This is a genomic window from Frondihabitans peucedani (assembly GCF_039537585.1).
Classification (GTDB): Bacteria; Actinomycetota; Actinomycetes; order Actinomycetales; family Microbacteriaceae; genus Frondihabitans; species Frondihabitans peucedani.
Genome location: NZ_BAABAU010000007.1, coordinates 1 through 55,418, shown reverse-complemented (window position 1 = coordinate 55,418; position 55,418 = coordinate 1). Strand labels below are relative to the sequence as shown.

At 70.8% G+C, this 55,418-nt stretch carries 57 protein-coding genes and 2 tRNA genes (1 of these 59 running past the window's edge); 35 read left to right on the top strand and 24 right to left on the bottom strand.

The features are described 5' to 3' along the window. The 5 genes from ABD733_RS17245 to ABD733_RS17225 all read left to right on the top strand — a co-directional run. A protein-coding gene (locus tag ABD733_RS17245) for an ABC transporter substrate-binding protein (protein ID WP_344798526.1) crosses the window boundary here: on the top strand, positions 1 to 969 show its 3' portion. The gene continues 306 nt to the left of window position 1, outside the view; 969 of the gene's 1,275 nt are visible here — the last part of the coding sequence; its start codon lies beyond the left edge, outside the window; it ends in the stop codon at positions 967 to 969. 204 nt (positions 970 to 1,173) lie between these two features. After that, positions 1,174 to 2,097, top strand: a complete 924-nt coding sequence (locus ABD733_RS17240; protein ID WP_344798532.1) for a carbohydrate ABC transporter permease — start codon at positions 1,174 to 1,176, stop codon at positions 2,095 to 2,097. Further along, positions 2,094 to 3,005, top strand: a complete 912-nt coding sequence (locus ABD733_RS17235; RefSeq protein WP_344798524.1) for a carbohydrate ABC transporter permease — start codon at positions 2,094 to 2,096, stop codon at positions 3,003 to 3,005. Before ABD733_RS17240 ends, ABD733_RS17235 begins: the two co-directional genes overlap by 4 nt. A 3-nt stretch (positions 3,006 to 3,008) precedes the next feature. Beyond that, complete coding sequence (locus ABD733_RS17230) at positions 3,009 to 3,263, top strand: hypothetical protein (protein WP_344798522.1); 255 nt, start codon at positions 3,009 to 3,011, stop codon at positions 3,261 to 3,263. A gap of 17 nt (positions 3,264 to 3,280) precedes the next feature. Then, positions 3,281 to 4,291 carry a LacI family DNA-binding transcriptional regulator gene (locus ABD733_RS17225; protein ID WP_344798520.1) on the top strand — a complete coding sequence of 337 codons (1,011 nt, stop codon included), beginning with the start codon at positions 3,281 to 3,283 and terminating at the stop codon, positions 4,289 to 4,291. A 6-nt stretch (positions 4,292 to 4,297) separates the two neighbouring features. Here ABD733_RS17225 and ABD733_RS17220 read toward each other — a convergent pair whose 3' ends face one another. The 5 genes from ABD733_RS17220 to ABD733_RS17200 all read right to left on the bottom strand — a co-directional run bounded on the left by ABD733_RS17220 (position 4,298) and on the right by ABD733_RS17200 (position 9,989). Beyond that, positions 4,298 to 5,272: an NAD-dependent epimerase/dehydratase family protein gene (locus tag ABD733_RS17220; RefSeq protein ID WP_344798518.1), complete on the bottom strand. Its 975-nt coding sequence runs from the start codon at positions 5,270 to 5,272 to the stop codon at positions 4,298 to 4,300. Further along, positions 5,269 to 7,959, bottom strand: coding sequence for an alpha/beta fold hydrolase (locus ABD733_RS17215; RefSeq protein WP_344798516.1), 2,691 nt, complete (start codon positions 7,957 to 7,959; stop codon positions 5,269 to 5,271). The genes ABD733_RS17220 and ABD733_RS17215 overlap by 4 nt, the downstream gene beginning before the upstream one ends. Beyond that, entirely contained in the window at positions 7,956 to 8,978 is a 1,023-nt protein-coding gene (locus ABD733_RS17210; protein ID WP_344798514.1) for a 3-oxoacyl-ACP synthase III, read from the bottom strand. The genes ABD733_RS17215 and ABD733_RS17210 overlap by 4 nt, the downstream gene beginning before the upstream one ends. A gap of 113 nt (positions 8,979 to 9,091) precedes the next feature. Continuing rightward, positions 9,092 to 9,712 carry a M15 family metallopeptidase gene (locus tag ABD733_RS17205; protein WP_344798512.1) on the bottom strand — a complete coding sequence of 207 codons (621 nt, stop codon included), beginning with the start codon at positions 9,710 to 9,712 and terminating at the stop codon, positions 9,092 to 9,094. A gap of 204 nt (positions 9,713 to 9,916) precedes the next feature. Continuing rightward, positions 9,917 to 9,989 (bottom strand) — tRNA-Thr (locus tag ABD733_RS17200). Between the two features lie 95 nt (positions 9,990 to 10,084). Here ABD733_RS17200 and ABD733_RS17195 point away from each other — a divergent pair. After that, positions 10,085 to 10,270 carry a hypothetical protein gene (locus tag ABD733_RS17195; RefSeq protein WP_344798510.1) on the top strand — a complete coding sequence of 62 codons (186 nt, stop codon included), beginning with the start codon at positions 10,085 to 10,087 and terminating at the stop codon, positions 10,268 to 10,270. 12 nt (positions 10,271 to 10,282) lie between these two features. Here ABD733_RS17195 and ABD733_RS17190 read toward each other — a convergent pair whose 3' ends face one another. Further along, entirely contained in the window at positions 10,283 to 10,840 is a 558-nt protein-coding gene (locus ABD733_RS17190; RefSeq protein WP_344798508.1) for a nitroreductase family protein, read from the bottom strand. Continuing rightward, a complete protein-coding gene (msrB, locus tag ABD733_RS17185; RefSeq protein WP_344798506.1) occupies positions 10,840 to 11,241 on the bottom strand; it encodes a peptide-methionine (R)-S-oxide reductase MsrB in 402 nt (133 codons plus the stop codon). The genes ABD733_RS17190 and msrB overlap by 1 nt, the downstream gene beginning before the upstream one ends. A 174-nt stretch (positions 11,242 to 11,415) precedes the next feature. Between msrB and ABD733_RS17180 the strand changes: the two genes are divergently transcribed. The 4 genes from ABD733_RS17180 to ABD733_RS17165 all read left to right on the top strand — a co-directional run bounded on the left by ABD733_RS17180 (position 11,416) and on the right by ABD733_RS17165 (position 13,819). Further along, a complete protein-coding gene (locus ABD733_RS17180) occupies positions 11,416 to 12,429 on the top strand; it encodes a DUF2332 family protein (protein ID WP_344798504.1) in 1,014 nt (337 codons plus the stop codon). 25 nt (positions 12,430 to 12,454) lie between these two features. After that, complete coding sequence (locus ABD733_RS17175) at positions 12,455 to 12,718, top strand: DUF3263 domain-containing protein (protein WP_344798502.1); 264 nt, start codon at positions 12,455 to 12,457, stop codon at positions 12,716 to 12,718. 56 nt (positions 12,719 to 12,774) lie between these two features. Then, positions 12,775 to 13,377, top strand: a complete 603-nt coding sequence (locus ABD733_RS17170; RefSeq protein WP_344798500.1) for a LytR C-terminal domain-containing protein — start codon at positions 12,775 to 12,777, stop codon at positions 13,375 to 13,377. Between the two features lie 238 nt (positions 13,378 to 13,615). Continuing rightward, entirely contained in the window at positions 13,616 to 13,819 is a 204-nt protein-coding gene (locus tag ABD733_RS17165; protein WP_055963817.1) for a cold-shock protein, read from the top strand. A gap of 7 nt (positions 13,820 to 13,826) precedes the next feature. On the opposite strand, the gene ABD733_RS17160 is transcribed toward ABD733_RS17165, so the two are convergent. Then, complete coding sequence (locus ABD733_RS17160; protein WP_344798496.1) at positions 13,827 to 13,949, bottom strand: hypothetical protein; 123 nt, start codon at positions 13,947 to 13,949, stop codon at positions 13,827 to 13,829. A gap of 97 nt (positions 13,950 to 14,046) precedes the next feature. On the opposite strand from ABD733_RS17160, the gene groL reads away from it, so the two are divergent. Beyond that, positions 14,047 to 15,666: a chaperonin GroEL gene (groL, locus tag ABD733_RS17155; RefSeq protein WP_344798494.1), complete on the top strand. Its 1,620-nt coding sequence runs from the start codon at positions 14,047 to 14,049 to the stop codon at positions 15,664 to 15,666. Positions 15,667 to 15,903: 237 nt separating this feature from the next. Here groL and ABD733_RS17150 read toward each other — a convergent pair whose 3' ends face one another. Continuing rightward, entirely contained in the window at positions 15,904 to 17,562 is a 1,659-nt protein-coding gene (locus ABD733_RS17150; RefSeq protein ID WP_344798492.1) for a sensor histidine kinase, read from the bottom strand. 131 nt (positions 17,563 to 17,693) lie between these two features. Here ABD733_RS17150 and fdhA point away from each other — a divergent pair, with 131 nt between their 5' ends. Next, on the top strand, positions 17,694 to 18,920 hold the full coding sequence (gene fdhA / locus ABD733_RS17145; RefSeq protein WP_344798490.1) for a formaldehyde dehydrogenase, glutathione-independent: 1,227 nt from the start codon (positions 17,694 to 17,696) through the stop codon (positions 18,918 to 18,920). A 94-nt stretch (positions 18,921 to 19,014) separates the two neighbouring features. On the opposite strand, the gene ABD733_RS17140 is transcribed toward fdhA, so the two are convergent. From ABD733_RS17140 to ABD733_RS17125, 4 genes are all read right to left on the bottom strand, one after another. Further along, positions 19,015 to 19,707: a response regulator transcription factor gene (locus tag ABD733_RS17140; protein WP_344798488.1), complete on the bottom strand. Its 693-nt coding sequence runs from the start codon at positions 19,705 to 19,707 to the stop codon at positions 19,015 to 19,017. Positions 19,708 to 19,812: 105 nt separating this feature from the next. Continuing rightward, positions 19,813 to 21,447, bottom strand: coding sequence for a DNA repair helicase XPB (locus ABD733_RS17135; protein ID WP_344798486.1), 1,635 nt, complete (start codon positions 21,445 to 21,447; stop codon positions 19,813 to 19,815). 127 nt (positions 21,448 to 21,574) lie between these two features. Then, positions 21,575 to 23,443 carry a helicase-associated domain-containing protein gene (locus ABD733_RS17130; protein ID WP_344798484.1) on the bottom strand — a complete coding sequence of 623 codons (1,869 nt, stop codon included), beginning with the start codon at positions 23,441 to 23,443 and terminating at the stop codon, positions 21,575 to 21,577. Positions 23,444 to 23,479: 36 nt separating this feature from the next. Then, positions 23,480 to 23,761 carry a hypothetical protein gene (locus ABD733_RS17125; protein ID WP_344798482.1) on the bottom strand — a complete coding sequence of 94 codons (282 nt, stop codon included), beginning with the start codon at positions 23,759 to 23,761 and terminating at the stop codon, positions 23,480 to 23,482. A gap of 75 nt (positions 23,762 to 23,836) precedes the next feature. Here ABD733_RS17125 and ABD733_RS17120 point away from each other — a divergent pair, with 75 nt between their 5' ends. Both ABD733_RS17120 and ABD733_RS17115 read left to right on the top strand, forming a co-directional pair. After that, positions 23,837 to 24,214, top strand: a complete 378-nt coding sequence (locus tag ABD733_RS17120) for a cold-shock protein (protein ID WP_344798480.1) — start codon at positions 23,837 to 23,839, stop codon at positions 24,212 to 24,214. Continuing rightward, positions 24,207 to 24,839 (top strand): DUF3027 domain-containing protein, encoded by a 633-nt coding sequence (locus ABD733_RS17115; protein ID WP_344798478.1) that lies wholly within the window; start codon positions 24,207 to 24,209, stop codon positions 24,837 to 24,839. Before ABD733_RS17120 ends, ABD733_RS17115 begins: the two co-directional genes overlap by 8 nt. Before the next feature lie 24 nt (positions 24,840 to 24,863). Here ABD733_RS17115 and serC read toward each other — a convergent pair whose 3' ends face one another. After that, positions 24,864 to 25,982, bottom strand: a complete 1,119-nt coding sequence (gene serC, locus ABD733_RS17110) for a phosphoserine transaminase (RefSeq protein WP_344798476.1) — start codon at positions 25,980 to 25,982, stop codon at positions 24,864 to 24,866. Positions 25,983 to 26,119: 137 nt separating this feature from the next. Between serC and ABD733_RS17105 the strand changes: the two genes are divergently transcribed. The 9 genes from ABD733_RS17105 (at position 26,120) to ABD733_RS17065 (ending at position 31,426) form a co-directional block, all read left to right on the top strand. Further along, a complete protein-coding gene (locus ABD733_RS17105) occupies positions 26,120 to 26,812 on the top strand; it encodes an iron-dependent transcriptional repressor DtxR (protein ID WP_344798474.1) in 693 nt (230 codons plus the stop codon). Between the two features lie 236 nt (positions 26,813 to 27,048). Next, positions 27,049 to 27,966, top strand: a complete 918-nt coding sequence (locus ABD733_RS17100; protein ID WP_344798472.1) for a C40 family peptidase — start codon at positions 27,049 to 27,051, stop codon at positions 27,964 to 27,966. Between the two features lie 476 nt (positions 27,967 to 28,442). Further along, complete coding sequence (locus ABD733_RS17095) at positions 28,443 to 28,961, top strand: HNH endonuclease (RefSeq protein ID WP_344798470.1); 519 nt, start codon at positions 28,443 to 28,445, stop codon at positions 28,959 to 28,961. 175 nt (positions 28,962 to 29,136) lie between these two features. Further along, positions 29,137 to 29,637: an Asp23/Gls24 family envelope stress response protein gene (locus tag ABD733_RS17090; protein WP_344798468.1), complete on the top strand. Its 501-nt coding sequence runs from the start codon at positions 29,137 to 29,139 to the stop codon at positions 29,635 to 29,637. After that, entirely contained in the window at positions 29,634 to 30,032 is a 399-nt protein-coding gene (locus tag ABD733_RS17085; RefSeq protein ID WP_344798466.1) for a phage holin family protein, read from the top strand. The genes ABD733_RS17090 and ABD733_RS17085 overlap by 4 nt, the downstream gene beginning before the upstream one ends. After that, complete coding sequence (gene aqpZ / locus ABD733_RS17080; protein ID WP_344798464.1) at positions 30,022 to 30,840, top strand: aquaporin Z; 819 nt, start codon at positions 30,022 to 30,024, stop codon at positions 30,838 to 30,840. The genes ABD733_RS17085 and aqpZ overlap by 11 nt, the downstream gene beginning before the upstream one ends. Before the next feature lie 59 nt (positions 30,841 to 30,899). Then, complete coding sequence (locus tag ABD733_RS17075; RefSeq protein ID WP_344798462.1) at positions 30,900 to 31,118, top strand: hypothetical protein; 219 nt, start codon at positions 30,900 to 30,902, stop codon at positions 31,116 to 31,118. Positions 31,119 to 31,156: 38 nt separating this feature from the next. Then, entirely contained in the window at positions 31,157 to 31,315 is a 159-nt protein-coding gene (locus ABD733_RS17070; protein ID WP_344798460.1) for a YqaE/Pmp3 family membrane protein, read from the top strand. A gap of 39 nt (positions 31,316 to 31,354) precedes the next feature. Then, positions 31,355 to 31,426: transfer RNA gene (locus ABD733_RS17065), tRNA-Arg, on the top strand. Positions 31,427 to 31,633: 207 nt separating this feature from the next. Here ABD733_RS17065 and ABD733_RS17060 read toward each other — a convergent pair. Beyond that, positions 31,634 to 33,181: a serine/threonine-protein kinase gene (locus ABD733_RS17060; protein WP_344798458.1), complete on the bottom strand. Its 1,548-nt coding sequence runs from the start codon at positions 33,179 to 33,181 to the stop codon at positions 31,634 to 31,636. Between the two features lie 276 nt (positions 33,182 to 33,457). Between ABD733_RS17060 and ABD733_RS17055 the strand changes: the two genes are divergently transcribed. Continuing rightward, positions 33,458 to 33,628, top strand: coding sequence for an antitoxin (locus ABD733_RS17055; protein ID WP_344798456.1), 171 nt, complete (start codon positions 33,458 to 33,460; stop codon positions 33,626 to 33,628). Between the two features lie 76 nt (positions 33,629 to 33,704). On the opposite strand, the gene phoA is transcribed toward ABD733_RS17055, so the two are convergent. After that, on the bottom strand, positions 33,705 to 35,408 hold the full coding sequence (gene phoA / locus ABD733_RS17050; protein ID WP_344798454.1) for an alkaline phosphatase: 1,704 nt from the start codon (positions 35,406 to 35,408) through the stop codon (positions 33,705 to 33,707). 148 nt (positions 35,409 to 35,556) lie between these two features. Further along, positions 35,557 to 35,910 carry a helix-turn-helix domain-containing protein gene (locus tag ABD733_RS17045; RefSeq protein WP_344798452.1) on the bottom strand — a complete coding sequence of 118 codons (354 nt, stop codon included), beginning with the start codon at positions 35,908 to 35,910 and terminating at the stop codon, positions 35,557 to 35,559. Positions 35,911 to 36,150: 240 nt separating this feature from the next. Here ABD733_RS17045 and ABD733_RS17040 point away from each other — a divergent pair, with 240 nt between their 5' ends. Further along, entirely contained in the window at positions 36,151 to 36,366 is a 216-nt protein-coding gene (locus ABD733_RS17040; protein ID WP_344798450.1) for a hypothetical protein, read from the top strand. Between the two features lie 64 nt (positions 36,367 to 36,430). Here the strand turns inward: ABD733_RS17040 and ABD733_RS17035 are convergent, their stop codons facing one another. The 4 genes from ABD733_RS17035 to ABD733_RS17020 form a co-directional block, all read right to left on the bottom strand. After that, positions 36,431 to 37,012, bottom strand: coding sequence for a hypothetical protein (locus ABD733_RS17035; RefSeq protein ID WP_344798448.1), 582 nt, complete (start codon positions 37,010 to 37,012; stop codon positions 36,431 to 36,433). A 165-nt stretch (positions 37,013 to 37,177) separates the two neighbouring features. Next, complete coding sequence (locus tag ABD733_RS17030; protein ID WP_344798446.1) at positions 37,178 to 38,233, bottom strand: threonine aldolase family protein; 1,056 nt, start codon at positions 38,231 to 38,233, stop codon at positions 37,178 to 37,180. Further along, on the bottom strand, positions 38,230 to 38,871 hold the full coding sequence (locus ABD733_RS17025) for an SDR family NAD(P)-dependent oxidoreductase (RefSeq protein WP_344798444.1): 642 nt from the start codon (positions 38,869 to 38,871) through the stop codon (positions 38,230 to 38,232). Before ABD733_RS17025 ends, ABD733_RS17030 begins: the two co-directional genes overlap by 4 nt. After that, the gene (locus ABD733_RS17020) at positions 38,868 to 40,295 is read right to left on the bottom strand and encodes a DUF6421 family protein (protein ID WP_344798442.1); all 1,428 of its coding nucleotides are present in this window, start codon (positions 40,293 to 40,295) and stop codon (positions 38,868 to 38,870) included. The genes ABD733_RS17025 and ABD733_RS17020 overlap by 4 nt, the downstream gene beginning before the upstream one ends. A gap of 237 nt (positions 40,296 to 40,532) precedes the next feature. On the opposite strand from ABD733_RS17020, the gene ABD733_RS17015 reads away from it, so the two are divergent. Beyond that, positions 40,533 to 41,378 carry an oxidoreductase gene (locus ABD733_RS17015; RefSeq protein WP_344798440.1) on the top strand — a complete coding sequence of 282 codons (846 nt, stop codon included), beginning with the start codon at positions 40,533 to 40,535 and terminating at the stop codon, positions 41,376 to 41,378. A 113-nt stretch (positions 41,379 to 41,491) separates the two neighbouring features. Here ABD733_RS17015 and ABD733_RS17010 read toward each other — a convergent pair whose 3' ends face one another. After that, positions 41,492 to 42,520 carry a transporter substrate-binding domain-containing protein gene (locus ABD733_RS17010; RefSeq protein WP_344798438.1) on the bottom strand — a complete coding sequence of 343 codons (1,029 nt, stop codon included), beginning with the start codon at positions 42,518 to 42,520 and terminating at the stop codon, positions 41,492 to 41,494. Positions 42,521 to 42,562: 42 nt separating this feature from the next. After that, complete coding sequence (locus ABD733_RS17005; protein WP_344798436.1) at positions 42,563 to 44,356, bottom strand: amino acid ABC transporter permease/ATP-binding protein; 1,794 nt, start codon at positions 44,354 to 44,356, stop codon at positions 42,563 to 42,565. A 204-nt stretch (positions 44,357 to 44,560) separates the two neighbouring features. Here ABD733_RS17005 and ABD733_RS17000 point away from each other — a divergent pair, with 204 nt between their 5' ends. Continuing rightward, positions 44,561 to 45,682, top strand: a complete 1,122-nt coding sequence (locus tag ABD733_RS17000) for an LLM class flavin-dependent oxidoreductase (RefSeq protein ID WP_344798434.1) — start codon at positions 44,561 to 44,563, stop codon at positions 45,680 to 45,682. Continuing rightward, complete coding sequence (locus ABD733_RS16995) at positions 45,679 to 46,998, top strand: NtaA/DmoA family FMN-dependent monooxygenase (protein WP_344798432.1); 1,320 nt, start codon at positions 45,679 to 45,681, stop codon at positions 46,996 to 46,998. The genes ABD733_RS17000 and ABD733_RS16995 overlap by 4 nt, the downstream gene beginning before the upstream one ends. 10 nt (positions 46,999 to 47,008) lie before the next feature. On the opposite strand, the gene ABD733_RS16990 is transcribed toward ABD733_RS16995, so the two are convergent. Next, on the bottom strand, positions 47,009 to 47,431 hold the full coding sequence (locus ABD733_RS16990; protein WP_344798430.1) for a hypothetical protein: 423 nt from the start codon (positions 47,429 to 47,431) through the stop codon (positions 47,009 to 47,011). A gap of 273 nt (positions 47,432 to 47,704) precedes the next feature. Here ABD733_RS16990 and ABD733_RS16985 point away from each other — a divergent pair, with 273 nt between their 5' ends. From ABD733_RS16985 to ABD733_RS16955, 7 genes are all read left to right on the top strand, one after another. Next, on the top strand, positions 47,705 to 48,508 hold the full coding sequence (locus ABD733_RS16985) for a sugar phosphate isomerase/epimerase family protein (protein ID WP_344798428.1): 804 nt from the start codon (positions 47,705 to 47,707) through the stop codon (positions 48,506 to 48,508). Then, positions 48,505 to 49,608: a Gfo/Idh/MocA family protein gene (locus ABD733_RS16980; protein WP_344798426.1), complete on the top strand. Its 1,104-nt coding sequence runs from the start codon at positions 48,505 to 48,507 to the stop codon at positions 49,606 to 49,608. Before ABD733_RS16985 ends, ABD733_RS16980 begins: the two co-directional genes overlap by 4 nt. A gap of 274 nt (positions 49,609 to 49,882) precedes the next feature. Then, a complete protein-coding gene (glpK, locus tag ABD733_RS16975; RefSeq protein WP_344798425.1) occupies positions 49,883 to 51,397 on the top strand; it encodes a glycerol kinase GlpK in 1,515 nt (504 codons plus the stop codon). Positions 51,398 to 51,405: 8 nt separating this feature from the next. After that, the gene (locus ABD733_RS16970) at positions 51,406 to 52,260 is read left to right on the top strand and encodes an MIP/aquaporin family protein (RefSeq protein WP_344798423.1); all 855 of its coding nucleotides are present in this window, start codon (positions 51,406 to 51,408) and stop codon (positions 52,258 to 52,260) included. Positions 52,261 to 52,429: 169 nt separating this feature from the next. Beyond that, positions 52,430 to 53,074, top strand: coding sequence for a DedA family protein (locus tag ABD733_RS16965; RefSeq protein ID WP_344798421.1), 645 nt, complete (start codon positions 52,430 to 52,432; stop codon positions 53,072 to 53,074). Further along, a complete protein-coding gene (locus ABD733_RS16960; RefSeq protein ID WP_344798419.1) occupies positions 53,071 to 54,459 on the top strand; it encodes a sensor histidine kinase in 1,389 nt (462 codons plus the stop codon). The genes ABD733_RS16965 and ABD733_RS16960 overlap by 4 nt, the downstream gene beginning before the upstream one ends. Before the next feature lie 4 nt (positions 54,460 to 54,463). After that, the gene (locus ABD733_RS16955) at positions 54,464 to 55,159 is read left to right on the top strand and encodes a response regulator transcription factor (RefSeq protein ID WP_344798417.1); all 696 of its coding nucleotides are present in this window, start codon (positions 54,464 to 54,466) and stop codon (positions 55,157 to 55,159) included. The last annotated feature ends 259 nt before the right edge of the window (positions 55,160 to 55,418 follow it).

The window sequence follows — 55,418 nt, the reverse complement described above, 5'->3', positions numbered from 1 at the left end:
GTCGTCGACGTCGACGTCGTCTGGACGGCCGAGTTCGCGGCGAAGAGCTGGCTCACCCCGCTCACCGGCAAGATGAAGATCGACACCTCGTCGCTCCTGCCGTCGACCGTCGCCACCGCGACCTACAACAAGACGCTGTTCGCGGCGCCGCAGACCTCGGACGGCGGTCTGCTCTACTACCGCTCCGACCTCGTCAAGACCCCGCCGAAGACGTGGGACGAGATGATGTCCGACTGCTCCATCGCGAAGAAGAACGGCATCGGCTGCTACGCCGGTCAGTTCGCCAAGTACGAGGGTCTCACCGTGAACGCCTCCGAGGCGATCAACGGCTCGGGCGGCTCGATCCTGGGCAAGGACGGCTCGACCCCGACGGTCGACAGCTCCGCCGCCAAGAAGGGCCTGCAGAACCTCGTCGACGCGTTCAAGGACGGCAACATCCCAGCCGAGGCGATCACGTACCAGGAGGAGCAGGGCCGCACGGCCTTCGAGGCCGGCAAGCTGCTGTTCCTGCGCAACTGGCCCTACGTCTACTCGCTCGCGAAGACCGACGGCTCCTCGAAGGTGAAGACCACCTTCGGCATCGCCCCGCTCCCGGGCGCCGACGGCGTCGGTGCCTCGACGCTCGGCGGTCACAACGCGGCGATCAGCGTGTACTCGAAGCACAAGGCCACCGCGCACGACTTCCTCGAGTTCCTGGAGTCGAACGAGACGCAGAAGTTCTTCGCCACGCAGGGCTCCCTCGCCCCGGTGGTCGCGAGCCTCTACACCGACCCGACGCTCGTGAAGCAGCTGCCGTACCTCCCGACGCTGCTCACCAGCATCCAGAGCGCGGTCCCGCGTCCGGTCACGCCGTTCTACCCGGCCGTCACCGCCGCGATCCAGGACAACACCTACGCGGCGCTGAAGGGCTCGAAGACCGTCGACGAAGCGCTGAAGGACATGCAGGCCGCCATCAAGGCCGCCGGCTGATCCGCTGAGCACACCAGGGGGCGAGCAGGATCCGCGTGATCCTGCCCGCCCCCGACCCTCACCGCTGAACCCGTTCCGCACACTCGGCAAGGAGGCCCCGTGTCCGCACTCACCGACGTTCCCGCCAAACTCTCCCGCCCCTCGCCCGGATCGGGCCGCAAGAAGGGCGGGCTCAACGAAGCCCACGGCCGCTGGGCCTTCTATCTGATCGTCCCCACGGGCATCCTGCTCGCCGTCGTCATCGGCTACCCGGTCGTCTCGGCCGTCATCATGTCGTTCCAGAAGGACGCCGGGCTCGACAAGGCCACGGGCCTGTTCGTCGCCGGCGGCTTCGCGGGCCTGGCGAACTACAGCCACTGGTTCCTGCAGCAGTGCACCACCGCCGCCGGCACGGGCCCGTGCCCTCCCGGCAACATCGGCGCCGTGTTCTGGGAGTCGATCGGCAACACGCTGTTCTTCACCGTGGTGACCGTGATCCTGGAGACCGTCATCGGTGTCTGGATGGCGATCATCATGAACCGGAACTTCCGCGGCCGCGCCCTCGTCCGGGCCGCGATCCTGGTGCCGTGGGCGATCCCGACGGCCGTCACCGCGAAGCTCTGGTACTTCATCTTCGACTACAACGGCATCCTGAACCACGTCCTCGGGACGAACATCATCTGGACCGCCGGCGAGTGGTCGTCGCGGTTCGCGATCGTCATCGCCGACACCTGGAAGACGACGCCTTTCATGGCGCTGCTCATCCTGGCGGGGCTCCAGCTGATCCCCGAGGAGGTCTACGAGGCCGCCTCCATGGACGGCGCCTCGACCGTGCAGCGGTTCTTCCGGATCACGCTCCCGCTGGTCCGGCCGGCGCTCATGGTAGCCGTGCTCTTCCGCGTGCTCGACGCGCTGCGCATGTACGACCTCCCGGCGATCCTCACCGGCGGAGGTGGTGGGACGGGCAACGCCACGACCACCCTGTCGATCCTCGTGGTGCAGCAGATCAGGCAGGGCTTCAATTCCGCCTCCGCCCTCTCGACCATCACGTTCCTCCTCGTCTTCCTGGTCGCGTTCGTCTTCGTCCGGTTCTTCGGAGCCAACGTCGTGCAGACGCAGGCCGCCCAGCAGAAGGGTGAACTCAAATGAGCGTCGCCGTCGACCGGCCCCGCAGCGCTGCGCGCGGCGCCTCCTCCGACCGGACCGAGACGAAGGTCCGGGTCCGTCGCCACCGCGGGCCGAAGACCCGCACCGCCATCCAGGCGGTCGTCATCGCAATCTGGTGCCTCCTGCCCTTCTACTGGATGATCGTCACGGCCTTCCGCGACGTCGGGTTCACGTTCTCGACCGACCCGTGGCCGAGCCACGTGACCCTCGACAACTTCCGGACGGCGTTCTCGACCGAGCTCGGAAACCACCTCGGCCGCGCGCTCCTGAACAGCCTGTTCATCGGTGTCGTCGTCACCGCGGTCGGTCTCCTCGTCGGGACCACGGCGGCGTACGCGCTGGCGAGGCTCGACTTCAAGGGCAAGTCGGTCATCGCCGGCGCGATCCTGGCCGCGTCGATGTTCCCCGGCGTCGCGCTCATCACGCCGCTGTTCCAGCTCTTCACGAACCTCGGCTGGATCGGGGAGTACCAGGCGCTGATCCTGCCGAGCATCTCATTCGTGCTGCCGCTGACGGTCTACACGCTGACCTCGTTCTTCCGCGAGATGCCGTGGGACCTCGAGGAGGCGGCCAGGATCGACGGGTGCACGCGGGTGCAGGCGTTCCGGCGCATCATCCTGCCGCTCGCCGCTCCGGCCGTCTTCACCACCGCGATCCTGGCGTTCATCTCGTCGTGGAACGAGTACCTCATCTCGAGCCAGCTCTCGAGCGACGTGACGCAGCCGGTGACGGTCGCGATCGCGGGCTTCCAGGGCAGCGTCCCGCACCAGGAGCCGTACACCGCGATCATGGCGGCCGGCACCATCGTGACGATCCCGCTCGTGATCCTGGTACTGATCTTCCAGCGCCGCATCGTCGCCGGCCTCACCGCCGGCGGCGTGAAGGGCTAGACCATGGCCCGCATGTCGCCGCAGCGGCCGACCGACCGGACGGACGTGACGATCGGGTTCCTCGGGGCGTTCGCCGCGCTGTTCCTGGTGGTCACGGTGGTGTGCGAGGTCACCGGGAGGCCGGCGCTGACCTGGGCGCTGATCCTGCTGGCCCTCGTCGTCGCACTGGCCCTCGAACTGCGTCACCGCTCGGCGATCGTGCGCCGTCAGGCACCCGAGTCCGCCCCGCTCGCAGGCGGTCAAGCGGACCGCAGTTGAACAAGTAGAGTCGCACCGTGAGTGGCATCCAGGAGATCGCATCCGCGACCGGGCTGTCGAAATCGACCGTCTCACGGGCCCTCCGCAACCTCCCGAGCGTCGCTCCGGCGACCGTGACCACCGTCCGGAGGAAGGCCGACGAGCTGGGCTACATCCCGTCGTCGGCCGCCTCCGGGCTGGCCACCGGCCGCAACCGGGCCGTGGGCGTCGTCGTCCCCGTGATCGACCGCTGGTTCTACGTCCGGGTGCTCGAGGGCGTCGACGCCGAGCTCCGTCGCGCCGGCTACGACCTCATCCTGTTCAACCTGGGCGGGCCCCCGAGCGACCGGGAGCGGGTGTTCCACCGCTCGATCCTGCGTAAGCGCGTCGACGCCCTCGTCCTGCTGTCGCTGGTCTTCACCGAGGAGGAGCGCGAGCAGCTCGAGCTGACCGAGTACCCGACCCTCGTGATCGGCGGCCCGGCGCCCGGGATCCGGCACCTCGGCATCGACGACCACGACGTCGCCTACCGGGCGACGAAGTACCTCCTCGACCTCGGCCACCGCAGGATCGCGCACATCGGCGGTCGAGACGAGGCCGGCATGAACGCCCTCGTGCCGGGGGAGCGCCACGAGGGCTACGTCGACGCCCTCGCCCAGGCGGGGATCGTGCCCGAGGCGGACTGGAGCCCGAACGGCGAGTTCACCCTCGCGGGAGGCCGCGACTCGATGGCGCGGCTGCTCGACGCCGACGTCGTGCCGACGGCGGTGTTCGCGGCGTCGGACGAGATGGCGTTCGGGGCGATGATCGCGATCCAGCAGGCCGGGCTCCGGGTGCCCGACGACATCTCGGTCGTCGGCATCGACGGGCACGTCTTCGGCGAGGTCTTCGGGTTGACGACCTTCGCTCAGGACCCGACGGCGCAGGGAGCCCGGGCGGCGCGGGTGTTGCTCGACGAGCTCACCGGCAAGCCGGCGCTGCCCTGGTTCGATCCGGCGCCGGTGGTGCTGGTCGAGCGGACCTCCGCTGCGCCGCCTCCCGCACACTGATCGGGGCTAGAGCTCGCGATACCAGCGTGCGAGACGCTGGAACCCCTCGTCGAGGGAGACCGCGGGCGTCCAGTCGAGGTCGCGCCTCGTGCGGCGCTGGTCGAACCAGTGGGACGTCGACAGCTGCTCGGCCAGGAACCTCGTCATCGGCGGCTCGTCGACCCCTGGCCGGAGGCTCCAGGCGCGCTCGATGACGGATCCGGCGGTGCGCGCGAGGCCCGCGGGGATGCTCCGGGTGGGCGGGCGAACGCCGGCTGCCCGGCAGATGCCGGCGAGGAGCTCGGCGACCGGCCGGGGCTCGCCGTTCGTCAGCACGTAGGCGTTGCCGTGGACCGCGTCGGCGCGCTCGAGCGCCTGGGCGATGCCGGTCGCGGCGTTGTCGAGGTACAGGCTGTCGATGAGGGCCGTGCCGTGGTCGAGGAGCGGCAGGCGCCCCGCTCTCGACCGGTCGACGATCCTGCCGACGAGCTGCGTGTCGCCCGGGCCCCAGACGAGGTGGGGCCGGACGGCCACGACTGCCAGCGAAGGACCGTCGGCCCCGAGGGCCAGGAGCTCGCCCTCGGCCTTCGTCCGGGCGTACTCGCCGCGGGCGCGAGCAGGATCGGCGGGCAGCGCCCCGTCGCCGGAGATCGAGACGCCGGCGTGGGCCACCGAGGGCGACGAGACGTAGACGAAGCGCGAGACGCCTGCTGCGCGGGCCCCGTCGAGCAGCAGCGAGGTGCCCCCGACGTTGACGGACGCGAACTCGCGCGGGTCGCCGGCCAGCGAGACCCGTGCGGCCAGGTGCACGACCCCCTCGACGCCGTCCAGTGCGCGGGCGACATCGGCCGGCTCGGTGACGGAGCCCGTGGCATCCTGCGCCCCGTCGATGCCGGACGGCCGACGCTGGAACGTGCGGACGGTGTGGCCGCGGCGGAGGAGCTCCTCGGCCACCGAGCGGCCCAGGAGTCCGCTGGCGCCGGTGACGAGGAGCGAGGTCACGGCTCGACCAGGCGACCGCCGGCGAGGACGCCCTCGGCCCAGCGGGAGAGGCGCGTCCGGTCGATCTTGGAGTTGTGGCGCACATCGGTTGGCAGGTCGGCCACGACCAGCACGGCGGCGACCGGGACGCCGGCGGCCGCGCGGACGGCTCTGGCGAGGTCGGCGTCGGCCAGCGCCGGGCTCGGGGCGTCGGGCTCGGTCTCGACCACGACGACGACCTGCTGCGTGCCGACCGGGCCGATGCCGACGACGGCCGCGCGGACGACACCCGGCACGGTCTCGGCGCGCTGCTCGGGCCCGACCGGGGTGAGGACGCCCGTGTCGGTGGCGATGACGTGCGGGAGGCGGCCCTCGACGAAGAGGCGTCCGTCGGCGTCGAGGTGGCCGACGTCGCCGGTGCGGTGCCAGCGGCCCTCGGGAAGGCCGCGCCGCGAACTGCGGTCGGTGAGCCAGAGCCGGTCGTAGTGGCCGAAGACGTGAGGGGCCGACACGACGATCTCGCCGGTGACACCCGGCTCGTCGGTGACCGCGTCGCTCGAGGTGCCGTCGGAGGCGAGGGGCGCGATCCTGATCCGAGCGCCCTCGACCGGGTGGCCCACCAGTACTCCGCCCTGCCCGGTCGAGCCGGAAGGGCTCGCGGCGCCGCGGATCTCGTCGAGTGTGACGTCGGTCAGCAGAAGCCCCTCGGTCATGCCGTACGGCGTGTGTGCCGTGGCGTTCGGCAGCAGGGCGGCGGCCGCCTCGAGGAGCGGCGTGCCGACCGGGGCTCCCGCCGAGAGGAACGTCTCGACGCGGCCGAGCGCCTCGCGCTGCCGCTCGGTCAGGGCGTCGGAGGTCGCGACCACGTTGGCGAGCGCCGCGGGGGAGAGGAAGAGGACGGTCGCGTCGACCTCGGCGGCGGCCTCCGCGGTCGCTGCCGCGGTGAGGGTGCGGGGCGAGGTGACGTCCATGTCGGGCGTGACCGAGCGGGCACCGAGCGCCGGGCCGAGGAGCGCGAACGGTGCGAAACCCGCCACCAGGCCGGTGCCCGGGCCGACGTCGTAGGTGTCGGCGAGCGTCCGGCAGACGGCGGCGAGCTGGCCGTGGGTGTAGGCGACGCCCTTCGCCGGGCCGGTCGAGCCGGACGTGAAGAGCACGGCCGCAGGATCGTCGCGCCCCGGCTCGTCGGGGAGGCCCTCGGGGTGCGCCGCCCCGACCGTCATCAGCTCGGGCAGCGAGTGCGAGACGCCGAGCGCCGCCCTCGTCGCCGCCGGGAGCGCCGCGGTCGAGATCTTCTGGCCGGGCCAGCCGAGGGCACGGGCGGCCGAGAGCCCGGGCAGGGCGCCGATCAGGTGCGCGGGCCAGGCGCCACGGACAGCGCGGGTCAGGCCCCGGACGCCGAGACCGGCGTCGGCCACGACGACCACCGCGCCGATCCGGAGGCACGCGTAGAGCGCGATGGTCAGGTCGATACCAGGCGGCACGAGGAGTGACACCCGGTCGCCGCGCACCACGCCGGCCGACCGCAGACCCGTGGCGAGGCGATCGATGCGCTGACCGAGAGCGCGCCAGGAGACGGTCCTCGGGACGGCCTCGGCGCCGCCGCCGCGGGGCATCTCGACGACGGCGGTGTCGTCGGAGGCGCGGCGGGACCCGAGGGCGGCGAACAGCGGCACGAAGGGGGTGTCGGAGCGGGTGGCCGCGGGATCCTGCGCGCGGTCGTCGTCGTGCCGGTCGGCAGCATCCGCGCCGAAGCGGTCGTCGAGCCAGGTCAGGGCTGCGGAGGCGTAGTCGACGTCTTCGGCGATCAGGTGGCCCGCACCCTCGAACCGATGGACGTCGGCGTGCGGCAGACGCGACACGAGGTCGTCGAGGTAGCGGTCGCTGAAGATCGGATCGCGGGGGCCCCAGAGCATCAAGGCCGGGACGTCGAGCGAGCGCACGGCCTCGGCGACGCGGCGCCGCTCGGCCTCGCTGGGGTGGCTCGCGCTCGTCGGGATGTCGCCGACGAAGGCCCCGATGCCGCCGCGGCGCTTCGCCCCGGCGTAGGGGGCGCGGTAGGCCTCCTTGACGTCGGTCGGGAGCGCAGGATGCCCGAGAGCGAGCGTCGTCTCGAGGAACGCGGGGGTGCTGACGGTCGCCCGGCCGAGAACCCCCTTGCCGAGGGCGACGCGGAGTGGGGCCGGGATCTTCGACGACTCCGGCTGGTGCACCGCCGTGTTGAGCAGCATCACTCCCGCGAGGAGGCCCGGGTGGTCGACCGCCCAGCCGAGCGAGATGATCCCGCCCCAGTCGTGCCCGAAGGTGACGACGGGGCCCTCCACGCCGAGGGCGTCGGTGAGGTCGGCCAGGTCGCCGACGCGGAGCGTCAGGTCGCGCTCGACACCGGTGCGCTCGGAGAAGCCCATGTCGAGCTGGTCGACGGCGATCACGCGCCAGGCGGTGCCGCCGGCGAGCGCCTGCTCGGTCGCGCGCGAGACGAACGAGCGCCAGAGGTACGACCAGGTCGGGTTGCCGTGGACGCACAGCACCGTGCCCGCCGGCGAGACGCCGGCCTCGTCGAGCAACGGGCCGTTGTCGAGGAGGTGCCAGGTGCGCCCCGCGGCAGGAACCAGACGGGAGAGCGCAGGATCGAGCCCGGGCAGCCCCGGCGGAGGCGTCGCGGCTGCTGCGACGGCCTGGGCCGCGAGCGGCAGGCGGGAGGTCACCAGGCGAGCTCGGTCATCGCGGTGTTGATGCCCGAGCCGACGCCCATCAGCAGCACGCGGTCGCCCTTCGAGAGCGTCTCGGCCTCGCGGGCCAGGGTGATCGGTATCGACGCCGAGCCCACGTTGCCGAGGGTCGGGTAGGTGAGGGGCACCAGCGAGCGGTCGATGCCGGCCGACTTCACGAAGTCGGCGGTGTGGATGTCGGACACCTGGTGCATGACGTAGCGGTCCATGTGCGACCAGTTCCAGTCGGCCTTGGCATCGCTCCAGGCCTGGACGACGAGCTCCATGCCGTGCTTCAGCAGGCCCTTGGCATCGGTGAACATGCCGTTGACGGTGCCGACGCAGAGGTCGTTGTACTGGCTGGCCGAGCGGGTGATGCCGCCGACGATGCGGTGGCCCTCGGGGTGGCGGTCGGCCCGGCCGAGCACTGCCGCGGCCGCGCCGGAGCCCAGGGTGAGGGAGGCGAACTCGCTTATGAAGTCTTTCCGCGCGATGTTGCCGTTCAGGAGCCGGTCGACCGTGTTGTCCTGGACGTCGTCGAAGTCCTCGCCGTCGATGATGATGGCGTAGTCGACCTGGCCGGCGTCGATGAGGGAGGCGGCGAGGTTCATGCCGTTGACGAAGCCGAGGCACGCGTTCGCGATGTCGAAGTTGAGGGCCGCGGAGCCGAGGCCGAGGCCGTCGTGCAGGTGGACGGCGACGCTCGGCTCGAGGTTGCGGCGGGTGATCGACGTGTTGATCAGGAGCCCGATCTGGTCGGGACGCACTCCTGCCTCGTCGAGCGCGCGCTTGCCGGCCTCGATCGCGGCCTTCTCGAAGGTCTGCGACTCGCTCCAGTTGCGACGCTCGAACACTCCGGCGACGCGCTGCAGGAGGCCCTTGGGCAGCTTCAGTCGCTTGAGGACCGGCTGGAGCCGCCTGTCGAGTTCATCGGAAGTGGTGACGCGGTCGGCCAGCGTGCTCGTGACCGACAGGAGAGCGACATTCTTGTGCCGCGTCGTTGCATTTCCGTCCAACGGGACTCCCTATCGAGTTTTCTCGGGTCGTTTTGTACCCCCTCGAGTTTACGACCGGATCGACTGGATAAGTGCCGGACGAATTCGTCCCTCATATGCCGATGACGGCATGACTACTTCTTGACGGGCAGCGGGGTGAACTCGAAGTGCCAGGGCTCGCCGTACGAGTTGCCGACCGGGTACCAGCCGTACTTCGGGCCGTTGGCGTCCGCCCACTTCTTCTCGGCCGTTCCCGCCTTCTGGACGTTCGCGCCGAAGTCGACGGCCAGAGCCCAGCCGTGGACGGACGTGCCGGGGATCGCGGCGAGGGAGGTGCCCGGTTTGCGGGTCCAGTACTTGCCGGCCCACTCCGTGTCGTTGTGCTGCGGCTTCGTGTGCGGGGAGTTCCGCGAGGTGAAGATGGCCTTCTGGGTGGTGTACGAGCGGTAGCCCTCGGAGACGCTGAGCGGCTTCTTGAACTTCGAGTTGAAGGCGGCAGAGAAGGAGGAGTAGCCCTTGGCCGCGTCGGTGCGGAGCCAGCCGTTCGTCACCTTCGTGAGCGAGGTGAGGGGGATCTTCCCGTTGGAGTAGCCGCCCCAGGCCTTCGTGGCCGCGTGAGCGGGGGTCGCGCTCGCGCCGGCGACGAGGGCGATGGTGGCGAGAGCGGCCAGGGCGGCGACGGCCAGGCGGCCGCGGGCGCCGCGAGCGCCGGTGCGGCTGGTGAGGCCTGCGGGGGTCGGGGTCGAGGTGATCATGCATCGACCCTCGCATCATCCTTCAGGATGATCTGCCCCCAGAGGAGGTCGCCCCACAACGGGGGCGGTGCGGCGTGTCGCCTTGCTGCTGCCTGCTCCGGGCGTCAGACCCTCGCGTTCGGCTGCCGCGGTGGTCCTAGGACCACCGCGGCAGCCGAACGGGAGGGTTTAGCCGTTGCTACCCGGGCAGCAGGATGAGACGCGGGCCGACAGCGGGACTTGAACCCGCAACCTGCTGTTTACAAGACAGCTGCGCTACCAATTGCGCCATGTCGGCAAGTGCGACCAGTCTAAAGGACCACCCCGGTGCGCGGGGATGCCCCCGGAGGGCTTACCCTGGAGGCAGCGTTTCGTGAGTCTCGAGGAGTCCTGTTGTCCAACATCGTCATCGCCGTGGTCGCCATCGCGCTGTTCCTCTTCGGAATGCTGTGCTTCGGACTGGCCTTCCAGGTCGACGAGGCGTGGCGTTTCCTGACCTTCTTCGGCGGCATCATCGCCTGCACGCTCGCGCTGTTTATCCCTATGACGTTCATCGGGCGCAGCAACCGCTCCTGGTAGCAGGCGGCTCGCCTAAAGCGAGCTGACCACCCGCGACGCGTCGAACGGCTTCCGCGGCTTCTCGTCGCCGAAGGCTCCGCCGACATAGAGCCAGCCCAGCAGTTTCTCGCCCGGCAGGAGTTCGTGTGCCTGGGCGACCGCGTCGGCCCTCGTCCAGATGCCGGTGCGCCACATGACACCCCAGCCCGCCTCGTCGAGCAGCAGGCTGAGCAGGTGCGCGACGCCGGAGGCGACGGACTCCTGCTCCCACTCCGGCACCTTCCGGCTCTCGCGAGGCGAGAGCACGACGGCCAGGAGGAGCGGCGCTCGCAGCGGCTTGCCGGCCAGCTTGTCGGCCGCGTCGCCCTCAGCGCCGCCCGCCACAGCGATGGCCCGGCCGACCGTCTCGCGGGCGTCGCCCCGGATCTCGATGATCCGCCAGGGCACGAGACCCGAGTGGTCGGCGACCGTCGCGGCCGCCGCGACCAGCTCGAGGAGCTCGTCACGGCTCGGCGCCCGGTCGTCGACCTTGGATCGGGAACGGCGGCGGAGCGCCGCGTCGCGGACGGGCGTGCGCCCCGCCGTCTCCACTACTCGGTCGCCTCGAAGTTGAGCGACAGGCTGTTCATGCAGTAGCGGTCGCCGGTCGGCGTGCCGAAGCCGTCGTCGAAGACGTGGCCCAGGTGCGAGCCGCAGTTGGCGCAGCGCACCTCGGTGCGGACCATGCCGAGCGACCTGTCTTCGATGAGCTGGACCGCCTCAGGGCGGACCGACTCGTAGAACGACGGCCAGCCGCAGCCGGAGTCGAACTTGGTGCCGCTCTTGAAGAGCTCGGCGTGGCAGGCGGCGCAGGTGTAGAGACCGGCGCGGCTCTCATCGAGGAGCTCACCCGTCCACGGGCGCTCGGTCGCGGCCTGGCGCAGCACCTGGAACTCCTCGGGGCTCAGCTCCTCGCGCCACTCGGCGTCCGTCTTCTCGACCTTGTACTCCACGGGGTGCTCCTTCGGTTCGGGGTGCGTCCTCCTGCTGGCTGCAGCAGGACCACCCCATTCAACACGGAGCGCACCCCGATGATTCCGTGAGTCGGCAGTGGGCGGGCTGAACGGCTAGCAGGATGCTGCGGCCGGGTCGCAGGGCCGGGCGTCCGCCGACCTAGGCTCGGGGGCATGGACACGGCAGAGCGCTTCCGCGACTTCGCGCTCGTCGCGGGAGCGCAGGGGTCGCCGCTCTACGAGGCGTGGGCCCGCGGGATCGCCGCGGACGACGCGATCCTGCGCCTCATCGATCGCGCGAGGCCCGGTCAGCGGCAGCCGGTGCTCGTGCTGGCCGTCTGCCGGTGGCTCGGGGCTCCGATCGGCGAGTACGCGGCCCTCCGCGCCTGGATGCTCGACCACTCCGAGGCGTGGCTCGACGAGCTCGACCGCCGCCTCACCCAGACCAACGACGTGCGGCGCACGGCCCCGGTGGCGCTGGCGCTCGCGGCGGCGGGGATCGACGGGCCGGTGTCGCTCCTCGAGGTGGGCGCCGCGGCCGGGCTCGGGCTCTACCCGGACCGCTACGGCATCCGGGTCGCGACGAGCGCCGGTGAGCGGGTGCTCGGTGATCCTGCGAGCCCGGTGCGCCTCGACGTGCGGGTCGAGGGGCGGGCCGCGCAGGATCCCGGAGCACTCCCCGAGATCGTGCACCGGGCCGGCCTCGACCTGGCACCCCTCGACCCTCGCGACCCGGCGGACGCGCTCTGGCTGGAGACGCTGCTCTGGCCGGGGCAGACCGACCGCGTCGAGCTGCTGCGGGCCGCGCTCGAGGTGGCACGGCGCGATCCTGCGCACCTCAGGGCCCTCGACGCGGTCGACGGACTCGAGACGCTGGTCGCGAGCGCAGCGCCGGGCTCCACGCCGGTGGTCGTGACCGCGGGGACGCTCGTCTACCTGCCGGGCGCCCGGCGGCAGGCGTTCGTCGACGAGATCGGACGCCTCGGAGTGCGGTGGGTCTCGTACGAGAGGACCGGACTCCTGACCGGCGTGCACGACACGCTGCCCGAGCCCCGGCCGACGGCCGACGACCCGGACCGCTTCGCGACGCTGGCGCTCGACGGGGCGGCTCTCGCCACTGGCGACGCTCACGGCACGCGGCTGCGGCTCGCGCCGTGCCTCCCCGATGTCGGCGCGCCTGCGCCCTAGGCTGCTAGGGACCGGAGGGCGGCGCATGCGAGAAGACGAGATCGGGGCTCTGAGCGAGCGCGATCGGCGCATCCTCGACTTCGAGCAGGATGCACCCGTCTCGCCCGCCCGCAAGGAGGCCGCGATCCGCAAGGAGCTCGGCCTGACGGCGCCGCGGTACCAGCAGCTCCTCGGTTCGCTCATAGAAAGACCCGCTGCACTTGCCTACGCGCCCATGCTCGTCTCGAGACTCCAGCGTCTTCGCGACTCGAGAGCGGCCGCGCGCAGCGCCCGCACGTTCGGGCGCTGAGTCCGGGCACTGACCCTCGGGCACTGACCCGCCGACCCACGGAGATCACCTCACCCATGGCCAAGTTCCCGCCCGATCGTTTCGACGGGGTGCCCGACTCGCTCCTGCGCGTGGGCGCCCACCGCTCCGGCAAGCCCCGCCACGGCGGCTGGATCGTGTTCGCGTGGGCGGCCCTCGCCTGCGGCGTGCTCGTCGGCATCGGCGTCGGCGTGCTCGCCGTGACCAACAACAGCTTCCAGTTCACAGACCCGTCGTCGTCCGCGGGAGCCGCCACGACGTCGCCGTCGGGCTCGTCGTCCTCGTCAGGGTCGTCGACGCCGAAGTCCACGCCGACCCCGACGACGGCGCCGATCACCGACCCGTCGAAGATCGACCCGGCGAAGACCACCATCACGGTGCTGAACGCCACCTCGACCGCGGGCCTCGCGGCCAACGCCGGCACCGCGCTCAAGAACGGCGGCTGGACGGTCGGCAACGAGGGCAACGCGTCGAGCGACGTCGGCACCTCCGTCGTCTACTACGACGCGTCGGCGACCGACAACAGGGCGATCGCACTGGGGATCGCCCAGAAGCTCGGGATCACGACCGTGCAGCAGAGCGCGTCGTTCCCCGGGGCCACGATCACTGTCGTGCTCGGATCGGACTACACGAGCAAGTGACACGCTGACACGGCGGGCGCCTCGGGTCGGGGTGCAGGGCCGTGATCCTGCGCTCAGATGTCACGAAAAGACGACTCGCGTTACGGCCGTGTTAAGAACGGGTCGTTTTGCTTCGTCGGGCCCGGTTTTTTGCCATCGGGGTACAGTCCTCGTCCCTCCTTTTCATTACTATCTGGAACCAGTCGGCGCTCAGCAACCTGGGCTGGAGCCGCTTGTGCACAGCTGGAGGAGTACGAAAATGGCCAACGGAACCGTCAAGTGGTTCAACGCCGAGAAGGGCTACGGGTTCATCACCGTCGAGGGGGACGGGCAGGATGTGTTCGTCCACTACTCGGCCATCGACATGAGCGGATACAAGGTCCTCGAAGAGGGTCAGGCTGTCGTGTTCGAAGTCGGGACCGGCAACAAGGGCCCCCAGGCGGAGGCAGTCCGCCTCGCCTGACCCGGTATCAGCGAGAGGGCGTCGTCTCTTCGGAGGCGGCGCCCTTTTTCGCGCCCGCGCGCACCTCGCCGATCGACCGGAGGGCGGCCTGGCGCCGCTTGCACTCGACCGGGCAGAGTGCCAGAATCAATTGGCACTCCTTAGTAGCGAGTGCCAGAGGCTCATCTGTTTCACGGCACCAGCCGGGGCGATCCGCCCCACGACGTCCGGGAGGGACGAAAAACCACATGGCTAAGATCATTGCTTTTGACGAAGAGGCCCGACGCGGCCTCGAGCGCGGCCTCAACATCCTGGCCGACGCGGTGAAGGTCACGCTCGGCCCGCGCGGTCGCAACGTCGTCCTGGAGAAGAAGTGGGGCGCCCCCACGATCACCAACGACGGTGTGTCCATCGCCAAGGAGATCGAGCTCGACGACCCGTACGAGAAGATCGGCGCCGAGCTGGTCAAAGAGGTCGCGAAGAAGACCGACGACGTCGCCGGCGACGGCACGACGACGGCCACCGTCCTCGCTCAGGCACTCGTCCGCGAGGGCCTCCGCAACGTCGCCGCAGGCGCCGACCCGATCAGCCTGAAGCGCGGCATCGAGAAGGCCGTCGCGGCCGTCTCCGCGCAGCTGCTCGAGAACGCCAAGGAGATCGAGACCAAGGACGAGATCGCGGCCACGGCCTCCATCTCGGCCGCAGACCCCACCATCGGCGCGCTGATCGCCGAGGCGATCGACAAGGTCGGCAAGGAGGGCGTCGTCACCGTCGAGGAGTCGAACACCTTCGGCACCGAGCTCGAGCTCACCGAGGGCATGCGCTTCGACAAGGGCTACCTGTCGCAGTACTTCGTCACCGACCCCGAGCGCCAGGAGGCCGTCTTCGAAGACGCCTACATCCTGATCGTCAACTCGAAGATCTCGAACATCAAAGACCTGCTGCCGATCGTCGACAAGGTGATCCAGTCGGGCAAGCAGCTCCTGATCATCGCCGAGGACGTCGACGGTGAGGCTCTCGCGACCCTCGTCGTCAACAAGATCCGCGGCATCTTCAAGTCGGTCGCCGTCAAGGCCCCCGGCTTCGGCGACCGCCGCAAGGCTCAGCTCCAGGACATCGCCATCCTCACCGGTGGCCAGGTCATCGCCGAGGAGGTCGGTCTCAAGCTCGAGAACGCCACCCTCGACCTCCTGGGCCGTGCCCGCAAGGTCATCATCACCAAGGACGAGACCACCATCGTCGAGGGTGCCGGCGACGAGGAGCAGATCGCCGGCCGCGTCCGTCAGATCCGTTCCGAGATCGAGAACACCGACTCCGACTACGACCGCGAGAAGCTCCAGGAGCGCCTCGCGAAGCTGGCCGGTGGCGTCGCCGTCATCAAGGCCGGCGCTGCGACCGAGGTCGAGCTCAAGGAGCGCAAGCACCGCATCGAGGACGCCGTCCGCAACGCGAAGGCAGCCGTCGAAGAGGGCATCGTCGCCGGTGGTGGCGTCGCCCTGATCCAGGCCGGCAAGACCGCGCTCGACGGCCTCCAGCTGGAGGGCGACGAGGCGACCGGCGCGAACATCGTGCGTGTCGCGATCGACGCTCCGCTCAAGCAGATCGCCTTCAACGCGGGCATGGAGCCCGGTGTCGTCGCCGCCAAGGTTCGCGACCTGCAGGTCGGCTGGGGCCTCAACGCCGCGACCGGCGAGTACGTCGACATGCTGGCCGCCGGCATCATCGACCCCGCCAAGGTGACGCGCTCCGCTCTGCAGAACGCCGCCTCGATCGCCGGCCTCTTCCTCACCACCGAGGTCGTCGTCGCCGACAAGCCCGAGAAGGTCCAGGCTCCGGCCGGCGACCCGACGGGCGGCATGGACTTCTAAGTCCGGCAGCTCCACGGCAGCACCCGTTCCGCGCGAAGGCCGGTTCCCCCTCGGGGGAGCCGGCCTTCGTCGTTGTCGGGTCGTGGCGCGGGGGCGCAGTGCAGGGCGCGGGTGCCGGGTGCGGGTCTGCCGTATGGGCGGGTGGTGGTCGCTGTGGGCGGGGCTCCGGGGCGGGGCCGACGCCTGCGGGAGCCCGCCGACGCGCGGCGGGCAGCGGGCGGCGGGCAGCGGAAGCGCCTACGCCAGCGAGTCGGGCAGCAGCGGCAGCGAGACGCGGAAGGTGGCGCCGCCGCCGGGGGTGTCGAAGACGTCGACCTCGCCGTCGTGCGCGGCGACGATGCCGGAGACGATCGCGAGGCCGAGGCCGGAGCCGCCGGTGTCGCGGGTGCGGGAGGTGTCGGCCCGCCAGAAGCGCTGGAAGATCTTCTCGCGGATCTGCGGTGGGATGCCCTCGCCGTGGTCGATGACGTCGAGCGTGGCCATGCCGCGGCCCGGGTCGGCCTGCACGGCCAGCTCGATGGGCGAGTCGGAGTCGGTGAAGCGCATGGCGTTGCCCATCAGGTTCGTGACGACCTGGCGGATCTTGTTCTCCTCGCCCAGGATCACGGGGCTGATGGCGCGCTCGTCGGCGTCGTCGAGGCGGGGGAGCTCCTCGGGCGGGACCCCGGCGGCCGAGGCGCGGGCGCGCCGGATCCTGAGGCGGGCGAGAGTGGCGCCGGCGAACGCGATCGGGCCGGTCACTCCGGCAGGGGGTGAGGTGGGCGCCTGGGACGGGATGACGTACTCCTCGACGGCGGCTGCGCCGGGGGCGACGGGCTCGCGGACGATGACCCGCACCTCGCGGTCGGTGTTCGAGGCCATGGTGTCGAGCGCGGAGTCGCGGGCGATGGTGACCAGGTCGACGGGGCCGAGCTCCAGCGGCTTCGACTCGTCGAGGCGGGCCAGCTGCAGGAGGTCCTGCACGAGGCCGCCCATGCGGATGGCCTCCTTCTCGATGCGGTCCATCGCCTGGGCGACGTCCTCGGGCTTCTGGAGGGCGCCCATCCGGTAGAGCTCGGCGTAGCCGCGCAGCGAGACGAGCGGGGTGCGGAGCTCGTGGCTGGCGTCGCCCACGAAGCGCCGCATCTGCTCGATCGTCTTGGCCCGGTCGTCGAACGCCGTGTCGATGCGGGAGAGCATCGTGTTGAGGGAGCGGTTGAGGCGCCCGACCTCGGTGTTCGGCGTCGTCGTGTCGAGGCGCTGGCTGAAGTCTCCGTCGGCGAAGCGGGCCGCGGTGTCCTCGACATCGCGCAGAGGGGCGAAGGTCGAAGTGACCAGGAGGCGCGTGAGCGCGGCCCCGAGGACGACGACCGAGAGTCCGAAGCCCAGGAAGATGTAGGTGAAGCGGGCGATCGTGGCGTTGGTGGACGCGAGGTTCTGACCGGTGACGATGGTCAGCGCCTCGACGCGGCCGGTCGCGGTGTTCAGGATCTTCGAGTGCACCGTGTAGAGGCGCCACTCCTCGGTGTGCGCCCGGTTGTAGCCGTTGAAGGCGCCCTCGTGGCTCGCGGTGACGTCCTCGGTGAAACCGGGCAGGTAGGGGGCCGAGCTCATGGCGTCGAGGTCTTCGGTGTTGGTGCAGAGCACCGTCCCGTCGTCGGCGATGATCGCCACGTAGGCGCTCTTGGCGATGCCGAAGTCGGCGGTGCAGTGATCGCTGTCGCCGTCGTACCGGGTGATCGTCTTCGACGCGGTCGTCAGGTCTCGGTCGACCTGGCCGTAGAGGTAGGTGCTCAGCACGGTCATCGTGCCGAGGCCGGCCACGAGCAGCCCGAGGGTCACCAGACACACCGTGATCCCGGTGATCTTGGTGCGGATGGAGATCTCGTTCCACCACTGCGACAGACGTGTGTGCATGACCGCGTCAGAGTAGCGGAGGTGCCTGAGCGGAACATGCCCCGGACGGCTCACGGCTGGGTCACCGGCTCGGGGAGTTGGCTTCGCCTCAGCGGGCGCGTTCCGCGGCCGCAGTGATCAAGGAGGATCCCATGGCAGGAAACAGAGCCGTCGCTTACAAGGGCCCGGGCACGGTCGAGGTCATCGACACCGACTACCCGACGTTCGAGCTGAAGGACGGACCGGGCGTCAACCCGGCCAACGTCGGACGGAAGGTGCCGCACGGCGCGATCCTGCGGACCGTCGCCACGAACATCTGCGGGTCGGACCAGCACATGGTGCGCGGCAGGACGACGGCGCCGGCGAACCTGGTGCTCGGGCACGAGATCACCGGCGAGGTCGTCGAGGTCGGCCCCGGCGTGGAGTTCATCAAGGTGGGCGACCTCGTCTCGGTGCCGTTCAACATCTCGTGCGGCCGCTGCCGGAACTGCAAGGAGCGGAAGACCGGCATCTGCCTCAACGTCAACCCCGACCGCCCCGGCAGCGCCTACGGCTACGTCGACATGGGCGGCTGGGTGGGGGGCCAGGCCGAGTTCGTCCTAGTGCCCTACGCCGACTGGAACCTCCTGAAGTTCCCCGACAAGGACCAGGCGCTCGAGAAGATCATGGACCTCACGATGCTGTCGGACATCTTCCCGACGGGGTTCCACGGGGCCGTCACCGCGGGAGTCGGAGTCGGATCGACGGTCTACGTCGCCGGTGCGGGACCGGTCGGTCTCGCCGCCGCCACCAGCGCGCTGCTCCTCGGGGCCGCCGCGGTCATCGTCGGCGACATGAACGAGGACCGCCTGGCACAGGCCCGCAGCTTCGGCTGCGAGACGGTCGACCTGACGAAGGGGGACCCCGCCGAGCAGATCGACCAGATCCTCGGCGTTCCGGAGGTGGACTGCGCCGTCGACGCGGTCGGGTTCGAGGCCAAGGGCCACGGGCACGGCGCCGAGGAGGCGCCGGCGACGGTGCTCAACTCGCTGATGGACATCACGGCGGCCGGCGGTGCGATGGGCATCCCCGGCCTCTACGTGACCGGCGACCCGGGCGCGGCCGACGAGGCGGCGCAGAAGGGCTCGCTGTCGCTCTCGCTCGGGACCGGCTGGGCGAAGTCGCTGTCGTTCACGACGGGGCAGTGCCCGGTCATGAAGTACAACCACGGGCTCATGCAGGCGATCCTGCACGACCGCGTCCACATCGCCGACAACGTGAACGCGAAGGCGATCAGCCTCGAGGACGCGCCCCGCGGCTACAAGGAGTTCGATGCCGGTTCGGCCACGAAGTACGTGCTGAACCCGAACGGCTACCTCGACGGCGCGGCCGCCGCCTGATCCTCTCGGCAGAGACCCCTCTGCCGACACAGAACGACGTCGCCGCCTCTCGATCGGGAGGCGGCGACGTCGTCGTGGAGCGGGTGAGCCGAGGCTAGGCCTTGGCGGCCTTCAGCATGTAGCCGAAGCCGCGCTTGGTCTGGATGATCGGCTCGGCCGAGAACTGGTCGAGCTTTCGGCGGAGGTACGAGATGTAGCTCTCGACGATGCCGGCATCGCCGTTGAAGTCGTACTCCCAGACGTGGTCGAGGATCTGCGCCTTCGACAGCACGCGGTTCGGGTTGAGCATCAGGTAGCGCAGCAGCTTGAACTCGGTCGGGCTGAGCTCGATGGCCGTGTCGCCGATGGTGACCTCGTGGGTGTCTTGATCCATCGTGAGCTCGCCGGTACGGATGATCGCGTCTTCGTCCTCGTTCATCGTGCGACGCAGGATCGCCTTGATGCGCGCCACGATCTCGTCGAGGCTGAACGGCTTGGTGACGTAGTCGTCGCCACCGACGGTGAGGCCGGTGATCTTGTCTTCGGTGTCGTCTTTCGCCGTGAGGAACAGGATCGGCGAGGTGTAGCCCGAGGAGCGGAGGCGCTTGGTGACGCCGAAGCCGTTCATGTCGGGGAGCATCACATCGAGGATGATCAGGTCGGGTTCTTCTTCGAGGACGGCCGAGATGGCCTGGGCGCCGTTGCCGACTGCGCGGACGGCGAAGCCGGCGAAGCGCAGGCTCGTGGTGAGGAGATCGCGGATGTTGGGTTCGTCATCGACGATAAGGATCTTGGGGCCATCGCTCATGGGATCAAGTATCTGCGCGCGGTCTAAGCGTTTGCTGGGAGTCGCGCGAACGAGCGTTGGTAGCAGCCTGGCCGCGATCCTGCACCCCGCTGACAGCGCTCGCGGCTAGGCCGCCAGCGCCGGCGAGTCGAGGATCGTGTAGCTGTAGCCCTGCTCGGCGAGGAACCGCTGGCGGTTCTGGGCGAAGTCCTGGTCGACGGTGTCGCGGCTGACGAGCGTGTAGAACGACGCCGGCAGACCCGACTTCTTCGGGCGGAGGAGCCGGCCGAGCCGCTGCGCCTCCTCCTGCCGGGAGCCGTAGGATCCGGAGACCTGGATCGCCACCGTCGCCTCGGGGAGGTCGACCGAGAAGTTGGCCACCTTCGACACGACGAGCACCTTCACCTCGCCGTCGCGGAACGCCTGGAAGAGGCGCTGCCGCTCGTCGACGGGGGTGGAGCCCGTGAGCTTCGGGGCTCCGAGGGCGTCGGCGAGCTCGTCGATCTGGTCGAGGTACTGCCCGATCACCAGGATCTGCTCGCCCTCGTGCTTGTCGACCAGCTGGCGCACGACGTTCAGCTTGATCGGGGCCGTCGCAGCGAGGCGGTACCGTTCGTCGTCGGCGGAGGCCGCGTACTCGAGCCGGTCTTCTTGGGGGAGGTCGACGCGGACCTCGTAGCAGTTGGCGGGAGAGATGAAGCCCTGGGCCTCGATCTCCTTCCAGGGGGCGTCGAAGCGCTTCGGGCCGATCAGGCTGAAGACGTCGCTCTCGCGGCCGTCCTCGCGCACGAGAGTCGCGGTCAGCCCGAGACGGCGCCTGGCCTGCAGCTCGGCGGTCAGCTTGAACACCGGCGCCGGCAGGAGGTGCACCTCGTCGTAGACCACGAGGCCCCAGTCGAGCGCGTCGAGAAGAGAGAGGTGCGTGTACTTGCCCGCGCGCCTCGCCGTCAGGATCTGGTAGGTCGCGATCGTGACCGGCTTGACCTCCTTGACCGCGCCCGAGTACTCGCCGATCTCGTCTTCGGTGAGGCTCGTGCGCTTGAGCAGCTCGTCGCGCCACTGCCTGGCCGAGACCGTGTTGGTGACCAGGATCAGCGTCGTGGTCTTGGCCTGCGCCATCGCTCCTGCGCCCACCAGCGTCTTGCCGGCGCCGCAGGGCAGCACGACGACACCGGATCCGCCCTCGAAGAAGTTGTCGACGGCCTTCTGCTGGTAGTCGCGGAGGTTCCACTCGGTGGTGTCGAGGTCGATGTCGTGCGGGGTGCCCGGCGTGTAGCCGGCGTGGTCTTCGGCGGGCCAGCCCAGCTTGATCAGCTGCTGCTTGATCTCGCCGCGGGCCCAGGGGAGGAGCTCCCAGAGGTCGTCGGCGCGCTTGACGCCGAGGAGCTCGCCGACCTTCTTGGCGCGGGTCACCTCGCGGAGGACCGCAGTGTCGGTGCCCCGCAGGAGGAGCTGGTCGCCGTCGCGCTCGATGACGATGCGTCCGTAGCGCGCGACGGTCTCGGCGATGTCGACCGAGACGCTCTGCGGGACGGGGAACTTGGAGTACTTCTCGAGCGTCTCGAGCATGTCGTCGGCCGAGTGGCCGGCGGCGCGGGCGTTCCAGAGGCCGAGCCGGGTGATGCGGTACGTGTGGACGTGCTCGGGGGCGCGCTCGAGCTCGGCGAAGACGCTGAGATCGTGGCGGGCGTCTTCGGCTTCGGGGTGGGCGACCTCGAGGAGCACCGTGCGGTCGCTCTGGACGATCAAAGGGCCTGACACTGTTCTCCCGACGTCGGTGGTCGCTCGTGCGGCCGCAACGTTCCACTCTAGGCGCGGTGGGTGGGAGGGTGCCGCGGGCGGCGGGCGGCCGGGCGGCGGGCGCCCGCGTGCGCCCGGAGGCTGGGAGCTAGTCGACGGGGGTGGCGACGGCGACGATGCTCGAGAGGGGGAGCGTCCGCTCGATGTCGGAGCGCCGGTCACGCCCGCGGAGTCGGCCGCCGCCGACGCCGGTCGGCTCCATCTGCAGCTCGGAGGTGGTCCCGTCGGGCTGGGCCACCGTGAGGAGGACCGTCATGCGCGCCTTGACCGCGGCATCGAGCTGGCGGGCGATCCACGCGCGGTCGGTGTCTTCGGGGGAGTCGCCGGACGACTCCGCCAGGCGCTCGACGAGGCTCTGGACGGGATCGGAGGCCGGGGGCTGCGCGATCCTGCGGGCCCGTCGTCGCTGCGGGGAGCGGAGCGGCTCGTGCTCCGGGTCTTCGAGCACCACGGGGTAGCGCTCGTCGCTGAGCGCCCAGAAGACGGTCTCGGCGTCGTAGCGGGAGATCATGCGGAGGGCGTCGACGCGGCGGAGCGCCAGCGAGGACAGCGCCTGGTCGACCTCGACGGTGTCGAGGAGGGCGGAGTCGTCGCTCCGCAGCTGGCTGACGGCGCCCATGCTGAGGGGGGCGCGGTCGAGCGCCTCCTGCGGCAGGGTCGAGACGCGGTAGCGGCCGTGGCGGGAGGCGGTCTCGGTGAGGAGGTAGTCGAGCGGCTGCGGGACTCCGGTCGTCGAGAGCGAGCTGAGGAAGGAGCGGAGGCTCTCCTCCGTCTCGCCGGCGCTCAGGGCCCGCTCGACTCCTTGCTCGCTGATCCGGTAGGTCGCGGCGAGCCCTGCGCTCTCGACCTCGGCGATCCCGCGGAGGCGAGCGTCGAGCTCCGGCGCGAGCGGCCCGGGCGCCACGACGGTGAGGTCGTGCTGCAGATAGACGGACTCGATCGGTTCCGGCATCAGCCCGGCGACGATCCGGCGGGCAGGAGCGACGCCCTCCCGGAGCAGGGCCACCGCGACCGACGTGGGCCGCGCTCCGGTGGTCAGGCCGAACAGCTCGGCGGAGCGGGCGAAGGCGTCGAGCCGCTCGGGGATCCAGGCCCCGCCGGCGGGGTAGCGCCAGGCGGTGAAGGTGCGGAGCGGCTCGCCCCACGAGGTGTCGGCGCGCTGATCGAGCACCGACAGGATCTCGCGCGGCAGCGCGCCGAGCCACGAGGTGACCAGGATCGCCCAGCGGTCGGGCCAGGAGGAGCGCAGCCAGTCGTCGGCGGCGGAGGTCGGCGCCCAGCCGTCGGGCCCGAGCTCGACGAGGTCTGCCGAGCGGGCCGCGGCCAGGATCGGCCCCACGTCGTCGACGTCGATGCGCGCGGCCTCCGCGAGCCGCCGGGTCTCGGGCAAGGCCAGGCCGCCCTTCGCGAGCTCGCGCGCGGGCGTCTCGGCCACGGCCCGGATCAGCTCGGCCACCTCGATGACGATGGCGTACAGCCTCTCGGCGCTCTGGCGGTCCTGCGCGTCTCGGTCGACCTGCTCGACCGCCTCGAGGCCGGCCGGAGGCAGGGTGTCGGCCAGCGCCTCCTGCGAGAGCTCGGGGTCGTCGTCGAGCGCGGCGGTGACCGAGGGGAGGGTCTGCGCGGAGTCGCCGTCGCGGACGACGAGGAACAGCTCGTCGAGGTGCGCGACGGCCCGGTCGACCTCGTCGAGGGCGACGTCGAAAGCCGGTGAGGCCGCTGCGAGGAGGTCGGCGGGAGTGCCCGGCGACGCCGCCGCGCGGAGAGCGAGCAGGGCGACCCGGTCGAGCCGGGTCAGTGCCTCGCGGACCGACGAGTGCTCGAGCAGGGCGTCGGCGAGATCGAAGGCGTCTTTGACGGCCGCGGGCCTCGAGATGGTCCGCTCGCGGAGACGGGGCAGCAGCTGCTCGGGGGCGAGAGCGCGGACGACCCCGGCGAGGTCGAGGGCGCTAGCCACGGGGCGCCTCTGCCTCGCGGGTGCGATGCCCGGGGCTCAGCGTGTGCCGCCCCTGTTCTGACGGGTCAGACGGATGATGTTGATGACGAGGAACGCCAGGATCAGGAGGACCGCGACCGGGAAGGCCAGCAGCGGGAGCAGGTTGACGGTCGGCCAGATGCCCGACTTCGAGTTGCTGGCACCGCTCACCGAGCCGAAGACCTCGAGCAGCACGCAGACGACGCCGAGCACGGCGACGGACACCGCGGCGAGGCCCAGGGCGCGCCCGATGCGGTCGATGCGCGTGCGCTCGTCGCCGGCGCCTGTCTTGTCTGCCACATCGCCAGCGTAGTGGGCCCCGCTCGGCCGTGTCCCCGTATGCTTGGGGCGCCCCATCAACCAAGGAGTCCAGTCATGCCCACCGGCAAGGTCAAGTTCTACGACGACGAGAAAGGCTTCGGCTTCATCTCGAGCGACGACGGCCAGGAGGTCTTCTTGCACGCGTCGGCCCTGCCCGCGGGCACGACCGGAGTGAAGGCCGGCACCCGACTCGAGTTCGGCATCGCCGACGGCAAGAAGGGCGCGCAGGCGCTCTCGGTCCGTGTGCTCGACGCGGCTCCCAGCATGGTCGAGCGCAGCCGTCGCTCCGCTGAAGACATGGCGGTCATCGTCGAGGACCTCGTGAAGATGCTCGACGGTGTCGGCAACCGGCTGCGTCGCGGCCGCTACCCCGAGAACGGCGCGCAGGTCGCTGCCGTCCTCCGGAAGATCGCAGACCAGCTCGATGCCTGACGCAGCCCCGGCCGACTCGTCCCTCTACTCTCTCGCGCGGGAGGCCCTGCTCGAGATCACCCGCGACGACACGATCGGCGAGCCCCGAGACGTCTCGGTCGACGACCAGGGCGTGACCACGGTCCGCTTCGAGAACACGCTGCCCGGCTACCCCGGCTGGCTCTGGACCGTCAGCGTCGCGACGCTCGAGGGCCAGGAGCCGACCGTGCTCGAGACCGAGCTGCTGCCGGGCGACTCGTCGCTCCTCGCGCCCGACTGGGTGCCGTGGGTCGAGCGTCTCGCGGAGTACGAGGCGTCGCAGGAGGCGGCTGCCGCGGCCGGCGACGCCGATGACGACGAGTCGGATGACGGCGACTCCGACGACGAGTCGGACGACGACGACTCGGACGACGACCCCGACGACGATGATGACGACTTCGACGAGGACGACGACGAGTCGGACGACGAGGACGCGGACGACGACGAGGTCGAACTGCTCGGAGACGCCGGCGACGACGAGTTCGACGGGATCGACATCGAGGAGGCGGCCGAGGCCGCCGGGCTCGAGGGCGACGACGATGCTGACTCGGACGACGATGCTGACGCCGACGACGACGATGCCGATCGCGCCGAGGGCACCCGCTAGAGCGAGCGCCCCCGCGCCTGCCTGCTACGCGGTCAGCTCGCCGACGACGAACTCGATCGACCGGATCAGCTGCCGCACGTCGTCGGGCTCGATCGCCGTGAACGTCGCGACGCGCAGCTGATTGCGGCCGAGCTTCCGGTACGGCTCGGTGTCGACGATCCCGTTGGCGCGGAGCGTCTTGGCGACGGCGGCCGCATCGATGTGGTCGGCGAAGTCGATGGTCGCGACGACCTGCGAGCGGTGGCTCGGGTCGACGACGAACGGGGTGGCGTACTCCGAGGCCGTGGCCCAGTCGTAGAGGGCGCTCGAGGACTCCTTCGTGCGGGCGTCGGCCCAGGCGAGGCCGCCGTTGCCGTTGATCCAGTCGACCTGGTCCTCCATCAGGAGCAGCGTCGCGAGAGCGGGGGTGTTCAGCGTCTGGTTCAGGCGCGAGTTGTCGACTGCGTTCTTCAGGCTCAGGAACTCGGGGATGTAGCGGCCCGAGGCGGCGATCCGCTCGACGCGCTCCAGCGCGGCGGGCGACATCAGCGCGAACCAGAGGCCGCCGTCGGAGGCGAAGTTCTTCTGCGGGGCGAAGTAGTAGACGTCGGCCTCGGTGGCGTCGAAGGCCGCGCCCCCCGCAGCACTGGTGGCGTCGATGACCGTGAGGGATCCTGCGTCGCCTGCCACCCGCTTCACCGGGGCCATGACGCCGGTGGACGTCTCGTTGTGCGGCCAGGCGTAGACGTCGACGCCCTCGACGACCTCGACCTCGGCCCGGGAGCCGCCCTCGGCGGTGATGACGCGGGGCGCCTCGAGCCAGGGGGCGCCGGCGGCCTTGGCGAACTTCGAGCCGAACTCGCCGAACGAGAGGTTCTCGGCGCGCTTCTCGATGAGGCCGAACGCGGCGGCGTCCCAGAACGCGGTCGAACCGCCGTCGCCCAGGATCACCTCGTAGCCGTCGGGCAGGTCGAACAGGGTGCCGAGACCGGTGCGCACGCGGCCCACGAGGTCTTTCACGGGAGCCTGGCGGTGACTCGTGCCGAGGATCGCCGCGCCGCCGGTGACGAGGTGCTCGAGCTGCGCTCCGCGGATCTTGGAGGGGCCGCAGCCGAAGCGCCCGTCGGTGGGGAGGAGGTCTGTGGGAAGGGTGATGTCCGCCATGGGTCCGATGCTAGCGAGACGCCGGAGGGGCCAGGCGGCGTTCAGACGACCCCCAGGTGATCCGGCCCAAAGCCCCGCACCGGTAGGATTCGGTGGAAAGCGCACAGTTCGCCGGGGCGCTGTACCGGGAGGCACCGTTGACCGATCTCGTAGACACCACCGAGATGTACCTTCGCACGATCCTCGATCTCGAAGAGGAGAACATCGTGCCCCTCCGGGCCAGGATCTCCGAGAGGCTCGGTCACTCGGGCCCCACCGTCTCGCAGACCATCGCCCGCATGGAGCGCGACGGCCTCGTCGTCGTCTCCGGCGACCGCCACCTCGAGCTGACCACCGCCGGCCGCACCAAGGCGACGCATGTGATCCGCAAGCACCGTCTCGCGGAGCGCCTCCTGGCCGACGTGATCGGCCTCGACTGGGCCCTCGTCCACGAGGAGGCCTGCCGCTGGGAGCACGTCATGAGCGAGCAGGTCGAGCGCCGTCTGCTCGAGATGCTCGACCACCCGACGGAGTCGCCCTACGGCAACCCGATCCCGGGGCTCGACGAGCTCGGCGACATGCCCGCCGGCCGCTTCATGGACGGTGTCGTGTCGATCGTCGACGTCGCGGCGCAGAATCCCAGCGGAAAGTCAGGAACGATCCGCCGGCTGGCGGAGCCCGTCCAGTTCGAACCCGAGTTCCTGCAGCAGCTCCACGACAACGGGGTACAGCCCGGCAACGTCGCCACGATCGCTGCGGCGGGCTCGTATGTCTCGGTCCGGGTGGAGGGGTACGACGACGCGATCGAGCTCTCCAGCGACGTCGCGGCGCACATCTACCTCTCTGTCTGAGATCGTTCAGGCGCCTTTACCTTTTCGTTACAAACATCCTCCTTCAGGATGACATGGGGGTCGTACTCCGGTACGCTCGCCAAGTCCGAACAACCACAGAAGCCGGTTGCCGGGCCCGTGGCAAGACGTCTCATTCCCCATCTCTTGCTGTGAGTCGTTGATCCGACGAACGGGATGGGGCAGGCGGCTGGGCCTTTGGGTCCAGACGTGTGTCGAGGCGCAGGAGAGACCCACTCTTGACCAACGGCATCATCCCGACCTCCAGCACGAGCACGCTCGTCGCCCGCCGGTCGACACCCCGCACCGATCCGATCCGCACGGGTCCCATCGACACCGTGACGACCTCGGTCGCTGTTCCGGCCACACGCCGCGCAGCCCGCGACGCCGACCGGGCCCAGGTCAAGGCCGCTCGTCCCGGCGCGAAGAAGACCGCCGTCTCGGTCGTCGTCATGACGCTGACCGCCGGTCTCATCGGCACGATGGCCCTCCCCGCCTTCGCGCTCAACCCGAGCTCCTCGTCGAACGGCTCGTCGTCGGCCACCGCCGCGCTCAACTCGGTCCGCGCCAACGGCGCCCAGTCGGTCGCCGTCGGCGGCTCCGTCGCCGACGCCAGCGTCGCCCGTGACGACTACACCACGACCCTCCCGGTCGTGAAGAAGGTCGTCACCCCCACAACGACGACCGCCTCGACGCTCACCGCCTCGCAGTCGGCCGCGGCCACCACCGCCCGCGCCAGCTTCGCCGCGAGCACCGCGTACTCCGGCAAGACCGCGTCCGACTACCTGGCCGACCCGTCGCATCCTGCGTTCAGCCTCGCCGCCGTCTACCAGACGGCTCTGAAGTACGTCGGCACCCCCTACGTCTTCGGCGGCGCCACACCGTCGGGCTTCGACTGCTCCGGCTTCGTCATGTACGTCTACGCGCAGTACGGCATCTCGCTGGCGCACTCCGTGCCGCTGCAGTCCGCCGCCGGCACCACGATCTCGCAGGCCGACGCCGAGCCCGGCGACATCGTCGTGCTGAACAACGGCTCGCACGACGGCTTCTACGCCGGCAACGGGATGATCCTCGACGCGCCCAAGCCCGGTGGCCGCGTCAGCGTCCGCCCGCTCTGGACCTCCGACGTGCACTTCGTGCGATTCGGCATCAAGTAGCCCGCTGATCCTGCGCGCTTCACAGCGCTCGCCGACGGCCCTCCCCGACTCCCGGGGAGGGCCGTCGTCGTTCGTGAACGTCCTGTAAACCGTTACGCGCGGGTGTGGCCGATGTCGGCGGCGTGACGTAATCTGAGCCCACGCAGTCAGACGAACGACCAGGAGATCCGTTGAGCCACTCAGACGCCGCCCGCACCATGGGTACGCTGCTGAGCTGTGCCATACAGACTACGCGCCAAAGCGTGCACCATTCGGGTGTGCGCTCCAGCGCCCACGACTGAGCACCGTCACGCACCGTGACGGTGCTTTTTTCGTGGAGCACCCCCTGAGCGCCAGCCCTGCTGCCGAGATCGAATACCCGGAAGCCGTCCGGGTCTCTTCGAAAGGGAACCAATGCGTCGTCTCTCCACGGGCACTCCCGGAGTGCTCACCAGCCCCCTGATCCGCTGCGCTCTGCCCGGCCGCGAGGTGTCGGCATGAGCCGCACGCTCGTCCTGAACGCCAGCTACGAGCCGATCGCCGTGGTCGCCTCGCGCCGCGCGCTCCTGCTCGTGATAAACGGGAAGGCGTCGATCCTGTCCGAGAGCGACCGGATCGTGCACAGCGTGACCGAGTCGCTGGTCGAGCCGGACGTCATCCTGCTCCGACAGTTCATCAGGATCCCGAGGCGGTCGATCCCGCTCACGCGCCGGGCGGTCCTCGAGATGTACGACTACACCTGCGCGTACTGCTTCAAGCACGGGAACACGCTCGACCACGTCGTGCCCCGTGCCCGAGGCGGCACGAACACGTGGGGGAACGTCGTCGTGGCCTGCACGAAGTGCAACAACAAGAAGGCCGACAAGCTGCTCAGCGAGCTCGGCTGGAAGCTGCCCTTCGAGCTGCGCGAGCCCGCGCCGAACCTCGCCACGCTGATCAGTCAGCGCTGGAAGGAGCCGAGCTGGGCCGAGTTCACCGAGCCGTGGCGCAACCACCCGCTCGAGCTCGCGGGCTGAACCGGGGCCGCGGCGGCGCTCCTGCTGGCCGTAAAGCGCCACCCCGGCGCAGAATCCTGATCCTTCTCTGAACGAACATGACGCCCCCGGGCGCGCTCCCGTCTGAATGGTGTGCGCCCGGTCGGGCGCAGCACCCCGGTCGCCGGGGTGCAGGCATCCCGTTCAGGAGAGAACCATGAGCAACCACAGCGCCGCCCCCAGCCCGTCCGCCGTCATCGGCACCCCGTCGACGTCGTCGAGGCCTGCCTCGACGACCCGCCCCACCGGGTCTGCCGCCGGGCACGCCGCTCAGGACGCCGAGGGCACCAACACGATCGCCGAGGGCGTCGTCGAGAAGGTCGCCGGCATCGCCGCCCGCGAGGTCCCCGGGGTCCACGACCTCGGAGGCGGCGCCGCCCGCGCCATCGGTGCCATCCGCAACGCCATCAACCAGCAGGACCGCGGCCAGGGCATCAAGGTCGAGGTCGGCGAGAAGCAGGTCGCCGCCGACATCGTCATCGTCGCCGAGTACCCCGTCGCCCTCCAGAAGCTCGCCGACAGCGTCCGCGCCGCCGTCACCGACGCCATCTCCACCGTCGTCGGCATGGAGGTCACCGAGGTCAACGTGACCATCTCCGACGTCCACATCCCCTCGGACGACAACGACGCGGACGAGTCGACCGCGCGCGTCGAGTGACCGACCGCCAGGCCACGGCGGGCGAGTCGGCAGGCGCTCAGGGATTCGGCGCGGGCATCGCGCAGAAGGCCCTCGAGCCTCTTCTCCGCGCGGTCCGCGACGAGATCGGGGCGGCGAAGTCGGAGATCGGCGATCGCGTCACCGGTGCGAAGCGGGGCGTGATCCTGGCCGTCGTCGGCGGAGTCCTCGCCCTCGTGGCCCTCGGCCTCCTCGCGGCCCTGATCGTCGCCCTCCTGGCCCTCTCGCTGACGATGTGGGCGTCGCTCGCCGTGACGCTCCTCGTCTTCGCCGTGGCGGCCGCGATCCTGCTGTCCGTCGGCATCCGCAGCATCGGCCGAGGCGTGCCGCCCCTCCCCAGAGACACCCTCACGAAAGCGACATCCCATGAACACTGATCGTCCGGTCAGCCGCTCCACCGCTGAGCAGCGGAAGCAGGAGGCGCAGACCTACCCCACCAGCTCGAGGCTCCTCGCGGAGGTCTTCGGCACCTTCCTGCTCGTCTTCGGAGGAGTGGGCACCGCCGTCTTCGCGTCGGCGTTCCCGACCCAGCAGAACACGCTCGGAGTCGGGTTCCTCGGCGTCGCCCTCGCCTTCGGCCTCACCGTCATGGCGGGCATCTACACCGTCGGCCACATCTCGGGCGGCCACTTCAACCCGGCCGTCACCGTCGGCCTCGCCGTCGCCGGACGCACCGAGTGGCGCCACGTGCCCGGCTACATCGTCGCGCAGCTCGTCGGCGGCATCATCGCCTCGAGCGCGCTGACCGTCATCGCCCGCAGCGGCCCGGTCGGCTACCTCGCGAAGGCGGAGTCGAGCGGGTTCGCGTCGAACGGCTTCGGCAGCGCCTCACCCGGCGGCTTCGGGATCGGTGCGGTCGTGCTGACCGAGATCATCCTGACCGGCGTCTTCGTCACCGTGATCCTGTCGATCACGGCCAAGGCCGAGTACAAGGCGGTCGCCGGCCTCGGGATCGGCCTCACGCTGACCCTCATCCACCTGATCAGCATCCCGGTCAGCAACACCTCCGTGAACCCGGCGCGCTCCATCGCGACCGCGCTCTACGGCGGGCCGACCGCGCTCGCGCAGGTGTGGGTCTTCATCGTCGCGCCCCTCGTCGGTGCTGCGATCGCCGGCATCCTGCACCGCCAGCTCTCCCGGACGAGGGCGCTCACGCTCTCGGTCGAGACCGCCGCCACCCGCTAGACCACGTCCACCCGCTAGACCACGTCCACCCGCTAGACCACCTCAGAGAGAAGATCGCCATGCGAAACAAGATCATCGTCGTCGGCCTCATCGCCGCTGTCATCTACTACCGTGGAGCCCGCTCCCACCGCCCGGTGAAGTCGAAGGGCAAGCAGCCCGAGACGCTGCGCGCCCAGGCCGAGCGGCTCTGGAAGGACCCGAAGACCACCAAGGCCCGCAAGAAGCTCGTCAAGAACCTCACCGCCAAGGCGCAGGATCTCGCGTCGCGTCGCGGCTGACCCTCCCCTCCCCGTTCCTGATCGGAAAGGCAACCACCATGAAGATCCTGCTCATCGTCCTCTGCTTCTTCTTCCCGTTCGTCGCGGTGCTGATCAAGGAGGGCCCGAACCTGCACGTGCTGTGGGCTTTCCTGCTGCAGCTGCTCGGGCACGTGCCCGGCGTGATCTACGGCATCTACCGCGTCACCCGCGACTGATTCGCCCCGGCCAGCACTTTCGGTAGGCTGGTCGGGTCAGCCTCTGTAGCTCAATGGAAGAGCAGTTCCGTCCTAAGGAAAGGGTTGGGGGTTCGAGTCCCTCCAGGGGCACTACTCGGCGTGGGGCAGCGCGTCACGTGTGACGCAGGGCGTCGCGGTACGGCGCGACGCGGTGTTCGTGGGGAGACGCGGCGCGAGGTCCTGCTGGCGCTGCTGTCGCCGCCGTGGTTCGCCGAATGGCGCCGTCTATCGGCGGAGGCACCGCGCCGCGGCGCGGTGCCGTGGCCGAGAAGCGGCGCAGACGAGCACGGCACCGGGCTACTTCGCCTTGCCCGGGCCCTTCGTCTTGCCGGGGCCGTTGCCCTTGTCGGGGCCGTTGCCGTTGCCGTTGCCCTTGCCGCTGTTTCCGGGCGCCGTGGGGGCAGCGGGTTGGGTGACCTCGGCTGGGGGAGTAACGACGGGCGGGGCGGTGACGGCCGGTGTGCTCGGGGAGTCGTCAGGCGACTCCGAGGGCGACGGGGTGCTCGGAGCGTTCGGCGTGGTCGCAGCAGGAGCAGGTTGCGCCGTGGTTCTCGGCACGGGAGCGGTGCTCGTGGCCGGGCTCGTCGGAGCAGGCGAGGAGCCGCCGAGGTTGAAACCGTCGGTCAGGGCGAAGGCAACCAGGACGATGGCTGCCAGGACGAGGGCGGCGATGACGAGGATCCACGCGGTGCGGCGGCCGCGACGGCGGTCGGGAGCCTCGGCGGCGCGAGGTGACACGGACGCCTGCGGCGGGAGGGCGCGGGTGGGGGCGTCCGAGGCCGCGGCGCCGGCGGAGGCGGGCAGGACGCGGGTGGGCTGATCCTGCGCGCCCGTCGCCGGGAACGCGACCGTCGGGGCATCGGCAGCAGCAGCCCCGGCGGCACCGCCAGCAGCAGCCGCAGCACCCGCAGCACCCGCGGCAGCGCCGGCGCCAGGCAGCGCGACAGTGGCGTCGTCATCCCCGCCCGCAGCCGGCGCCTCGCCGGTCAGCGCGACAGCCCGCTCGAGCACCTCGCGCGCGGTCGGCCTCTCGGCTGGGTCGCGCGCGGTCATGGCGGTCAGCAGCGACTTGTACCCGTAGCCGAGCGAGCCGGGCACGTCGGGGTCGCGGTTGAGGCGGGCCATGAGCGACTCGATCATCGGCCCCTGGAACTCGCGGACGCCGGTGGCCGCCTCGAGCAGCACGAGGCCGAGGGAGTAGATGTCGCTCGCGGTGCCGACGCGCTCGCCGAGGGCCTGCTCGGGGCTGAGGTAGGCGGCTGTCCCGATGACGGCGCCGGTCACGGTCATTCGCGTAGAGTCCACGAGCGAGGCGATGCCGAAGTCGGCCAGCTTGGCCGAGAACTCCCGGCCGGGAATGAGCGACGGCGCCAGCAGGATGTTGCCCGGCTTGATGTCGCGGTGCACGATCCCGGCGGTGTGGACGACGTGCAGCGCCTCGGCCAGGTCGACCACCATGCGGTCGAGGTCGGGGCGCAGGATCGGGCCCTCCCCGAGGCGCGCGGCGAGCGTCGGCCCGTCGACGATCTCCATCACGAGGTAGGTGCGCTCCTCGCCGTCGATGCGCGCGACCTCGGCGTCGTACAGCGTGACGAGGGTGTGGTGGCTCAGCGAGGCGAGGAGGGCGACCTCCGACTTCTCGCGACGGACGAGCGCAGGATCGCTGCTCTGCGAACCGAGCACCTTCACGGCGACCTGCCGCCCGAGCACGAGGTCGCGCGCCCGGTAGACCGTCGACATGCCGCCGCGGCCGAGGACCTCGCCGAGCTCGTAGCGGCCGGCGATCACCGTCGGCGGAGCAGCGCTCTCGGCGCCATCGCCCCCGGGCTGTCGATCGTCGCTCACCTGACTCCTTGCAATTCCTCTCAGGTTACCGAGGATCGGGCGGGAGGGGCCGCGGTTGCGCGGGGCGCGGGCGGCGTCGGCGGGGTAGGGCGGCAGCGGCACCGCGCCGCGGCGGGGTGCCTGCGCCGTCCTGTGGCGCCGATGCCGGCAGCTCGCTTCGCACCGCGACCCCCGAGCTTGTCAACCGGTCCGGCCGAGAAGGGGCAGAGCGCGCAGGATCGGCGTCGACTGAACCGGGCTCGCGCTGGGCGGGCCCGTGAATGGAAGGACCACGACATGGGACTCATGGATCAGGCCAAGCACGCCGCGAGCAGCGACAAGGGCGAGCAGGCCACCGACAAGGGCATCGACAAGGCGGAGGACGTCGCATCCGACAAGACCGGCGGGAAGTTCGACGACAAGATCGACAAGGCCGGCGACGCCGCCGACACGAAGATCGGCGACTAGGGGCAGATCCTGCGCCCAGAAGGGCCCGCCGCCACGGTGACGTGACGGCGGGCCCTTCGCTCTGCCGAGCGCTCTGCTACTTCGTGACGCGCAGCTTCACGACCGCGCTGCGGTCGCTCTGCACGCCGTGCAGGGTCACTGCCACGTCGCCGGTCGCAGCGGGCGCCGTGTAGCGGATCGCGACGGTGCCGTCGATGACGTCGAAGGTGCCGAGGTCCGTCGATCCTGCGGTCGCCGTCACCTGGCGGTCGCCGCCGAAGCGGGTCCCGGTCACGGTGATCTTCTCGGACGGACGCGGGCGGGTGTCGTTCGCGGTGGCGCGAGCCGAGGCGCTGAAGCGGTCGGTGTCGCGGTCGAGGCGGAGCGAGCGGGCCATCGTGAAGAAGGTGTCGGTCTGGTCGCTCAGGCCCACCACATTGGCGGCGCCGGGGCCGTAGGCCGCGATGCGGACCTGCGTGCCGGTGTGCTGCTGCGAACCGCCGGCCGCGGCTGTGCCGTAGGCGACCTTCATGGTCGTGCCGTCCGCGGTGGTGAGCGCGGTGCTCAGGGTCGCGGGAGGCGTGTTGTCGACGATCTGGCTCGAGTGGGCGTGGTCGGCGGTGGCGATGACGAGGGTGTTGCCGTCCTTCTTGGCGAAGGCGAGCGCGGCCTGGATGGCCTCGTCGAAGTCGAGCGTCTCACCGATCTGACCGCAGGCGTTCGCGGCGTGATCCTGCTTGTCGATCGAGGCGCCCTCGACCTGCAGGAAGAAGCCCTTGCCGTTCTTCGGCTTGTTCAGGAGCGAGATGGCCTTGTTGGTGAGGCTCGACAGGCTCAGGTCGGTGCTCAGACGGTCGGGGTTCGCCGTGCAGGTCACCGGGGCGGCGTTCGCACCGCCGACGGTGGCGACGGTCGGTGCGTAGCGGGTCGGGAAGTTGCCCGGCGTGAAGAGGCCGAGGACCGGCTTCTTCTGGTCGGCGGTCTTCACGGCCTTGAGGGCGGCTGCGTCCTGGACGACCTGGTAGCCGCGCGAGGAGGCCTGGTCGAACAGGGTCTGACCCGCGTACTGGCCGGCCTTCGCGGTCTGGCCGAAGCTGGTCTGGCCGCCGCCGAGGGTTACGTCGGGGCGGGTGTTCAGCAGCTGCTCGCTGATCGAGCCGAGGCCGCCGAGGGCCAGCGCGTCGGTGCCGCAGGCGGCGGTGTCGGGGCCGTAGCAGCCGCGGTCCTTCACGTGCGCGACCTGGACGGCGGGCGTCGCATCCTGGATCTCGGCGGTCGAGACGTCGCCGGTGCGCAGGCCGTTGGCCTTGGCGATCTCGGTGAGGGTCGCCTGCGGGGTGCCGTCGATGTCGACCGAGATGGCGCCGTCGTACGTCTTGGTGCCGGTCGACCAGCCGCTGCCGGACGCCGCGGAGTCGGTGACGTAGTCGGGCTTGCCCTTGTTCGCGCCGTCCTTGTAGAGCGAGTAGGTGGTGTACGAGCCGGTGAGCGGCAGGGCGTCGAGGCCGGGCAGGCGGCCGGCGGCGCCGTAGGCGTAGTTGCGCGCGACGGTGATCTCGGAGTCGCCCATGCCGTCGCCGAGCAGGAATATGACGTTCTTGGCGGTGGAGTTCTTGATGGCGGCGCGGACGTCGCCGGTCTGGTCGCCGACGTGGCGCGCGGCGCCGCCGTTCTGCGAGAGGGCGACTCCGGCGCCGGCGAAGGCGGCCCCGGGGAGCAGGACGGCGGCGGTCACGATGCCGACGCCGATGGTCACGATGCGGCGGCGCCCACGGGCGCTGGTTGTTGCAGCTGTTTTCACTTCAGTCTCCTGATCGGGATGCCCCCTCTCTGGGGCACACGTCCAGCCTCGACTAGAAGAAGTGATAGGAGATGAACGGTCCGCGCACAGGGGGCGAACTTCGGGTTGACTGCGGACCGGGCGGCGTCCAGGCGCCAGACGTCGCCGGTCAGACCTCGGGCGGGGCCGCGTCGAGCCCGGCCGCGTCGAGCCCGGCCGCGTCGGTCGGGTCGGGCAGCAGCCCGTCGGGGATGAGGGAGTCGGAGACCACGAGGTTGCCGGTCCACTCGAGCGGGAACTGGTCGCTCGACAGGATCCCCGAGACGATCGCCAGCCCGATCAGCGCAGGGAGCGTCGGTGTGCGGAGCCGCATCTGGAGCTGACCGACGTGGTACGACACGGTCGCCGGACTGATCGCGAGCTTCTCGGCGAGCACCCGGTAGGTGTTGCCCCGGCCGATGCCCTCCAGGATCTGGGCCTGCCGACGCGAGAGCTTCACGCCGTCGCCCGTCGATCTCGCCATGAACGCATCATAGGTCGCCGAGGTGTCCGTCGTGGTGGAGTCGCGCGCATCCTGTCGGCGGGGAGGTGTACCGTCAGGACGTCGACCACGGAGCCCCTCACCAGGCTCCCGGTCGCAGAGAACGACCACCACGGGGTGCCCCGAAAGCGCCCCCGTCACGGCCCGGCGATGAAGCCCGGCCGCGGCGTCCACGCGAGACCCGCGACGGCGACGAAGCCGCTGCGGCAGAGAGAAGTCGCAATGCCCACCATCACCACCAGCGGCAGGATCATCGCCGCCCGCCTCGCCACCGTCACCGCCCTCGACCGCGCCGTGCACCTGCCCGCCGCCGACCGGGCGCAGCTGCACCTCCGGCTGCTCAACGTCTCGAGCGCCGCGTCGGAGCACCGCCTCACGGAGGCCGAGGCGGTCGCGGCCTTCGATGCGATCCGGGAGCGGCTGGCGCCCGCGGTCTGAGCGGCTCGCGCCTGCGGTCTGAGGGGCGCGCTGAGGACGGGTGCGGCGGCGCCGGCGACTCGGGTCAGTGCAGGACGCCGCGCTCGATCCTGCTGTCGACGTGATCGACGATCGCGAAGGCGATCGGCTCGGCGAGAGGACCCGGGCGCGACTCCGACCAGTTCGCCTCGAAGCGGCTGCGGAACCCGGTGGTCCAGGGCTGCGGCTGCCCGTCGGAGCGCTGAGCCCACCGCCAGAGGAGCTGTCCGCGCCGGTTGACCTCGACGTCGTGCGCGCCCGGGCCGACCGCGATCGGTGTCGGGCGGACGCAGACGAGCGGCGAGTCGATGCGGGGGCGCTCCTCGAGGCCCGGGATCGACGTGGTGAGCATCGAGTACGGCAGGGCGACGCCGCGCGAGGTGAGGGCGAAGATCTCGAGCGGCCAGCACGGGGCGACCGACTTGTAGACGCTGGCTCCCGAGGCTCCGCGCCCGACCATCACGGTCTCCACGGGCTCGATACCGCGGCGCCGGAGCTGGATGACGGTCTCGGCCAGCAGCGACTGGAACGCCCAGCCGCCGGCGACCTCGTCGGACTCCTCCGGCACGGCCTCGACGCCGCGCCGCGGCCTCGCGAACCGCTCGATCGCTTCGTCCAACTCGGTCATCGCACACCCTTCCGTGGGCCGACAACGCTACCGGCCCGTGCGGGCGCGGGCGGTGCGACCCGCGGGGGTGGGCGCCGGGATCGGCGCCGCGGGACGGCGTGGGCACCAGTCCGCGGACTGGTGCCCACGCCGACGCGACCCGCCGGAGCAGGGGAGCGAGAGGCTCTACCGCCCGAGCTCCTCCTGGATGACGGCGACGAACCGGTCGACGTCGTCCTCCGTCGTGTCGAAGGCCGCCATCCAGCGGACCTCGCCGCGGGCGCGGTCCCAGTCGTAGAAGCGGACGCGCTCGCGGATCCTGTCGGCCACCGCGTTGTCGAGAGTGGCGAACACGGCGTTGGCCTGCGTCTTCTGCGTGAAGCCGAGGCCCTGGAACCGCGACGACTCGAGCTTGTCGCGAAGTCTCGCCGCCATCGCGTTGGCGTGCTGCGCCGACCGCAGCCAGAGGTCGCCCTCGAGCAGCGCGATGAACTGCGCCGACACGAAGCGCATCTTCGAGGCGAGCTGCATGTTGAGCTTCCGGAGGTAGATCAGCCCGTCGACGGCCTCGGGGGTGAGCGCGAGCACCATCTCGCCGTAGAGGAGGCCGTTCTTCGTGCCGCCGAAGCTGACGACGTCGACGCCCGCGTCGGTGGTGAACTCCCGGAACGGCACGCCGAGGGCGGCTGCGGCGTTCGAGATGCGGGCGCCGTCCATGTGCAGCGTCATGCCGCGCGAGTGCACGTGGTCGGCGATCGCGCGGACCTCGGCCGGCGTGTAGAGCGTGCCGAGCTCGGTGGTCTGCGTGATGCTGACGGCGAGCGGCTGTGCCCGGTGCTCGTCGCCCCAGCCCCAGGCCTCCACGTCGATCAGGTCGGGGGTGAGCTTCCCGTCGGGCGTCGGGACGGTGAGCAGCTTGAGCCCTGAGATCCGCTCGGGAGCGCCGTTCTCGTCGGTGTGGATGTGCGCGGTGCTCGTGGCCACGACGGCGCCCCACCGAGGGAGCATCGAGGTCAGCGCGGTGACGTTGGCACCGGTGCCGTTGAAGACCGGGAAGGCCTCGGCGGTGTCGCCGAAGTGCCCCTTCACGACCTGCTGCAGGTGCTCGGTGTAGACGTCCTCGCCGTAGGCGATCTGGTGGCCGCCGTTCGCGTCCGCGATCGCCTCCAGGATCTCGGGATGCGTCCCCGCGTAGTTGTCGGAGGCGAATCCGCGCCAGGAGGCGTCGTGGAGTCGGGTCATCGGTCAGTGCCTTTCGTGGGCGGGGTGAGGTCGATGCGGGCGCCGTTCAGCTCTGCGGCGCTCCGCGACCAGAGGGGCAGGATCGCGTCGGCCAACGCGCCTGGGGAGGTCCCGTCGTCGCCGATCGCCTTCACGACGAGCGTGACGGCTGCGGCGCGACCGGCCTTGCGCCAGCCCGAGGCGAGCGCCTGCACCCACGCGTCGGCGGCCGACTTGACGGTGGCGTAGGCGGCGTTGCTCCAGGTGGGCTTCTCGGCGCTGGCGGAGCCGATCACGACGAGGCGCCCGTGCTCGGAGGAGGTCAGGTCGTCGTGGAAGGCGAGCGTCACGTGGCGGAGGGTCGTCAGGATCCTGCGCTCCAGCCACACGAAGTCGGCGTCGCCCTGCCCGCCGCGCCAGCCGCCGACCAGGTGGACCACCCCGTCGGCCGGGCCGAACTCGGCTCGGACGGCGTCGGCCAGGGCGCGGGCGGCCCCCTCGTCGGTGAGCTCGACGACGTGCCGGGACGACGCGTCGACGGACGAGAGCCGCTCGGCGTCGGTCCCGACGGCGACGACGAGGTGCCCGGCGGTCAGCAGCGCGCTGCAGACCGCCCGGCCCGCGTCGCCCGTCGCACCGGTGACGACGACGACGCTCATGCGGCGACGACGGCGGACTCGGCGCGCGGGGCGTCGAGGTCGGGCGTGCTGCCAGTGATCCCGGCCGTCGACTCGATGACCGTCGTCATCTTCTTCGAGAGCGCCTCGTAGAACATGCTGAGCGGGAACTCGTCGTCGAGGACGCGGTCGGTGTAGCCCTTCGGCGGGCCGTCGAGCGGCAGGTCGCGCTTCGCCCACGCGGAAGCCGGGTGCGGCGTGAGGGTCGCCGACACGAGGTCGTAGGCGGCGAGCCAGTGCGCGACCTTCGGGCGGTCGATCGACTTCCAGTAGAGCTCGTCGATCGCCGTGCCGAGGGCCACGATCACGTCGGGCACCTCGTCCCAGTCGATGGCGAGCCGCGTGTCGGTCCAGTGCAGGACGTGGTGCTGGTGCAGCCAGGCGAAGAGGAGCTGCCCGCCGACCCCGTCGTAGTTGCGCACCCGCGAGCCGGTGATCGCGAACCGGAAGATGCGGTCGAACAGGACCGCGTACTGCACGAGCTGCGCGCGCTCGCGGGTGAGGTCGTCGGTGTCGTCGCTCCGGGTCAGGCGGACGGCCTCGCGGTAGGCGGTCAGGTCGCAGCGGAGCTCCTCGAGCGAGTAGAGGAAGAACGGCATGCGCTGCTTGATCATGAACGGGTCGAAGGGGAGGTCGCCGCGCATGTGCGTGCGGTCGTGGATGAGGTCCCACATCACGAAGGTCTCCTCGGCCAGACGCTGGTCGTCGAGGAGCCTCGCGGCATCGGTCGGCAGCTCCAGCTTGGTGATCTCGGACGCCGCCCGGAGCACCCGCCGGAACCGCGCCGCCTCCCGGTCGGCGAAGATCGCCCCCCAGGTGAACGTCGGGATCTCGCGCATCGCGACGGACTCCGGGAACAGCACGGCAGAGTTCGTGTCGTAGCCGGACGTGAAGTCGACGAACCGGATCGGCACGAACAGGGCGTTCGAGTACTCGCCCGCCTCCAGCTCGGCGACGAACTCCGGCCAGATCACCTCGACGATCACGGCCTCGACGAGCCGCGACGTGCTGCCGTTCTGCGTGTACATGGGGAACACGACCAGGTGCCGCAGCCCGTCGACGCGGTCGCGCTGCGGGTGGAAGGCGACCAGCGAGTCGTGGAAGTCGGGCACCCCGAAGCCCGACCCGGCCCAGCGGTCGAAGTCGACGACGAGCCGCTCGAGGTACGCGCGGTCGTGCTCGAAGGCGGGGGTCAGGATCGCGATCGCCGACGTGATCCTGCGCACGAGGCTTGTCGCCTCGGCATGGGCTGCCTCGTCGGGCACGGCGCCGTCCTGAGCCTGCAGGCTCTGAAGCGCGATCGCGGCGGCCTTCAGGTCGAGCCACGCGGCGGAGGTGCGGGCGTCCTCGACGACCTCGGGTTCACCGATGATGGCGGGGCGCGTGACTCTCGCTGCCTGTGACATGGTTCGACCTCCGATCGCTGAATGAGAACTGCTTGGTTCCGGCCAGTATCGGGGAGGATCGCGCGTCGCACCATCACCCGCGCAAGGAGCTGCCGCAGGGCGCCGCCGTGACGCACGATTCGTGCGCGAGTCGCCGTTTTCATTCGCGCCACCGGGCGGGAGGCACTGCCGGTGCCTGCCAGCCGAGGCGCGGCGGTTGTTGACTGGACGGGTTCCCGTCGTCGAAGGAGAGACTCCATGCCCGCATCCACCTGGTTCATCACCGGCTGCTCGACCGGACTCGGGCGCTCGCTCGCCGAGGCCGTCCTGAAGCGGGGCGACCGCGCCGTCGTCACCGCGCGAGACGTCTCGAAGGTGCAGGATCTCGAGAGCGCCAACCCCGACACGGCGCTCGCGCTCGCGCTCGACGTCACCGACCCCGCCCAGATCACCCGCGCGGTCGAGGCGGCCATCGACCGCTTCGGCGAGGTGGACGTGCTCGTGAACAACGCCGGCTACGGCTACCGCGCAGCGGTCGAGGAGGGCGACCCGGCCGACGTGCAGGCCCTGTTCGACACGAACTTCTTCGGCGCCGTCGCCATGATCCGCGCCATCCTGCCCTCGATGCGGGGTCGGCGCTCCGGCACCATCGTCAACATCTCGTCGATCGGCGCCCGCATCTCGCCCGAGGGGTCGGGCTACTACGCGGCGACGAAGGCCGCGCTCGAGGCGATGACGGTGTCGCTCCGCAAGGAGGTCGCGCCGCTAGGGATCACTGCGTTCTCGGTCGAGCCGGGCGGCTTCCGTACCGACTTCGCCGGCCGCTCGCTCACCCAGTCGGCCGAGGCGATCGCCGACTACGCCGACACCGCCGGGAAGCGCCGCAAGGAGAACGACACCGCGCACGGCACGCAGGCCGGCGACCCCGACCGGGCCGCCGAGGCGATGATCGCCGTCGTCGAGAGCGGGCGCGCGCCGAGCATGCTCCTCCTCGGCGACGACGCCTTCGAGGGCTTCGGCACCGTGCTCGACACGATGCGCGACGAGCGCGCCGAGTGGGAGTCGACGAGCCGCAGCACCGGGTTCGACGCGCCCGCCGCCTGACCCGCTGGCGCGCTAGCGCGCCGCCGCACTGGCCCGCCGCCGCGCAACGTCTCGCGGACCCCGCACCCCGCCGCGGCAGGGTGCGCAGTCCGCGAGACGTTGCGCGGCGCAGGCTACTGGTTGTCGAGCGGCAGGCCGGGAGGGTTGATCTCGGACTTCGTCACGGCCTCGTTCGACAGGTGGTACGCCTTCAGCAGCTTCTCGTACTGGCCGTGCTCGATGAGGTAGTCGATCGCGTCGGCGAGCGGTTTCACGAGGCCGTTGCCCTTTTTGGTGGTGGCGGCGATGAGGCCCTGCAGAGACTCTCCTGCGCCCGAGAAGGTGCCTGCCGTCCGGGTCGGATTCGCCGACTTCGCACTCTGGGCGTTCTGGTACGCGATGCCGGGGTTGGGTCCGAAGAGCGCGTCGATCCTGCCCGAGTTCAACGCGAGGTAGGTCGAGTTCGTGTCGGGGTAGTACTTGACGGTCAGCTTCTTCCCGGCGGCCTCGAGCTTCTTCTGCCAGGTCAGCAGCAGCTTCTCCTGGTTGGTCCCGGAGCTGACGGCGACCGTCTTGCCGGCCAGGTTCTCGTAGTCGCCGTCGAACTCCCACGTGCTCGACCTCTTCACGGCGAACGCCAGATTGTCCTCCCGGTAGGAGGCGAAGTCGTACTTCTCCTTGCGCTGTTCGGTGTCGGTAATGTTCGACAGGCCGACGTCGGTCGCGCCGGTGTCGATGCCGACGAACAGGTTGTCCCACGTCGCCGCCTTCACCTCGGGCTTCAGGCCGAGGACTGCGGCCACCAGGCGGCCGAGGTCGGGCTCCGAGCCGGTCTGCGTCTCCTGGTCGGTCCCGAGGAACGACAGGGGCGGGAAGCCCGCTGGCAGGTTGCCGACGCCGATCGTGAGGGTGCCGGAGCTCTTCACGGAGGCGGGCAGCTCGGCGCGGATCGAGTCGACTGTCGGGACGGTGACGGTCGTCTCGGTGCCGGCCCCGTTGGTGGCCTTCGCGACCGTGACCGAGGTCGATCCTGCCTTCGCGCCGGTGTCGGCGTCGGCTCCGGTGGCGGAGGCTCCCGCGCAGCCGGCGAGGACTCCGACGAGGCCGAGGGCCACGAGTGCCGTGCCTGCGCGGCGGAGGGGACGGATGGTGATTCTGGGCATGGTTCTCCTAGGGAAGGGGGGCTGTGGGTGCTGGGGAGGGGCTCAGAGGACGCGGCCGAGGAACTCGCGCGTGCGGGGGTGCGTCGGCGCGTCGAGCACCTCGGCCGGGGTGCCCTGCTCGAGGATCACGCCCTCGTCGATGAACACGACGCGGTCGGCGACCTCGCGGGCGAAGCCGATCTCGTGCGTGACGACGACGAGGGTGGTGCCCGACCCGGCGAGGCCGGCGATGACCTTCAGGACCTCGCCCACGAGCTCGGGGTCGAGCGCCGAGGTCGGCTCGTCGAAGAGGACGACCTCGGGCTCCAGGACGAGCGCGCGGGCGATGGCCACCCGCTGCTGCTGCCCGCCCGAGAGCTGCCGGGGGTAGGCGGAGGCCTTCTCGGCGAGCCCGACGCGCTCGAGGAGGGCCCTCGCCTTCTGCGTCGTCTCGGCAGCATCGCGGCCGAGCGACAGGGGCGCCTCCGTGACGTTCTCGAGGATCGTCAGGTGCGGGAACAGGTTGAACGCCTGGAACACGAATCCGATCCGGGAGCGCTGGCGCAGGATCTCGCGCTCCGGCAGCTCGACCAGCTGGTCCCCGCGCCGCGGGTGGTGCCGCACCCGCACCCCGACCAGCTCGCCGCCGACCCGTACCGAGCCCTCGTCGAGGGGCTCCAGGTGGTTGATCGCGCGGAGGAGTGTCGACTTGCCGGAGCCGGACGGGCCCAGGATCACGGTGACGCTCCCGCGCTCGACGTCGAGGTCGATCCCGCGCAGGACGGGCCTGTCGCCGAACGACTTCGACGCGCCCCGGATCTCGAGTGCGGCGCTCATCGGACGCCCTCCAGAGGCCGCGACCCGGAACGCCCGGCGCACCCGCTGGAACGGCGTCAGCGGCACCTCCCGGGCGGCGCCCCGGGCGTAGAAGCGCTCGATGTAGAACTGCGCGATGCCGATGACGCTCGTGAAGACGAGGTACCAGATCGACGCGACGACCAGCAGCGGGATGATGTCGGTCGGGTAGGTGCTGCCGAGGTTCTGCACGACGCCGAAGAGGTCGAGGAGCGACACGTAGAACAGCAGCGACGACGCCTGCAGCAGCCCGACGATCTGGTTGACGAACGCGGGCACGATCGAGCGGAGCGCCTGGGGGAGCAGGATCCTCCGGAACCGGCGCCCCCGCGGGATTCCGAGCGACTTCGCCGCCTCGAGCTGCCCGGCGTCGACCGACAGGAGCCCGGCGCGGACGACCTCCGACGTGTACGCGATCTGCGCGAGGCTGAGCCCGACGACGCCGAGGGTGAGGTCGGACAGCACCGACACCGTCCTCACCTGGAACTGCGGTCCGAACGGGACGCCGATGCCGACGGTCGGGTAGAGGCTGCCCAGGTTGTACAGGAAGATCAGCACCAGGATCAGCGGCAGCGACCGGAACACCCAGACGTACACCCAGCTCAGGGACGAGAGCACTGGGTTCCTCGACAGGCGGGCGACCGCGACCAGGATGCCGCCGGCGAGACTCACGACGGCACTGATGGCGGTCGCGAGGAGTGTCAGCCGGAGCCCCTTGAGCACGGGCGGGCTGACGATCCAGGTGCCGACCTTCGGCCATTCCCAGGCGGGGTTGGTGAAGAGCGTCTGTCCGGCGTTCAGTACGAGCAGCAGGACGACCGCGGTCAGGATCCAGCGGGCGGGGTGCACGCGCCGATGCACGGAGCGCCCCGCGAGCACGGCGTCCTCGGGGGGCGCCGCCTCGGGAGCGAGGGCGCCGCCCGGCACGGTCGCGGTCGGCGCGCCGCCGGCACCGGCGGGATCTGCCCGCTCGGCGGATCGCGTTCTCAGGATGTTCGTCACCGTCGGTCTCCTCGGCATCGGAAGTGGTTGCCGTGGAGCCTGCCGTCTCGGCCGCGGCGGCGCAGATGTGTGACGACTTCTTTCACCCTGTGACACGGCCGGCGTCACGGGTTCGCGCGCCGTCGCCCCGGCGCCTAGCGTGGCCCGGGTGCGACCACCTGCTGACACCACACCGAGCCCGAGCCCGACGACCGGAGCGACCCCGTGAGCCACCACCTGCTCGTCGCTGCGGCCCTCGCCGCCGGAGGGCGGCACCCCGGTTCCGCGCCTCTCGCGGCCCCGGGCTCCCTCCGCACCTGGCGCGGGCTGATCGGAGGGGCCGAGACGGCGGGCATCGACCTCGTGACGCTCGACGACTCCTTCCTGCTGCGGGGTGGCGCGCACCTCGACGCCCTCCTGATCGCCTCAGCGATCGCCCCCGCGACCACGCGGATCGGCCTCGTGCCCGCGGTCATGACGGCGCACACCGAGCCGTTCCACGTCGCGACGGGGCTGCAGACGCTCGACCACGTGAGCCGCGGCCGCGCCGGCTGGCTCGTCTCCACCGGCGACGCCCGAGCCGAGGCGCCGCTCTTCGGCCGCCGCGACGCCTTGGCCCTCACCGACGCCGACCTCCTCGACGAGCTGGAGGACGCCGTCGTCCTCAGCCGCCTCCTCTGGGACAGCTGGGAGGACGACGCCGTCATCCGCGACGTCGCCACCGGCCGCTACCTCGATCGCGACCGCATCCATCCGGCGCGGTTCCACGGCAGGTTCTTCAGCGTCGAGGGCGCCTCGATCGTGCCGCGCTCGCCGCAGGGGCAGCTGCCCGTGGCGATCGAGGTCCGCACCCCCGCCGAGCTCGAGGCGGCGGCCCGCCACGCGGACGTCGTGTTCGTGAGTGCGCAGGACGTTGCGGGCGCGCTCTCGATCCTGCGCGAGATCCGCGACACAGAGAGACGCGTGGCCCGCGTCGGCGAGCCTCTCCGCGTCTTCACCGATCTCGCGGTGCTGCTCGAGGACACCGCAGGTGCGGCCACGTCGGCCCTCGAGCGCCTCGACGAGCACGCCGGCGCACCCCTGTCGGCCGAGATCCGGGTCGTCGCGGCGACCGCCGACGCCGTCGCGCAGGCGATCGGCTCGCTGCACGACCTCGGCTACGACGGGGTCCGGCTCCACCCCGCGCGCCTGCCCGACGACCTCGGCCGCATCGAGCGCGACCTGCTCCCGCTCCTGGCCGCAGCGGGTCACCATCAGCCGGCCGACGCGCCGACGTCGCTTCGCTCGCGCCTCCGACTGCCCCGTTCCGAGAACCGCTTCTCCGATTCGAGAGGAGTGCTCGCATGACCGCGAAGCGCCGGATCCACCTGGCCGCCCACATCCCGGGCGTCAACAACACGACCGTCTGGAGCGCGCCCGACGCGGGCAGCCAGATCGACTTCTCGTCGTTCGAGCACTTCGCGGCGAACGCGGAGCGCGGCCTGTTCGACTACCTGTTCCTGGCCGAGGGGCTGCGGCTCCGCGAGCACAAGGGGCGCCTGCACGACCTCGACGTCGCGGGTCGACCCGCCACGCTGTCGATCCTGAGCGCCCTCGCGGGCATCACGCGCGACATCGGACTCGTTGGGACGCTGAGCGCCACCTTCAACGAGCCGTTCGAGCTGGCGAAGCAGCTGGCGTCGCTCGACCACCTGAGCGGCGGGCGCGCCGGGTGGAACGTCGTCACCTCGTCGGACGCGTTCCACGGCGCCAACTTCCGGCGCGGCGGCTTCCTCGACTTCGCCGAGCGCTACGAGCGCGCGGCCGAGTTCGTCACCGTCGCCAAGGAGCTCTGGAACGCCGGCACCGACCGCCCGGTGTCGCACCACGGCAAGCACTTCGACGTCGAGGGGACCTTCCCGGTGCCGGTCAGCCCGCAGCGGCACCCCGTCGTGGTGCAGGCCGGCGACTCCGCCGACGGCCGCAGCTTCGCCGCGCAGCACGCCGAGGTGATCTTCTCCCGCCACAGCGAGTTCGGCGCGGCCAAGGCCTTCTACGACGACGTCAAGGGCCGGCTCGCAGGATGGGGGCGCGACGAGGACTCGCTGAAGATCCTGCCCGCGGCCACCTTCGTCGTCGGCGACAGCCCGAGAGATGCCGAGGAGAAGGCCCGTGAGACCGCTCTCGCTCAGGTGAGCCCGCAGACGGCGATCGCGTTCGTCGAGCAGATCTGGGGCCGGGACCTGTCCGAGTACGACCCGGACGGCCCCCTCCCCGACGTCGAGCCCGTCGTCGACGCGACCGTCACCCGGGGTCGCGTGCGACACGACGATCCTGCCGTGACGGCGCGAGCCTGGCGGGAGCGGGCCGACGCGGAGGGGCTCAGCATCCGCGAGCTCGTCATCGCCCTGTCCGGTCGGCACAGCCTCGTCGGCACCGCCTCGCAGATCGCCGACGAGATCGACCGCGCGGTGCAGGATCGGGCCACCGACGGCTTCGTCATCGTCGGCGCGACGAACCCGCACGGTCTCGACGAGTTCGTCGCGAGGGTCGTGCCGGAGCTGCAGGATCGCGGGAGCTACCGGACCGCGTACGACGAGGGCGCGATCCTGCGCGACACGCTCGATCTGCCGCCGCTCGTCGAGGGCGCGACCTCGCTCGCCCGGGACGGCGCTGCCGTCTGACGTGTCGCGGTCAGGCCGCGATGCCGGAGCCGACAGCCGCGAGGACGTCGTCGACGCGACCCGCGCGGAGGACAGCAGCGGGCGTGGAGCCGGAGAGCGCGTCGCTCGGCGTGACCAGCCAGACGGCATCGCGCCAGGCGTGCGCACCGACGGGGTCGAGCGCGCCGAGCACGACGTCGAGGCCGGGCAGAGGCTCGCCGTCGGAGTCGAACTGGAACTCGGGGTAGCCGACGGAGCCTGCGGGGGTCGGGAGCGCCAGGAGGACGCGCGCCGTCGTCATCCTGCGCAGGAGCTCTCGCGGGCAGCCGTATGCCAGCAGCAGGGTCGACGCGTCGACGAAGCGCCCGACCGGGTCGGCGCTCGCGGACGCCCCTCGCGAGCCCTCGCTCCGGCCCTCGCTGCTCCGGACCCCGTGCACCACCACGTCGCTCATTCGCCTGCCTCTCCCCACCCCCGACGCTAATCGCGCGCGTGCGAGGTCGACAGAGGCACAAGTGCCCTACTTCGTGCTCAGGATCACGGGCGCCGGGCGACCGCGCGTCGCACCGCACACCGCGCGCAGAACCTTTGCGCGCCGGAGCCGCCGAGGGCTAGGGTTGGTTTTGTCGCCTGTAACGCGACTTTCGACTGTCCATCAACAGAAGTCCTGCCCGGGTCGACGACGCTCCCGCTCCGAGCCGCTCAGGCACATGATCCAGGAGTCACCATGGCAACAGAGACATCCGTTCAGCTCTACACGGTGAGGGATGCGATCGCTGCCGATCTCTCCGGTGCCGTGGCGCGCGTGGCCGAGATCGGCTTCACGAACGTCGAACCGTACGCGTTCGTCGAGCAGGCCGACGCCTACGCCCGCGCACTCGCCGCCAGCGGCCTCAAGGCGCCGTCGGGTCACGCCGCCGTGATCGACGCCGCCGACGCCGCTCCGATCTTCGACGCCGCGAACACCCTCGGCATCGAGACGGTCATCGACCCGTTCATCCCGTCCGACCGCTGGCAGACCGCCGACGACGCCGCGAGGATCGCGGAGCGCGTCAACGAGCTCGCCGTCCAGGCGAAGGCCGCAGGCCTGCGCTTCGGGTACCACAACCACCAGTGGGAGTTCGGCAACAAGGTCGACGGCCGGTCGATCTACCACCTGTTCGTCGAGGCCCTCGACCCCGAGGTCGTCCTCGAGCTCGACACCTTCTGGTCGACCGTCGGCGGCGCCGACACCGTCGCCCTCCTCACCGAGCTCGGTGACCGGGTGCAGTTCATCCACGTGAAGGACGGGAGGGTCCAGGGCGACATCGCGAACATCCTGCCCTCGTCCGAGAGCGCTCTCGAGGTGCCCGAGGAGCTCATGGCGGCGTTCAAGCTGCAGCTCCCCGCGGGCAGCGGCGACGTCGACGTCGCCGGCATCCTGCGGGCCGCTCCCCAGGCGCTCCGCGTCGTCGAGTTCGACGGCTACGAGGGCGACGTCTTCGAGGGCATCGCGACCTCGCTGGCCTGGCTGAAGGAGAACGACAAGTGAGCACCGGCAGAGTCGGCGTCGGCTTCATCGGCGCAGGGAACATCTCCACGCAGTACCTCGACAACCTGACGAAGTTCCACGACGTCGAGGTCCTGTTCATCGCCGACATCAACCTCGCGGCCGCCGAGGCCCAGGCGACCAAGTACGGCATCGCCGGCTTCGGCACGGTCGAGCAGCTGCTCGCGATGGACGAGGTCGAGATCGTCGTCAACCTCACCATCCCGGCCGTGCACGCGGAGGTCGGCCGCCAGGTCGTCGCCGCCGGCAAGAACGTCTGGAGCGAGAAGCCGCTGGCCCTGCAGGCCGACGACGCCGCCTCGCTCCTGGCCGACGCCGCGGCCGCCGGGCTGCGTGTCTCGTGCGCGCCCGACACGGTGCTCGGCGCCGGAATCCAGAGCGCGCTCCGGGCCATCGCCCGCGGCGACATCGGCGAGCCGCTCACCGCGACGACGCTGTTCCAGGTGCCCGGCCCCGAGTCCTGGCACCCCGGTCCGGAGTTCCTCTTCGCCAAGGGCGCCGGTCCGCTGTTCGACATGGGGCCGTACTACGTGACGACCCTCGTGCACGCGTTCGGCTCGGCCTCGCACGTGCAGGCCACGTCGTCGAAGTCGCACGACACCCGCACGATCGGCTCCGGACCCCGCGCCGGCACGGTCTTCCCGGTCGAGGTGCCGACGCACCACGCGGCGCTCATCTCGTTCGAGGGCGGGCAGTCGTCGCAGTCGACGTTCTCGTTCCAGCAGGCGCTGCCGCGCATGGGATTCGTCGAGATCAACGGCACCGAGGGCACGATCGTCCTGCCCGACCCGAACACCTTCGAGGGCGACTCGACGCTGTACCGCTTCGGCGAGTCCGAGCCGACCGTCCTCGCGGCGGAGGGCTCGACCTGGGGCCGCGGCACCGGCGTCGTCGACCTGGCCCGCTCGATCCGGGCCGGCGTGCCCGAGCGCGCGACCGGTGCGATCGCGTCGCACGTGCTCGACGTCCTGCTCGGCATCTCGGCCGCCGCCGAGTCGGGGGAGACCGTGCGCGTGAGCAGCCGCATCGAGAAGCCGACGCCGCTGTCGCCGGACTTCGACCCGGCCGCGGCGACGCTCTAGCGCGTCCTGCCTCGAACGCTCCCGGTCGCCCGCCCTCGTGCGGGCGGCCGGGGGCGTTCGCTGTGCCGGCGGGGGACGCCCTCGTGAACAAACGTGCGCGCACGACACCTGTCGGGGGATGTTCTGCGGGGAGACGCGTGCACGTTCGTTCAAATGCGTCTAGAGGGTGTGCAGGGGTCGCTAGATTCCAGGAGGCCGATCGATCCTGATCGCGCTGACCACGCATCGTCGCAGTGGCGGCGATGCACCACCTGACAACAACGGAGTTCAATCAGTGAGCGACTACGTCATCGCGCTCGACCAGGGCACGACCTCGACCCGAGCGATCATCTTCGATCACAGCGGCTCGATCGTCTCGACCGGGCAGCTCGAGCACAAGCAGATCTTCCCCCGCGCCGGCTGGGTCGAGCACGACCCGATCGAGATCTGGAACAACACGCGCGAGGTCATCGGCCAGGCCCTCTCGAAGGCCAACGTGACCCGCCACGACATCAAGGCCGTAGGCATCACGAACCAGCGCGAGACCGCGGTCGTCTGGGACAAGACCACCGGGCAGCCGGTCTACAACGCCATCGTGTGGCAGGACACCCGCACCCAGTCGATCGTCGACCGCCTCGCGGCCGACGGCGGCCTCGAGCGCTTCAAGCCCGTCGTGGGCCTCCCGCTCGCCACCTACTTCTCGGGCACGAAGATCGTCTGGATCCTCGAGAACGTCGAGGGCGCCCGCGAGAAGGCCGAGGCCGGCGACCTGCTGTTCGGCACCACCGACAGCTGGGTCCTCTGGAACCTCACCGGCGGCGTGAACGGCGGCGTCCACGTCACCGACGTGACGAACGCCTCGCGCACCCTGTTCATGGACCTCGAGACGCTGTCCTGGCGCGACGACATCCTGGAGGTCTTCGGCGTCCCGGCCTCGATGCTCCCCGAGATCAAGTCGTCCTCCGAGGTGTACGGCACCGTCTCCGACAACTCGCTCCTCCGCGAGGTGCCCATCGCCGGCATCCTGGGCGACCAGCAGGCCGCGACCTTCGGCCAGGCCGCGTTCGACCAGGGCGAGTCGAAGAACACCTACGGCACCGGCAACTTCCTGATCTTCAACACCGGCGAGGAGATCGTCCACTCGAAGAACGGCCTCCTCACCACCGTCGGCTACAAGCTCGGCGACAAGGCCCCGCACTACGCGCTCGAGGGCTCGATCGCCGTCACGGGCTCGCTCATCCAGTGGCTCCGCGACAACCTCGGCATCATCGGCTCGGCCCCCGAGGTCGAGACGCTCGCCACCACGGTCGAGGACAACGGCGGCGTCTACTTCGTGCCTGCCTTCTCCGGCCTCTTCGCTCCGTACTGGCGCTCCGACGCCCGCGGCGCTCTGGTCGGCCTCACCCGCTTCGTCAACAAGGGCCACATCGCCCGCGCCGCCCTCGAGGCGACCGCGTTCCAGACCCGCGAGGTGCTGGACGCCGTCAACGCCGACTCCGGCGTCGAGCTGACCGAGCTCAAGGTCGACGGCGGCATGACCGGCAACGACGCTCTGATGCAGTTCCAGGCCGACATCCTGAACGTCCCGGTCGTCCGCCCGGTCGTCGCCGAGACCACCGCGCTCGGCGCCGCCTACGCTGCCGGCCTCGCCGTCGGCTTCTGGTCGGACCTCGGCGAGCTCCGCGCCAACTGGCAGGAGTCGAAGCGCTGGGAGCCGAACCTCGACGTGATCGAGCGCGAGCGCCAGCTGCGGCTCTGGAAGAAAGCCGTCACCAAGACGTTCGACTGGGTCGACGGGGACGTGCTCTGATGGCGTCGGTGTTCGCACTCCGCAAGCCCTCGCAGCAGACCAGCGAGCTGGCCGGCATGGCCGACCCGCCCAAGGGCTCGACGCCGACCACGTTCGGCGAGCTCGTCGCCGAGACCCTGGGCTCGTTCATCATCGCGATCTTCGGCTTCGGCGTCGTCGCGCAGGTGACCGTCGGTGCAGGAGCCCTCGGTGGTCACGACAGCATCTCGTGGTCGTGGGGCCTCGGTGTCACCTTCGGCATCTTCGTGGCCGGCGCCATCTCGGGAGCCCACCTGAACCCGGCCGTGACGCTCGCCGTCGCGACCTACAAGGGCTTCCCGTGGGCGAAGGTCGGGCCGTACATCCTGGCGCAGCTCGTCGGCTGGTTCGTCGGCGCCCTGGTGATCTTCCTGAACTACATGAACTCCATCAAGGCGCTCGACCCGAACCTGTCGTTCAAGACGCAGGGGATCTTCTCGACGTCGCCCGGCAACGGCAACAACGCCCTCGACGTGCACCTGCCGCAGGCGTTCATGGACCAGGTGCTCGGCACCGCTGTGCTCGTGTTCCTGATCTTCGCGATCACCGACGTGCTCGGGGCCAACCCGACGCCGGCGGTCTCGGCGATCGCCGTCGGTCTGATCATCGTCGGCATCGGCTTCGCCCTCGGCACCAACGACGGCTACGCCATCAACCCGGCGCGCGACTTCGCGCCCCGCCTGATGGAGTGGATCGTCGGATACAAGGACGCCTGGCTCGACCAGCGCGGGAACGTGTTCTTCTGGGTGCCGATCCTCGGACCGCTCGTCGGCGGTCTCGTCGGCGGCGGGGTCTACCAGGCCACGATCGCGCGCACCCTGCCGACCACGGTGCCGTCGAAGTAGCACCGCACCGCCACGAGGGCGGGTGCCTGACGGCGCGGCGGGTCTGAGAAGACCTGCGGCTCCGGCGGGCACCCGCTCTCTCTCGGTCCGGCGCGGGTAGGGGTAGCCCTACCCGAAGACGGCGGGCACCCCCGTCGTGCCGATCCGCGCCCCTCCGTACCGTCGAGACATGGACGCACTCACCCAGATCATCGTCGCCGGCGCCTCGTCGCCCTTCGTGCTGCTCGCACTCTTCGTCCTGGTGGCGATCGACGGGTTCTTCCCGCCCGTGCCGAGCGAGACCCTCGTCGTCGCGCTCGCCTCCATCGGGTTCGCCTCCGGTGCGCCCGACCCGTGGCTCGTGCTGCTCGTGGCCGGGGCCGGCTCGTTCGTGGGCGACAACATCGCCTTCACCATCGGCAGGAGGCTCGGCCTCGACCGCTTCCGGTTCACGCGGGGGCCGCGAGCGGCCAAGCTGCTCGGGAGGGTCCAGGGGTCGCTGCTGAAGCGACCGGCCTCGCTGATCCTGACCGCCAGGTTCGTGCCGATCGGCCGGGTGGCCGTCAACGTGCTGGCAGGATCGAGCGCGTTCCCGAGGCGCCGCTTCGTGATCCTGAGCGGGATCTCGGCGGTCGCCTGGGCGGTGTACTCGGTCGTCATCGGGGTGCTCGCCGGAGCGTGGCTGCACGACCAGCCGCTGCTCGGAGCCGTGGTCGCCGCGTCCGGCGCCCTCGTCATCGGACTCCTCGTCGACCGCATCGCCCGAAGGACGCGCCGCGTGGCCGAACCCGAGGCCCCCGTCGAGCCGGCCCGGGCAAGGATGATGGCCCTGTGACCGAGACGCGCCTCCGCCCGGCCAGGGCCTACCTCCGCCGCTGGCGCCTGCTGCTGCCGGAGCTCGGGTTCCTCCTGGCGCTCCTCCCCGTCACGATCGTCTTCTCGGTGGTGCTCTGGACGGGCCTCGGACTCGGCATCGGGACCGCGGTGCTCTGGATCGGCCTCCCGACGACCGTCGGGACGCTCCTCCTCTCCCGGCGTCTCGGCGAGTTCGAGCTCGCCCGCCTCCGGGCCGCAGGACGCCCCGCCATCGAGACACCCGACTGGGGCGCGCGGCGATCCGGAGGCACGCTCTGGCGACGTCTCCTCGCCGTGATCGCCGACGGCCGCACCTGGAGCTACTGGGCCCACGGCGCCGTCATCGAGCTGGTCGTCGGGAGCGTCACCTGGTCGATCGCCCTGGCCTGGACCGCCGTCGCGCTCGCCGGGCCGACCTACTGGTTCTGGGGCCGCTCCGTCTCGCACGGCGGGACGGAGTCGTGGACGCACGTCGAGTCGCTCGGCTGGATCCCGGGCTACCGCCCCGAGACGACCCCCGACGGGCTCTTCGCGGGCGAGAGCGTCTACTACGGCGTCGTCGGCGGCGTGTTCCTCCTGACGCTCCCGCTGGTGGTGCACGGGCTGGTGCTGCTGCACGAGGTCGTGGCGCGGACGATGCTGGGGGAGGGGGCGTCCGCGATCCTGCGCCGGGAGATCGCCGACAGCGAGGAGGCCCGAGGGCTCGCGATCCTGGCTGAGGACGACGCCCTCCGCCGCCTCGAGCGCGACATCCACGACGGGCCGCAGCAGAGCCTCCTGCGGGTGCAGTTCGACCTCTCGAGCTCGCTCCGGGCGGTGTCGGGCGACGACGAGCGGCTCCGGCCCCTCCTCGAGAACGCGCTGGCGCTGACGAAGGACACCCTCGAGGAGCTCCGCGACCTCTCGCGCGGCATGGCTCCGCCGCTGCTGCAGGATCGCGGCCTCCCCTCCGCGATCCGCTCCCTCGCCGCCCGCAACCCCGTGCCGACCACCGTCTCGCTCGACCTGCCGGGCGACTCGGCTGCCGCTGCGACTCTCGAGCGGAGCGCGTACTTCATCGTGTCCGAGCTGCTCGCGAACGTCGCGAAGCACTCCGGGGCGGCGGCCGCCTCGGTGTCGCTCAGGATCGAGGCGGACAGCGGCCGGGACCTCCTGCCCGGGCGCCGCCCGGCGCTCGTGCTCGAGGTGGCCGACGACGGCTCGGGCGGCGCCGCACCGGTCGGCGGGCACGGGCTCGACGGGCTCCGCGCCCGGGTGGCAGGGCTCCGCGGGACCATGACGATCGAGAGTCCCCGCGGGGGCCCGACGCGCGTCGTGGTCACGCTGCCGCTCGGCGCGCCGGACGAGTGGGCGCCCGTACGCTGAGGCCATGAGCACCGCCGTCACCCGCGTCGCCCTCGCCGACGACTCCGTGCTGCTGCGGGAGGGCCTCGCGCGGCTCTTCCAGGAGGCCGGCTACGAGGTCGTCGCGACGTTCGGCGACGCGGAGTCGCTGGTCGCGAGCCTCGACGGGCCGGGCGCCGACGGGTCGGACGGGTCGGAGGCGCCGACCGCACCGGACCTCGTGGTGCTGGACATCAGGATGCCGCCGACGTTCCGCGACGAGGGGGTCCGGGCCGGGATCGCGATCAAGGCCGCTCATCCGGCGATCGGTGTCCTGCTGCTCAGCCAGTACGCGGAGGCCGAGTACGCCGCCGACCTGCTCGACACCGGGGCGTCCGGGGTCGGCTACCTCTTGAAAGACCGGGTGTCGTCGCTCGACGAGCTGCAGGATGCGGTCGACCGGATCGTCTCCGGAGGCACCGTGATCGACGAGCAGATCGTGCGCGAGCTGCTCGCCCGCCGGCACGACCCGCTCTCGACGCTCACGGCTCGGGAGGTGGAGGTGCTGTCGCTCATGGCGGAGGGGCGGACGAACCAGGGCATCGCGTCCGGCCTCCACCTGGCGGTGGCGTCGGTCGAGAAGCACACGACGTCGATCTTCCAGAAGCTCGGGCTCGACGACTCGGGGACGGCGCACCGGCGGGTGCTGGCCGTGCTGGCCTGGCTGCGGAAGGGCGCCTGAGGGCGTCCGGCCGGGTCGAGCCCGTGCCCCGCACGCACGAACGCCCGCCCCGACGAGGTCGGGACGGGCGCGTGCTGCTGCTGGACTACTGCGTTGCTGGACTACTGCGTTGCTGGACCGCTGTGCTGCTGACTACTGGGCGATCTGGGCGGTGATGGTGGCGGTTCCGACGAGGAGGCCGGCCTTGACGGCGTCGGTCTTGAAGGTGCTGTCGAGCAGCTTCGCGGCGTCGGCGGAGACGTGGACGGTGGTGCCGGTG

What these genes read in the sequence shown, in the direction of transcription:
- ABD733_RS17235 (WP_344798524.1), top strand. Translation starts at nt 2,094, where the DNA reads ATGAGCGTCGCCGTCGACCGGCCCCGCAGCGCTGCGCGCGGCGCCTCC.
- ABD733_RS17230 (WP_344798522.1), top strand. Translation starts at nt 3,009, where the DNA reads ATGGCCCGCATGTCGCCGCAGCGGCCGACCGACCGGACGGACGTGACG.
- ABD733_RS17205 (WP_344798512.1), bottom strand. Translation starts at nt 9,712, where the DNA reads ATGATCACCTCGACCCCGACCCCCGCAGGCCTCACCAGCCGCACCGGC.
- ABD733_RS17180 (WP_344798504.1), top strand. Translation starts at nt 11,416, where the DNA reads ATGGACACGGCAGAGCGCTTCCGCGACTTCGCGCTCGTCGCGGGAGCG.
- ABD733_RS17175 (WP_344798502.1), top strand. Translation starts at nt 12,455, where the DNA reads ATGCGAGAAGACGAGATCGGGGCTCTGAGCGAGCGCGATCGGCGCATC.
- ABD733_RS17170 (WP_344798500.1), top strand. Translation starts at nt 12,775, where the DNA reads ATGGCCAAGTTCCCGCCCGATCGTTTCGACGGGGTGCCCGACTCGCTC.
- ABD733_RS17165 (WP_055963817.1), top strand. Translation starts at nt 13,616, where the DNA reads ATGGCCAACGGAACCGTCAAGTGGTTCAACGCCGAGAAGGGCTACGGG.
- groL (WP_344798494.1), top strand. Translation starts at nt 14,047, where the DNA reads ATGGCTAAGATCATTGCTTTTGACGAAGAGGCCCGACGCGGCCTCGAG.
- ABD733_RS17150 (WP_344798492.1), bottom strand. Translation starts at nt 17,562, where the DNA reads ATGCACACACGTCTGTCGCAGTGGTGGAACGAGATCTCCATCCGCACC.
- fdhA (WP_344798490.1), top strand. Translation starts at nt 17,694, where the DNA reads ATGGCAGGAAACAGAGCCGTCGCTTACAAGGGCCCGGGCACGGTCGAG.
- ABD733_RS17140 (WP_344798488.1), bottom strand. Translation starts at nt 19,707, where the DNA reads ATGAGCGATGGCCCCAAGATCCTTATCGTCGATGACGAACCCAACATC.
- ABD733_RS17120 (WP_344798480.1), top strand. Translation starts at nt 23,837, where the DNA reads ATGCCCACCGGCAAGGTCAAGTTCTACGACGACGAGAAAGGCTTCGGC.
- ABD733_RS17115 (WP_344798478.1), top strand. Translation starts at nt 24,207, where the DNA reads ATGCCTGACGCAGCCCCGGCCGACTCGTCCCTCTACTCTCTCGCGCGG.
- serC (WP_344798476.1), bottom strand. Translation starts at nt 25,982, where the DNA reads ATGGCGGACATCACCCTTCCCACAGACCTCCTCCCCACCGACGGGCGC.
- ABD733_RS17095 (WP_344798470.1), top strand. Translation starts at nt 28,443, where the DNA reads ATGAGCCGCACGCTCGTCCTGAACGCCAGCTACGAGCCGATCGCCGTG.
- ABD733_RS17090 (WP_344798468.1), top strand. Translation starts at nt 29,137, where the DNA reads ATGAGCAACCACAGCGCCGCCCCCAGCCCGTCCGCCGTCATCGGCACC.
- aqpZ (WP_344798464.1), top strand. Translation starts at nt 30,022, where the DNA reads ATGAACACTGATCGTCCGGTCAGCCGCTCCACCGCTGAGCAGCGGAAG.
- ABD733_RS17075 (WP_344798462.1), top strand. Translation starts at nt 30,900, where the DNA reads ATGCGAAACAAGATCATCGTCGTCGGCCTCATCGCCGCTGTCATCTAC.
- ABD733_RS17070 (WP_344798460.1), top strand. Translation starts at nt 31,157, where the DNA reads ATGAAGATCCTGCTCATCGTCCTCTGCTTCTTCTTCCCGTTCGTCGCG.
- ABD733_RS17055 (WP_344798456.1), top strand. Translation starts at nt 33,458, where the DNA reads ATGGGACTCATGGATCAGGCCAAGCACGCCGCGAGCAGCGACAAGGGC.
- ABD733_RS17045 (WP_344798452.1), bottom strand. Translation starts at nt 35,910, where the DNA reads ATGGCGAGATCGACGGGCGACGGCGTGAAGCTCTCGCGTCGGCAGGCC.
- ABD733_RS17040 (WP_344798450.1), top strand. Translation starts at nt 36,151, where the DNA reads ATGCCCACCATCACCACCAGCGGCAGGATCATCGCCGCCCGCCTCGCC.
- ABD733_RS17035 (WP_344798448.1), bottom strand. Translation starts at nt 37,012, where the DNA reads ATGACCGAGTTGGACGAAGCGATCGAGCGGTTCGCGAGGCCGCGGCGC.
- ABD733_RS17030 (WP_344798446.1), bottom strand. Translation starts at nt 38,233, where the DNA reads ATGACCCGACTCCACGACGCCTCCTGGCGCGGATTCGCCTCCGACAAC.
- ABD733_RS17025 (WP_344798444.1), bottom strand. Translation starts at nt 38,871, where the DNA reads ATGAGCGTCGTCGTCGTCACCGGTGCGACGGGCGACGCGGGCCGGGCG.
- ABD733_RS17020 (WP_344798442.1), bottom strand. Translation starts at nt 40,295, where the DNA reads ATGTCACAGGCAGCGAGAGTCACGCGCCCCGCCATCATCGGTGAACCC.
- ABD733_RS17015 (WP_344798440.1), top strand. Translation starts at nt 40,533, where the DNA reads ATGCCCGCATCCACCTGGTTCATCACCGGCTGCTCGACCGGACTCGGG.
- ABD733_RS17010 (WP_344798438.1), bottom strand. Translation starts at nt 42,520, where the DNA reads ATGCCCAGAATCACCATCCGTCCCCTCCGCCGCGCAGGCACGGCACTC.
- ABD733_RS16995 (WP_344798432.1), top strand. Translation starts at nt 45,679, where the DNA reads ATGACCGCGAAGCGCCGGATCCACCTGGCCGCCCACATCCCGGGCGTC.
- ABD733_RS16990 (WP_344798430.1), bottom strand. Translation starts at nt 47,431, where the DNA reads ATGAGCGACGTGGTGGTGCACGGGGTCCGGAGCAGCGAGGGCCGGAGC.
- ABD733_RS16985 (WP_344798428.1), top strand. Translation starts at nt 47,705, where the DNA reads ATGGCAACAGAGACATCCGTTCAGCTCTACACGGTGAGGGATGCGATC.
- ABD733_RS16965 (WP_344798421.1), top strand. Translation starts at nt 52,430, where the DNA reads ATGGACGCACTCACCCAGATCATCGTCGCCGGCGCCTCGTCGCCCTTC.
- ABD733_RS16955 (WP_344798417.1), top strand. Translation starts at nt 54,464, where the DNA reads ATGAGCACCGCCGTCACCCGCGTCGCCCTCGCCGACGACTCCGTGCTG.